Source organism: Zhengella sp. (assembly GCF_041397485.1).
In the GTDB taxonomy this organism is placed as follows: domain Bacteria; phylum Pseudomonadota; class Alphaproteobacteria; order Rhizobiales; family Rhizobiaceae; genus Zhengella.
Genome location: NZ_JAWKWO010000007.1, coordinates 1 through 56,582, shown reverse-complemented (window position 1 = coordinate 56,582; position 56,582 = coordinate 1). Strand labels below are relative to the sequence as shown.

Annotated in this window: 50 protein-coding genes, 3 tRNA genes and 4 pseudogenes (1 of these 57 running past the window's edge); 34 read left to right on the top strand and 23 right to left on the bottom strand. The window is 63.3% G+C overall.

From position 1 onward, the window contains the following. The 3 genes from R3D65_RS19040 to R3D65_RS19030 form a co-directional block, all read right to left on the bottom strand. On the bottom strand, positions 1-467 hold the 5' portion of the coding sequence (locus R3D65_RS19040) for an NmrA family transcriptional regulator (protein ID WP_371276919.1). 361 nt of this gene lie to the left of the window's left edge; only the first 467 of its 828 coding nucleotides appear in the window; it begins with the start codon at positions 465-467; its stop codon lies off the left edge, out of view. Positions 468-575: 108 nt separating this feature from the next. Next, positions 576-1,580 carry an AraC family transcriptional regulator gene (locus R3D65_RS19035; RefSeq protein ID WP_371276918.1) on the bottom strand — a complete coding sequence of 335 codons (1,005 nt, stop codon included), beginning with the start codon at positions 1,578-1,580 and terminating at the stop codon, positions 576-578. A 136-nt stretch (positions 1,581-1,716) separates the two neighbouring features. Beyond that, positions 1,717-1,792: transfer RNA gene (locus tag R3D65_RS19030), tRNA-Val, on the bottom strand. 208 nt (positions 1,793-2,000) lie between these two features. Here R3D65_RS19030 and R3D65_RS19025 point away from each other — a divergent pair. Continuing rightward, positions 2,001-2,077: transfer RNA gene (locus R3D65_RS19025), tRNA-Asp, on the top strand. A 108-nt stretch (positions 2,078-2,185) separates the two neighbouring features. On the opposite strand, the gene R3D65_RS19020 is transcribed toward R3D65_RS19025, so the two are convergent. The 8 genes from R3D65_RS19020 to R3D65_RS18985 are packed head-to-tail and all read right to left on the bottom strand — an operon-like array spanning position 2,186 to position 9,557. Continuing rightward, complete coding sequence (locus R3D65_RS19020) at positions 2,186-3,790, bottom strand: hypothetical protein (protein WP_371276917.1); 1,605 nt, start codon at positions 3,788-3,790, stop codon at positions 2,186-2,188. Then, complete coding sequence (locus R3D65_RS19015; protein WP_371276916.1) at positions 3,784-4,653, bottom strand: tetratricopeptide repeat protein; 870 nt, start codon at positions 4,651-4,653, stop codon at positions 3,784-3,786. The genes R3D65_RS19020 and R3D65_RS19015 overlap by 7 nt, the downstream gene beginning before the upstream one ends. Beyond that, positions 4,650-5,567, bottom strand: a complete 918-nt coding sequence (locus R3D65_RS19010; RefSeq protein WP_371276915.1) for a VWA domain-containing protein — start codon at positions 5,565-5,567, stop codon at positions 4,650-4,652. Before R3D65_RS19010 ends, R3D65_RS19015 begins: the two co-directional genes overlap by 4 nt. After that, positions 5,564-6,535, bottom strand: a complete 972-nt coding sequence (locus R3D65_RS19005; RefSeq protein ID WP_371276914.1) for a VWA domain-containing protein — start codon at positions 6,533-6,535, stop codon at positions 5,564-5,566. Before R3D65_RS19005 ends, R3D65_RS19010 begins: the two co-directional genes overlap by 4 nt. After that, positions 6,529-6,993 (bottom strand): DUF4381 domain-containing protein, encoded by a 465-nt coding sequence (locus R3D65_RS19000; protein ID WP_371276913.1) that lies wholly within the window; start codon positions 6,991-6,993, stop codon positions 6,529-6,531. Before R3D65_RS19000 ends, R3D65_RS19005 begins: the two co-directional genes overlap by 7 nt. 25 nt (positions 6,994-7,018) lie before the next feature. Next, complete coding sequence (locus tag R3D65_RS18995; RefSeq protein WP_371276912.1) at positions 7,019-7,936, bottom strand: DUF58 domain-containing protein; 918 nt, start codon at positions 7,934-7,936, stop codon at positions 7,019-7,021. Between the two features lies 1 nt (position 7,937). Then, complete coding sequence (locus R3D65_RS18990) at positions 7,938-8,924, bottom strand: AAA family ATPase (RefSeq protein ID WP_371276911.1); 987 nt, start codon at positions 8,922-8,924, stop codon at positions 7,938-7,940. Between the two features lie 42 nt (positions 8,925-8,966). Continuing rightward, positions 8,967-9,557: a rhodanese-like domain-containing protein gene (locus tag R3D65_RS18985; RefSeq protein ID WP_371276910.1), complete on the bottom strand. Its 591-nt coding sequence runs from the start codon at positions 9,555-9,557 to the stop codon at positions 8,967-8,969. A gap of 144 nt (positions 9,558-9,701) precedes the next feature. On the opposite strand from R3D65_RS18985, the gene R3D65_RS18980 reads away from it, so the two are divergent. Genes R3D65_RS18980 through R3D65_RS18970 form a run of 3 tightly spaced genes read left to right on the top strand, consistent with a single transcriptional unit; the run spans position 9,702 to position 12,183 of the window. Further along, positions 9,702-10,688, top strand: coding sequence for an ABC transporter substrate-binding protein (locus R3D65_RS18980; protein WP_371276909.1), 987 nt, complete (start codon positions 9,702-9,704; stop codon positions 10,686-10,688). Between the two features lie 45 nt (positions 10,689-10,733). Then, positions 10,734-11,471 (top strand): ABC transporter permease, encoded by a 738-nt coding sequence (locus R3D65_RS18975; RefSeq protein ID WP_371276933.1) that lies wholly within the window; start codon positions 10,734-10,736, stop codon positions 11,469-11,471. Further along, the gene (locus R3D65_RS18970; protein ID WP_371276908.1) at positions 11,461-12,183 is read left to right on the top strand and encodes an ABC transporter ATP-binding protein; all 723 of its coding nucleotides are present in this window, start codon (positions 11,461-11,463) and stop codon (positions 12,181-12,183) included. Before R3D65_RS18975 ends, R3D65_RS18970 begins: the two co-directional genes overlap by 11 nt. Positions 12,184-12,190: 7 nt before the next feature. On the opposite strand, the gene R3D65_RS18965 is transcribed toward R3D65_RS18970, so the two are convergent. From R3D65_RS18965 to R3D65_RS18945, 5 genes are read right to left on the bottom strand one after another with little or no spacing between them, the layout of a single operon-like run. After that, a complete protein-coding gene (locus R3D65_RS18965) occupies positions 12,191-12,991 on the bottom strand; it encodes an ABC transporter permease (protein ID WP_371276906.1) in 801 nt (266 codons plus the stop codon). Further along, a complete protein-coding gene (locus R3D65_RS18960; RefSeq protein WP_371276905.1) occupies positions 12,988-13,749 on the bottom strand; it encodes an ABC transporter ATP-binding protein in 762 nt (253 codons plus the stop codon). The genes R3D65_RS18965 and R3D65_RS18960 overlap by 4 nt, the downstream gene beginning before the upstream one ends. 40 nt (positions 13,750-13,789) lie before the next feature. Beyond that, on the bottom strand, positions 13,790-14,197 hold the full coding sequence (locus R3D65_RS18955) for a hypothetical protein (protein ID WP_371276904.1): 408 nt from the start codon (positions 14,195-14,197) through the stop codon (positions 13,790-13,792). Between the two features lie 33 nt (positions 14,198-14,230). Further along, positions 14,231-15,217: a YVTN family beta-propeller repeat protein gene (locus tag R3D65_RS18950; protein ID WP_371276903.1), complete on the bottom strand. Its 987-nt coding sequence runs from the start codon at positions 15,215-15,217 to the stop codon at positions 14,231-14,233. A gap of 5 nt (positions 15,218-15,222) precedes the next feature. Continuing rightward, positions 15,223-16,410, bottom strand: coding sequence for an ABC transporter substrate-binding protein (locus tag R3D65_RS18945; protein WP_371276902.1), 1,188 nt, complete (start codon positions 16,408-16,410; stop codon positions 15,223-15,225). A gap of 217 nt (positions 16,411-16,627) precedes the next feature. Between R3D65_RS18945 and pedF the strand changes: the two genes are divergently transcribed. The 5 genes from pedF to R3D65_RS18920 all read left to right on the top strand — a co-directional run bounded on the left by pedF (position 16,628) and on the right by R3D65_RS18920 (position 21,842). Beyond that, on the top strand, positions 16,628-17,071 hold the full coding sequence (gene pedF / locus R3D65_RS18940) for a cytochrome c-550 PedF (protein WP_371276901.1): 444 nt from the start codon (positions 16,628-16,630) through the stop codon (positions 17,069-17,071). Positions 17,072-17,111: 40 nt separating this feature from the next. Then, a complete protein-coding gene (locus tag R3D65_RS18935) occupies positions 17,112-17,981 on the top strand; it encodes a substrate-binding periplasmic protein (protein WP_371276900.1) in 870 nt (289 codons plus the stop codon). Positions 17,982-18,047: 66 nt separating this feature from the next. Then, positions 18,048-18,851, top strand: coding sequence for a quinoprotein dehydrogenase-associated SoxYZ-like carrier (locus R3D65_RS18930; RefSeq protein WP_371276899.1), 804 nt, complete (start codon positions 18,048-18,050; stop codon positions 18,849-18,851). Continuing rightward, complete coding sequence (locus R3D65_RS18925; RefSeq protein ID WP_371276898.1) at positions 18,848-19,840, top strand: quinoprotein relay system zinc metallohydrolase 1; 993 nt, start codon at positions 18,848-18,850, stop codon at positions 19,838-19,840. Before R3D65_RS18930 ends, R3D65_RS18925 begins: the two co-directional genes overlap by 4 nt. Before the next feature lie 220 nt (positions 19,841-20,060). After that, the gene (locus tag R3D65_RS18920) at positions 20,061-21,842 is read left to right on the top strand and encodes a PQQ-dependent methanol/ethanol family dehydrogenase (protein ID WP_371276897.1); all 1,782 of its coding nucleotides are present in this window, start codon (positions 20,061-20,063) and stop codon (positions 21,840-21,842) included. Between the two features lie 54 nt (positions 21,843-21,896). Here R3D65_RS18920 and R3D65_RS18915 read toward each other — a convergent pair whose 3' ends face one another. After that, positions 21,897-22,742 carry an alpha/beta fold hydrolase gene (locus R3D65_RS18915; protein ID WP_371276896.1) on the bottom strand — a complete coding sequence of 282 codons (846 nt, stop codon included), beginning with the start codon at positions 22,740-22,742 and terminating at the stop codon, positions 21,897-21,899. Between the two features lie 321 nt (positions 22,743-23,063). Here R3D65_RS18915 and R3D65_RS18910 point away from each other — a divergent pair, with 321 nt between their 5' ends. From R3D65_RS18910 to R3D65_RS18895, 4 genes are all read left to right on the top strand, one after another. Continuing rightward, positions 23,064-24,356: an AAA family ATPase gene (locus R3D65_RS18910; RefSeq protein ID WP_371276895.1), complete on the top strand. Its 1,293-nt coding sequence runs from the start codon at positions 23,064-23,066 to the stop codon at positions 24,354-24,356. Positions 24,357-24,450: 94 nt separating this feature from the next. After that, positions 24,451-25,680, top strand: coding sequence for an acyl-CoA dehydrogenase (locus R3D65_RS18905; RefSeq protein WP_371276932.1), 1,230 nt, complete (start codon positions 24,451-24,453; stop codon positions 25,678-25,680). 8 nt (positions 25,681-25,688) lie between these two features. Then, positions 25,689-26,225 carry a DUF2478 domain-containing protein gene (locus R3D65_RS18900; protein WP_371276894.1) on the top strand — a complete coding sequence of 179 codons (537 nt, stop codon included), beginning with the start codon at positions 25,689-25,691 and terminating at the stop codon, positions 26,223-26,225. 39 nt (positions 26,226-26,264) lie between these two features. Then, the gene (locus R3D65_RS18895; RefSeq protein WP_371276893.1) at positions 26,265-27,725 is read left to right on the top strand and encodes an MFS transporter; all 1,461 of its coding nucleotides are present in this window, start codon (positions 26,265-26,267) and stop codon (positions 27,723-27,725) included. Here the strand turns inward: R3D65_RS18895 and R3D65_RS18890 are convergent. Next, positions 27,650-28,387: an RlmE family RNA methyltransferase gene (locus R3D65_RS18890; protein ID WP_371276892.1), complete on the bottom strand. Its 738-nt coding sequence runs from the start codon at positions 28,385-28,387 to the stop codon at positions 27,650-27,652. The two genes, R3D65_RS18895 and R3D65_RS18890, sit on opposite strands and share 76 nt — an antisense overlap. A 4-nt stretch (positions 28,388-28,391) precedes the next feature. After that, a pseudogene (locus R3D65_RS18885) lies at positions 28,392-29,844 on the bottom strand (Ppx/GppA phosphatase family protein). A 253-nt stretch (positions 29,845-30,097) separates the two neighbouring features. Here R3D65_RS18885 and R3D65_RS18880 point away from each other — a divergent pair. Next, positions 30,098-30,171, top strand: a tRNA-Gln gene (locus R3D65_RS18880). A gap of 496 nt (positions 30,172-30,667) precedes the next feature. Here R3D65_RS18880 and R3D65_RS18875 read toward each other — a convergent pair. The 3 genes from R3D65_RS18875 to R3D65_RS18865 are packed head-to-tail and all read right to left on the bottom strand — an operon-like array spanning position 30,668 to position 33,167. Beyond that, complete coding sequence (locus R3D65_RS18875; protein ID WP_371276891.1) at positions 30,668-32,335, bottom strand: recombinase family protein; 1,668 nt, start codon at positions 32,333-32,335, stop codon at positions 30,668-30,670. Continuing rightward, positions 32,332-32,787 carry a DUF2924 domain-containing protein gene (locus tag R3D65_RS18870; protein ID WP_371276890.1) on the bottom strand — a complete coding sequence of 152 codons (456 nt, stop codon included), beginning with the start codon at positions 32,785-32,787 and terminating at the stop codon, positions 32,332-32,334. The genes R3D65_RS18875 and R3D65_RS18870 overlap by 4 nt, the downstream gene beginning before the upstream one ends. Beyond that, positions 32,784-33,167 (bottom strand): DUF3489 domain-containing protein, encoded by a 384-nt coding sequence (locus R3D65_RS18865; protein ID WP_371276889.1) that lies wholly within the window; start codon positions 33,165-33,167, stop codon positions 32,784-32,786. Before R3D65_RS18865 ends, R3D65_RS18870 begins: the two co-directional genes overlap by 4 nt. 298 nt (positions 33,168-33,465) lie before the next feature. Between R3D65_RS18865 and R3D65_RS18860 the strand changes: the two genes are divergently transcribed. The 15 genes and pseudogenes from R3D65_RS18860 to R3D65_RS18790 all read left to right on the top strand — a co-directional run bounded on the left by R3D65_RS18860 (position 33,466) and on the right by R3D65_RS18790 (position 51,192). After that, on the top strand, positions 33,466-33,669 hold the full coding sequence (locus tag R3D65_RS18860) for a DNA methyltransferase (RefSeq protein ID WP_371276888.1): 204 nt from the start codon (positions 33,466-33,468) through the stop codon (positions 33,667-33,669). 78 nt (positions 33,670-33,747) lie between these two features. Further along, positions 33,748-35,245, top strand: a pseudogene (istA, locus tag R3D65_RS18855) (IS21 family transposase). After that, a pseudogene (istB, locus tag R3D65_RS18850) lies at positions 35,242-36,019 on the top strand (IS21-like element helper ATPase IstB). The pseudogenes istA and istB overlap by 4 nt, the downstream one beginning before the upstream one ends. Positions 36,020-36,134: 115 nt before the next feature. Continuing rightward, positions 36,135-38,897: pseudogene (locus R3D65_RS18845) on the top strand (Tn3 family transposase); the annotation flags it as partial. 130 nt (positions 38,898-39,027) lie between these two features. Further along, the gene (locus R3D65_RS18840) at positions 39,028-39,894 is read left to right on the top strand and encodes an AraC family transcriptional regulator (protein ID WP_371276886.1); all 867 of its coding nucleotides are present in this window, start codon (positions 39,028-39,030) and stop codon (positions 39,892-39,894) included. A 99-nt stretch (positions 39,895-39,993) separates the two neighbouring features. Next, the gene (locus R3D65_RS18835) at positions 39,994-42,945 is read left to right on the top strand and encodes a molybdopterin cofactor-binding domain-containing protein (RefSeq protein ID WP_371276885.1); all 2,952 of its coding nucleotides are present in this window, start codon (positions 39,994-39,996) and stop codon (positions 42,943-42,945) included. Then, positions 42,942-43,769, top strand: a complete 828-nt coding sequence (locus R3D65_RS18830; protein ID WP_371276883.1) for a xanthine dehydrogenase family protein subunit M — start codon at positions 42,942-42,944, stop codon at positions 43,767-43,769. The genes R3D65_RS18835 and R3D65_RS18830 overlap by 4 nt, the downstream gene beginning before the upstream one ends. Then, a complete protein-coding gene (locus R3D65_RS18825; RefSeq protein ID WP_371276881.1) occupies positions 43,757-44,266 on the top strand; it encodes a (2Fe-2S)-binding protein in 510 nt (169 codons plus the stop codon). Before R3D65_RS18830 ends, R3D65_RS18825 begins: the two co-directional genes overlap by 13 nt. Beyond that, entirely contained in the window at positions 44,259-45,800 is a 1,542-nt protein-coding gene (locus tag R3D65_RS18820; RefSeq protein ID WP_371276880.1) for an AMP-binding protein, read from the top strand. Before R3D65_RS18825 ends, R3D65_RS18820 begins: the two co-directional genes overlap by 8 nt. Positions 45,801-45,824: 24 nt before the next feature. Further along, the gene (locus R3D65_RS18815; protein ID WP_371276879.1) at positions 45,825-46,628 is read left to right on the top strand and encodes an enoyl-CoA hydratase/isomerase family protein; all 804 of its coding nucleotides are present in this window, start codon (positions 45,825-45,827) and stop codon (positions 46,626-46,628) included. Between the two features lie 85 nt (positions 46,629-46,713). Further along, a complete protein-coding gene (locus tag R3D65_RS18810) occupies positions 46,714-47,826 on the top strand; it encodes an ABC transporter substrate-binding protein (protein WP_371276878.1) in 1,113 nt (370 codons plus the stop codon). Positions 47,827-47,846: 20 nt separating this feature from the next. Then, positions 47,847-48,731: a branched-chain amino acid ABC transporter permease gene (locus R3D65_RS18805; protein WP_371276877.1), complete on the top strand. Its 885-nt coding sequence runs from the start codon at positions 47,847-47,849 to the stop codon at positions 48,729-48,731. Further along, the gene (locus R3D65_RS18800; protein WP_371276876.1) at positions 48,724-49,749 is read left to right on the top strand and encodes a branched-chain amino acid ABC transporter permease; all 1,026 of its coding nucleotides are present in this window, start codon (positions 48,724-48,726) and stop codon (positions 49,747-49,749) included. Before R3D65_RS18805 ends, R3D65_RS18800 begins: the two co-directional genes overlap by 8 nt. Next, positions 49,746-50,489 carry an ABC transporter ATP-binding protein gene (locus R3D65_RS18795; RefSeq protein ID WP_371276874.1) on the top strand — a complete coding sequence of 248 codons (744 nt, stop codon included), beginning with the start codon at positions 49,746-49,748 and terminating at the stop codon, positions 50,487-50,489. The genes R3D65_RS18800 and R3D65_RS18795 overlap by 4 nt, the downstream gene beginning before the upstream one ends. A gap of 4 nt (positions 50,490-50,493) precedes the next feature. Further along, entirely contained in the window at positions 50,494-51,192 is a 699-nt protein-coding gene (locus R3D65_RS18790; protein WP_371276873.1) for an ABC transporter ATP-binding protein, read from the top strand. A 478-nt stretch (positions 51,193-51,670) separates the two neighbouring features. Here R3D65_RS18790 and R3D65_RS18785 read toward each other — a convergent pair whose 3' ends face one another. Then, the gene (locus R3D65_RS18785; RefSeq protein WP_371276872.1) at positions 51,671-52,468 is read right to left on the bottom strand and encodes a helix-turn-helix domain-containing protein; all 798 of its coding nucleotides are present in this window, start codon (positions 52,466-52,468) and stop codon (positions 51,671-51,673) included. Between the two features lie 102 nt (positions 52,469-52,570). Between R3D65_RS18785 and R3D65_RS18780 the strand changes: the two genes are divergently transcribed. The 5 genes from R3D65_RS18780 to R3D65_RS18760 form a co-directional block, all read left to right on the top strand. Next, positions 52,571-53,779, top strand: a complete 1,209-nt coding sequence (locus R3D65_RS18780) for a Tm-1-like ATP-binding domain-containing protein (RefSeq protein ID WP_371276870.1) — start codon at positions 52,571-52,573, stop codon at positions 53,777-53,779. Positions 53,780-53,783: 4 nt separating this feature from the next. Next, positions 53,784-54,614 (top strand): phosphoenolpyruvate hydrolase family protein, encoded by an 831-nt coding sequence (locus R3D65_RS18775; RefSeq protein WP_371276868.1) that lies wholly within the window; start codon positions 53,784-53,786, stop codon positions 54,612-54,614. A 31-nt stretch (positions 54,615-54,645) separates the two neighbouring features. Next, positions 54,646-55,599, top strand: a complete 954-nt coding sequence (locus R3D65_RS18770; protein WP_371276866.1) for a tripartite tricarboxylate transporter substrate binding protein — start codon at positions 54,646-54,648, stop codon at positions 55,597-55,599. A 22-nt stretch (positions 55,600-55,621) separates the two neighbouring features. Next, positions 55,622-56,101, top strand: coding sequence for a tripartite tricarboxylate transporter TctB family protein (locus R3D65_RS18765; protein ID WP_371276864.1), 480 nt, complete (start codon positions 55,622-55,624; stop codon positions 56,099-56,101). Continuing rightward, a partial coding sequence (locus R3D65_RS18760; RefSeq protein ID WP_371276862.1) for a tripartite tricarboxylate transporter permease occupies positions 56,098-56,582 on the top strand: 485 nt, incomplete at its 3' end. The genes R3D65_RS18765 and R3D65_RS18760, both read left to right, overlap by 4 nt.

Genomic DNA, 56,582 nt, shown 5'->3' with positions numbered 1-56,582 from the left:
ATGTCGATGATGGGCTCGGCGACATCGCCACCCGGCATCGGAAGGACGCCGGCCAGAACCGGATCGCGCAGGTAGCCTTCGGAGAAGTTCTGTGCGAACCAGGCAGCCCGGACGATGGTGAAACCGACCCCGGAATGGCGCACCACGTCTTCGCCCAGTTTCGCATGATGCTCGCCGCGGCCGGAGAGCAGCACGAGACGTTCGACGTCCACGTCGCGGGCCGTCTCGCAAAGAGATTCGAGTTTCTCCACGGCGCCGGGGAAGGCGAGGTCGGGGAAATAGGTGACATAGGCCGCTCGCGCCCCGCGCAGGGCCGGCCCCCAGGTCTCGGGCGCTTCCCAGTCGAAGGGGGTTGCGGAGCCGCGTGAGCCGTGGCGAACAGAAATGCCTCGTGCCTCAAGGCGGCCGGCGACGCGGCGGCCTGTCTTGCCGGTTGCACCGATGACGAGAATCGATGGGTCTTTCATGGATTGTCTCCCTGGCTTCGGTTTCGATACCCAGGGGATAGGCGTCATGATGGCGCGCGGTATTGACCGGCGATGCCAGCATTTTGACCGCCGCCGCCAATGTCCCCGTCAGCGCCGGAGCAGATCCTTGCGGTAGGTCGCGGGCGTCGTGCCGGCCCAGCGCTTGAACGCGCGGGTAAAGGCGCTCTGCTCGGAGAAGCCGGTGAGAAAGGCGATTTCGGCAAGCGAGTGGCGCTCGTCGCGCAAAAGCCCCTCGGCGAGGTCGCGGCGGGTTTCCTCGGTCAGCGCCTGAAAGCTTATCCCGTGTTCGGAGAGGCGCCTGTGGAAGGACCGCGCGCTGAGTCCGAGTCCACGGGCGATTCCGGCCATTTTCGGCGCCCCCTCGCTGAGGGCCTGGGCGATTGCGGCTTTCGCCTGGGTGACAAGCGCGGGCTCCTGGACGATCCGGGACAGTTCCGCATCGAGATGCGTGGTGAGATATTGCGAGATGCCCTCGTCCCCAAGGATGTTGGGCCGCGCCAGCATCGCGTCGGTATAGCGGATCGCGTCGAGTTCGGCGCCGAAGCGCACCGGGCAGCCGAACCAGTCCTCGTGCGCGGCTGTCGAGTGCGGGGCGGGATGCCGGACCAGCACTTCCACCGGCGCGAGCGGCACCGGGCTGACCTGCCTTGCGATTGACACGGCGCTGGCAAGGGTCGCCTCGTTCGACAGCCGCATCCCGAGGCGGCGTTCGCCCGCCCGATGCAGGATGAAGAGCGAACCGCCAGCGACCGGACGCAGCTCGTATTCGACGACGCTGGTCCACAGGCGCGCATAGCGCTCCACCCTTGCGTAGGAAGCCCCGAGCGTCGTCGCGGCCTTGAAGGCCAGTCCGAGCGCACCGTATTCGTCAAGCCGCATGGAGGCACCCGTGCGCAGCGGCAGGTCGGTGACATCGATCTGGTCGGCGATCCTTTCGAGCATGTCGTAATAGCGCGCGGCCGGAACCATGTGCCGCGCCTCCCAGGGGTCGCCGGGGGCAATTCCGACACTGGCCAGCATCGCCGCCGCATCGATCCCGTCGCCAGCAGCGGCGACCACCCTGCGCGCGAAGAGCGAGGTCACATATCCCATACCCTCCATCTTACGGTACGCGTGGCGGGCGGCCAAGCGCGCGGCGGGTCCGCACTGGGGCTGGCATCGGTTGATGCTGGCGAAGCGCGCCGCGCCTCTTGGCGCGATGTTTCAAGGGGAGGCTCAAAAGAGAACATGGTGGGCGGTGAGAGACTCGAACTCCCGACATCCTCGGTGTAAACGAGGCGCTCTACCAGCTGAGCTAACCGCCCCTTGATGCGCCGGCGGGCGCTTCGGGAACCGGCTGAACAGATAGGCGCTTCAAGCCCGCGAGGCAAGCCCAAAGCAGTGCCGCGCACCTCTTCCGCAAGGAAATGAAAAAAGTCGTCATTTCCACGTCATCATCCGCTTGACAGTCTCCCCGGTTCCGCTTAATTCACCCCCACGACGCCGCCGGAAACGGCAACCACGTCGAAAAGCGCGGGTGTAGCTCAGTCGGTTAGAGTGCCGGCCTGTCACGCCGGAGGTCGCGGGTTCGAGCCCCGTCACTCGCGCCATTTCTTCTCTTTTCATACAATTGAATTTGGCATTGAACCGATCGCCTCTTCGGTGCTTCCCGTCTGGCCTCTTGCCGGCCCGCGGCGCGGCCAGGGCGCGACAAGACCTCACAACGGGGGCAGGTGTGGCGCTGCTGTTGACGGCTGAGGAAAGCCTTTCCCCTCGGCGCTCCGGCTTGCCGCTTCCAGCGCGTCCAGCGCACGCATTCGCCAGCCTTCGCCCGCTTCGCCCGGCCCATAGGCTGCCGCGCCGGCTGCAACCAGCACCGGGCGCAGGGGTGTTCCGCCGGGCATTCTGCACAGGGCGTCCAGCCGGGCTGCCGCTTCGGGCGGACTGGCGGAGCGGATCACCTGCCGGGCCTCACGCACAAGCCTCCGCCATGAGCGCCGCACATGCCATCGCTGCCGGAGCATGCCGATGCGATTGCCAAGCCCCAGGCCGGCCGCCGCTAGCAGCAGGCCCAGAGCCGTGGCCGCCATCATGCCCGGCGCCGTGGTGACGCGCAGCCAGGCGGCCAGCCTCCCGATCATCGTCCGCTCCTCCACCGCCTGTAGTAGCAGGGCATCGCGGTCGGGAATGCCGACATTGATCCGCCGTGCCGGCAGGATCGATTCGCGCGCCACTCCGGCCTCGGTGTCGAACCATGGCAGCCGGATCGTGTCCGGAAACACCGGGATGGGGCTCAGCGCGCGCACACGAAACCGGAAAATGGCTTCCGCTTGCATGCCCTGCGGCGTGATGCGCTGCTTGCGTTCGCTGCCAAGCGGCGTGATGGCGAGCGCCCGGGCCGGCGGCATGGCGAGATCGGGAATCTGGACGGCCCGCACACCGGCCGCTCGCACGGTAATCGTCCGGACGATCTCGTCGCCGGCATTGAGGCCCTGCACCTCTTGCGACCATTCCTCGCTCAGCGTCAGCCCGCGGGCGGGCAGCCACCAGGCGCCCGAATCCACGGCCGCCGGCCGCACCGACAGGTGAAGCGGCGGCGTCGCCACGGAGAACGCCCCGCGCTCCAGCCGCGATTTCTGCATTTCGCCGCTGGCCGAGACACCGGGTATGACAAGCGCGCCGGAGCGGCGCGGCCATACCAGATAGCGCCAGGCGATACGGCGCAGGCCCGCCTTCTCATCCAGTGTGCGCCGCTCTTCATGGACCGGCACCGCGTCCAGACCGGACAGGTCGGGCACCGGCATTTCGTCGGCGACAAGGGGATGGCGGTGCGCAAGTTCGATGTCGAGGATCACCTCCTCCTGCACATGCGGGTCCGCTTTCGACACCCGCATGACAAGCTGAAGGTCGTCCGGCCCGGGCGACCAGTCCGGCGGAGGCTCCGCCAGAACGGTCACCGATTGCGAATTCGACGAGACGGCACCCGCGCTCAGCGGTCCGACGATCACAAGCCCGGTCTCCCTTGGCACGATCTCGATTCGCCGCAGCTTCACCTCCACCACCTTGCCCTCGATCACGGCAATGCGCGTGCCATAGGTTTCGCGCCCGATCGCGGCAATGTCGCGAAGGGGTCCGAGATCGATCGGCGCGTCGAGTCCCACCGATTCGATTTCCAGCACCACCGTGTCGCCGGAAACGATCCGGTCGGATTCCAGACGCAGCGATATGGACGGCGATGAAATCGTGGCCGCACGGGCCAGGCCCGGGCCCGCAAGCACGAGCAGGAACAGGCTGAGTGCAAGCAGGGCAGGGCGCATCACCATGGCGATTGCCCCTCGTCCGGTGCATTGCCGGCGGCTTTGCGGCGGCGCAGTTCCAGCGCGATGCGGGTGCGCAGGTAGCGCGCAGGATCGTCGGTGATGGCGTTCAGCCATTGCTCCGTCGCCTGGTTTTGCTCCAGTTGTGCGCGCGCGCCGGCAGCCTCGCTCATCGGGCTTTCCGCGGCGCTCTCGCTGCCTCCGGAAGGCCGCCCGGAGGGGTCCTCGTCACCGCGCGTTCCCTTCACCGTGCCGCCGCCTTCGCCTTCCTCTTCCGGTGGCCGCCGATTGTCCCCGGCCTCGCCGCTGTCGCCCTCGGCCACTGCCTCGGGTGCCGGCTGCCGGCTGTCGGTATTGCCCTGGCGGTCGCGCCCCTCCTGGCGTTCGCCTTTCTCGCCCTTTTCCGCGCCGGAAGCGGAGTCGCGGCCGTCCTCGTCCTGCTTCTCTTCCTCCACCCGGTCGATGGCCTTCTGGCGCGGCGTGAGCGCTGCCTGCCCCTTCTTGTCATCCTGCCGTTTCAGGATTTCGCGCATGATCGCGGCATTGTGCCGTGCATCGGCGAAATCCGGTTGCAGCGACAGCGCGGCCTGATAGCTTTCAAGCGCCAGCGCGAAATAGGACATGCGCACATAGGTATTGCCGAGATTGTAGAGCGATTGCGGATCGGAGGCGCGCACGAAAGCCTCCGCGGCCCGCCACCATTGCTCCGACCGGTAGAACGCCACGCCTTTCCAGGCCGGATCGGTGAAAATCTCGGCTGCTTCCGCATGGCGCCCTTCAGCGAAAAGCTGATGCGCGAGATAGTCGTCGGAGGCATGCGCGGGCACGCCGGCAGCGAGCAGAAACGCAAGGGTCAGACGCGATCTCATGGCCATGCCCTGCGCAGGGCCAGCAGGGCCAGCGGCAAGGCCGCCAGCAGCAGCCAGTGCGACAGCAGGGCGGTCCCGTCAGGCTGCAAGCCGGCCAGCGCCAGGCGCGCGCCATGCGTCCGGGTTGAGCCGGCCACGCCGGAGATGTCCACCTGCCCCAGCCTGTCGGAGCGGTACAATGTGCCGCCGCCCGCCCGGGCAAGCGCGGCCGCCGTTTCCATGTCCACCGGGACGGGCCCCCCGGCGGTTTCATCGGCAAAGGCCACGACATCGATGCGATGGCCGCGCGCGGCGAATTGCGCGGCCGTGGCCACGGCATTGGCGTTTGCGCCACCTGTGTCGGTCAGCAGGAACAGACGCACCCGGGCAAGGCCGGCATCGGACACGACGGAGGCGGCAAGGGAAAGCGCGCGGGCCAAGTCCGAGCCCTCGACCGGCACAAGTCCATGGTCGATCGACCGGGCAAGGGCCGCAAAGTGGCGCCGGTCGAAGGCGAAGGGCTCGGCGAGGAAGGCATCGCCTGCAAAAACGGCAAGGCCGGTGGCGCGGGCGCCGGCGGCCTGCGAAAGCGCGATGGCGCTTTCACGCGCGGCGGCGATCCGGCTCGGGCGGATGTCGTTGAGCGTCATCGACTTGGAGACATCGACCATGATCAGCCAGGCTTCGGCATGGCGGAATGCGCGAGCGTCGTTCGATGGCAATGCCGGCGCGGAAAGAGCGGCAAGGGCCAGCGCGATGGCACCCAATGCCGGGTTGAAGCGGCGGCTTCCGGATCGGCGCGGACGCAGCAACGCAAGCAGGGGCGCGGTGATCACCTTGTCCCAGTCATCGCGCGCTGAACGGCCCGGCCAAAGGAAGGCTGCCGCCAGGCACGCCGCCGCCGGGATCAGCCAGAGGGGCGCCAGCAGCGTCATGCCGAAAGCCTCCGGCCTAGAGGCGCCATGGCCAGCGCCATGAAGAGAATGAAGCCGATTGCCGCAAGCGCCGTGAGGTCGCGCTCAGGCACGAAGGGCGGTGCGGCGGCTTGCGCGGCTTCCATTCGGTCGATGGATTCGTAGGCCGCTGCCAATTCCTCCAGTGTCCGGGCGCGGAAGAATTGTCCGCCCGAGATGTCGGACACGGCCTTGAGCGTCGCCTCGTCCAGGTCGGCGGAGGGGTCCAGCGGGCTGCCGTCATCGGCCTGGCGGACGCTGCCAAGCCCGATGGCGTGAATGCGGATGCCGTTGTCGCGCGCCAGCCGTGCCGCGTCCTCGGGCTCCACCGATCCCGAATTGTTGGTGCCGTCCGACAGCAGCACCACGGCGCGCTGCGCTGCCGGGTCGTCGCGCAATTTCACGATGGCAAGGCCGAGTGCCTCGCCAATGGCAGTCGTTCGCCCTGCCATGCCGATGGCGCTTTCGTTGAGTGCGTGGATGACAGCCGAACGATCGAAGCTCACGGGACTGGCGGAAAACGCCTCGTCGCCGAACAGGACAAGGCCGATCCTGTCGCCCTGGCGTTTCTCGATGAAGGCGCTGGCCACGGCCTTGACGGCGCTCAGCCGGTCGCTGGCAGCCCCGTCGAGCACGAAATCCCGCCGCTCCATCGAACCCGACAGGTCGACCGCCAGTGCCAGCGCCCGTCCGCTTGCCGGGGTGACGGTCTCGCCCAGGGCCAGGCGGGGCTGGGCCGCGCCCGCCACAAGGCACAGCCATGCGAGGGCGAACAGCAGAAGCCGTGGTGAAACCCGCGTGCCCGCGCCCGTCGACGCCGCCGCCAGCGCCTCGGAAAGGGCCGGCGGCAGGGCAGGCGCTTCGGCGGCTTCCCGCCCGTGCCCCCAGAAGACCAGCATGACCGGCAGGGGCAGCGCCAGCAGGGCCAGCGGAAAACCGAAACTCACCATGGTTTCAGTCCCTGACGTTTCAGCAGGCGCGCCAGGTCGTGCTTGAGAAGGTCGGCATCCGGATAGGGCCCGCCGGCATAAAGCGCATGGCCGAAGACCCGCCCGTCGCCATGGGTAAAGAAGCGGCTTTGCGTCAGGTCGTCCAGCCGCTCCAGCCAGGCTTCCCCGGTCAACCGCGCGGCATCGCTGGCAGACGGACCCTTGAGCCGGGCCAGCGCATAGCGGCGCAACAGCATGGCCATGTGCGCGATGGCGCGTCCATCGTCGCCCGTGTCGACCTTGTCCAGTTGCGCCAGTGTGGCGCGGATGGCAGGCGATCCGCGGCTGAAGAGCGTGGTGATGAGCAGCACCGCGGCAGCCAGGGCGCTTGCGGCGATGAAGACGAGAAGCCAGTCCGGCAGGCCGGGCGGCGGGTCCGGCAGGTGAATGTCGCGAAGGTCGTCGAGTGGGTTTTGCATAGCCCGTCCGTTCAGCCTGACGCTGTCATAGCCAGCCGCGCAGTTCCAGTGCCCGGAGCGCTTCGGAAACCGGCTCTCCCGAAACATGCGTGAAGACCGGAACCCCCTGCGCCTCGATGTCGCCATGCAGCCGCGCGCGCTGCGCAGCCATGCGCCGGACGGCTTCCTGCGCCGCGCCGCGGTTCAGTTGCGCCAGCGCCGGCTTGCTGCCGGCATTGAAAGTGTAGCGTCCCGGCGGCAGGCTGTGCAATTCCATCGGATCGACAAGGTGAACGAGCCCCAGCCGGCGGCGGCTGGCGGCCTCTGCGATGGCGGCGGCGAAGCCGGGCCCGGGCCTGTCCATGCCGGTCACCAGAATGGCGGCGCCGGCTGCCCGTCCGGCGCCGTTCAGCCAGCCGATGAAATGGTCCAGGCTGCTGTCCCCGGCGCTGCGATCAGCCCTGCGTGCGCCGGCAAAACCCTCGGCAAACAGGCGTGCGGCACCGAGTGCCCCCCTGTCTCCGCTGGCCGGCCGGCTGGCCTCGACCGCATCGCCGGACCAGACAGCCGCGCCGGTGCGGTCGCCGTCACGTGCCGCCTGCCAGGCAATGGCGGCGGCCAGTTCGCCGGCGGCCACGGCGCGCAGCATGGCCGATCCGGTCATCATCGAAGGACGCAGGTCCAGCGCCACGGTAATGGCCCGTTCGCGCTCTTCGCGGTAGAGCCGCGTATGCGGCCGGCCGGTGCGCGCGGTCACGTTCCAGTCGATATGGCGCACGTCGTCGCCCGGCGCGTAAAGACGCAGGTCGTCGAAATCGAGGCCGTGGCCGCGTTTCGGGCCACGCACGAGGCCCGGAAAATGGGTCAGCCCGCGCAGGCTTGCGCCTCCGCCGGCCAGAACCTCCGCCTGCAGTCCGATCAGGCGGTCGAGCGTGAGAGCGGTACCGTCGCCTGGCGCCAGCATGTCAGGTCACCGGCACCATGTCCGCGATGGCGGCGATGACGGATTGCGCTGTCCGCCCTTCCGCCCGCGCGCGGTAGGTCAGCCCGATCCGCCCGGAGAGCACGTCCACCGCCAGGTCGCGCACATCGAGCGGCAGCACATGGTCGCGCCCGTCAAGCCAGGCGGCCGCTTGCGCGGCCTGTGCCAGGCCGATCGTGCCGCGCGGGCTGGCGGCATGCTCGATATCGGCTGCCGCCGCCGCGCCCGCACCCTCGCCGCGCGTTGCCGCGACAAGGCGCACGATATAGTCGCGCACCGCCGGTGCCACATGCACGGATGCCACCGCGCCCTGCGCCGCTGCCAGCGTATCGGCTGCGATGGCGGGCGCGCTGCCGCCGCCCGCGCCTGCCGCCTCGCCAAGGGCCAGGTCGAGGATGAAACGTTCCTCATCCGCGCCCGGCATGGGAATTTCGACGAAGAAGAGAAAGCGGTCGAGCTGCGCCTCGGGCAAGGGATAGGTACCCTCGTGCTCGATGGGATTTTGCGTCGCCGCCACGAGGAAGGGCAGGCCGAGGCGCCGCGTCACGCCGCCAGCCGTGATCTGGCCTTCGCCCATCGCCTCCAGCAGGGCCGATTGCACCTTGGGCGGCGCGCGGTTCACCTCGTCCACCAGAACCACGTTGGAGAAGAGCGGTCCCTCGACGAATTCGAACGTGCCTGTTTCCGGGCGGAACACCGTCGTGCCGGTCAGGTCCGCCGGCAGCAGGTCGGGCGTCGACTGGATGCGCACGAAATCGGCCGAGACGCATTGCGCGAAAAGGCGGATGGCGCGGGTCTTTGCCAGCCCCGGCGCGCCTTCGATCAGCACGTGGCCGCCGGTCAGGAGTGCGATCATCAGGCGGTCGATGAGCGCCGCGCGGCCGATCAGCCGCGTGCCGAGCCAGCCGCGGGCTGCCTCGAAGGCGGCCGCCGCGTCCATGCTTGCGGAGTTGGAATTGGCCTGGTCCATGGGTTCGTCAGCACTCCATGGCCGGAAAGGGGCTTCCGGCACTCATTTCGGTTCATTCAGGAAGTTGACCGGTTCCGCTGTGGTCACGGCACCGCCATCCAGCACCCATTGGTCGGTTCCACCGGGATACCAGCTCACCGCGCCATGGCCCCACAGGATCGCGCGGCGCGCCGCGTTCCACCCTTGCCAGCAATCCGCGGTGCAGAAGAAAAGAAGCGGGCGGTTCAGGTCGCCCCCGGTGAGGGCGGCGAGGTTCCGGCGGAAATAGGCCTCGTAGTCGTCTGCCAGGAATCCGCGTCCCACCTCCGGCAGCCAGACGGCACCCGGAATGGTTTGCCGCGTCTCGGAATTGCGCCACGTGCCGTCCAGCGGATCCGGGCCGGCACCCTTGGGCGGGTACACATCCACGAGCACGGTCCGGCCGTCGCTCATGGCGGCGCGCACGCCCGCGCTGTCCACCACCGCCCCGTCCGGCAGGAAATCCGGCGTGGGTGCGCGGTAGCGCTGCATGCGAAAGCCGGTCGCCGGATCGACCCCCGGCGGCAACGCTCCGCCCCCCGCCTCCGCGGACGATGGTGCGCCAGGGGCAAAAGCCAAGACGATGGCGTTCAGCAGCACGATCAAGCTGCGCATGCCTGTTTCCTCCCGTGGATGATTTTGCATGTCGCCCCTGCCGTCGGCATCTGTACCATAGTGCAATTCGCCGGCGCCTGCTCCGGCCCTAGGATGCTGGAGGAGGAGAACCGGCAGCGCTGCTGCCAGTCTGAGGAGGAAATCATGTTCAAGCGCGTCATGGGCGCTGCCGTCGCGGCCGCCATAGTACTCGCATTTGTCCCGGCTCAAGCCGCGGAGAGCGTGAAGGTCGGTGTGCTGAAATACGGCACCGTCAACTGGGAACTCAAGGCGATGAAGGCAAACGGCCTTGATGCCCGTCATGGTATCGACGTGGAGATCGTCGGTTTCGCCGGCGAGGATGCGACTGCGGTCGCCCTGCGCGCCGGCGCGGTCGATGTCATCGTGTCGGACTGGCTGGAGGTCTCGCGGGATCGTGCCAGCGGCGGCGATCTGACCATGGTGCCCTATTCGTCGTCGGTCGGCATGATCATGGTTGCCGCCGATTCCCCGCTGCAATCGCTGGCCGACCTCAAGGGCAAGACGCTGGGTGTCGCGGGCGGCCCGCTCGACAAGAGCTGGCTGCTCATTCAGGCCATGGCAAGACAGGAATACGGCCTGGACCTGGCAGCCGAAAACGAGATCGCCTATGGCGCACCGCCCCTGCTGGCGGAAAAGGCGAAGATGGGCGAACTCGATGCCGTGCTGAACTTCTGGCATTGGAGCGCGCGCCTGGAGGCCGAAGGGTTCCGCAAGCTGGTCTCGGCGGAAGATGCCGCCAATGCGCTGGGCGCATCCGGTCCGGTTTCGGCCCTGGGCTACATCTTCCATGAAGGCTGGGCGAAGGAAAACCCGCAACTGGCCATGGGTTTCGTCAAGGCCTCGCGTGAGACCAAGGAACTGCTCAAGGCTTCCGATGCCGAATGGGACCGGTTGCATGAGAGCGGCGCCATCAAGGACGAGGGCAAGGCATTGACCACGCTGCGCGACCGCTACCGCGACGGCATACCGGCACGTCCCGCCGCCGACGAGGAGGAAGACGCGGCGCGCCTGTTCGAGGTGCTGGCCCGTGTCGGTGGCGAGAAGCTGACGGGCGGCGAGACGAAGATGCAGCCCGGCACCTACTGGAGCGAATTGAAGAGCAATTTCTGATCGGGGTAACCTCCCTTGGCTGGCAAGCCCAACTCACGGCCGGCCGTGACACTGCTGGTGTCGCTGGCCGGTCTCTTTGTGGTCTGGTTCGTCGCCGCGCACCTGATCGGCTCGCGCATCTTTCCGCCGCCCGGACAGGTTTTCGCCTTCGTCGCGAAAGAGACCGTGAGCGGCGAATTGCCCTTTCACCTGTCCATGACGCTGATGCGCGTGGTAGGCGCCTTCGCGGTCGCCATGGCCATCGGCTCGGCCATAGGCATCGCGCTTGGCCAGTCGGCGCGCCTCGACCGCTTCTTCGACCCCTGGGTGATCCTCTTCATCAACATCCCCGCCCTCGTGACTATCGTGCTGGCCTATATCTGGTTCGGGCTGTCGGAAGCTGCGGCCATCGGGGCCGTCGCGGTCAACAAGATTCCCAACGTGATCGTCACCATGCGCGAGGGCGCGCGCTCCATGGACCCGCACTATTCGGAGATGGCGAAGGTCTTCCGCTTCTCCCGCCTCACCACGCTGCGTGAGGTGGTCCTGCCGCAGCTCCAGCCCTATTTCGCTGCCTCGGCGCGCTCGGGCATCGCGTTGATCTGGAAGATCGTCCTCGTCGTCGAACTGCTGGGCAGGCCAAACGGCGTCGGCTTCCAGATCCATCTCTATTTCCAGTTCTTCGATGTTGCCGCGATCCTCGGCTACACGCTGGCCTTCGTTGCGGTGATGATTGCCGTGGAACTCCTCCTGATCCAGCCATACGAGCGCCATGCGCGCCGCTGGAGGCCCCGTGCCGCTTGAGGTCGACATTCGTGAAAAGGCATTTCCGACGGAAGGCGGCGGCCGGCTCGTCACCCTTCGCGACCTGTCGTTCTCGGTGGGCGAGGGGCGCTTTGCCTGCCTTGTCGGCCCGTCGGGTTGCGGCAAGACCACCACCCTGCGCCTCATTCTCGGCCTCGACGAAGCCTTCGAAGGCACAATTGCAAAGCCGGACCAGGGGCGCACCGGCGTCGTCTTCCAGGAACCGCGCCTGCTGCCCTGGCGCTCGGTCGACCGCAATGTCCGCCTGCCGCTGTCAGGCGCGCGCGCGGACGCCGATCTCACCGGCCTTTATGCCACGCTCGGGCTGACCGGCATGGAGGACTTCTTTCCAGGCCAATTGTCGCTTGGTCTTGCGCGCCGTGTCGCGCTGGCCCGCGCCTTCGCGCTGGAGCCGTCTCTTCTTCTGCTCGATGAGCCCTTCGTCTCGCTGGATGAACCGACGGCCGAACGCCTGCGCCGCCTGCTCATGGACGTCTGGTCGGCCCGCCCGACGACGGCGCTTATGGTCACGCACAACCTGCGTGAAGCGCTGGAGCTGGCCGACGAGATCGTCATGTTGTCTGGCCGGCCGGCCACCGTGCGCGGCGTCTACCGGGTCGGTGTCCCGCGCGAGGAGCGCACGCCGCAGGCCGTGGCGGACATGCTCTCGGAAATCCTGGCGCTTTTTCCGCCAGAGCAACACGAAGGTTGATGACGGTTCAGGCCGTGCGTCCGGCCCGGAACCGGCGCGCCGGATCGAAGGCCCAGCTCGCCGCCAGGAAGAAGACCAGCCCGCTGCCCGCCGTCACCGCCAGCGCCAGCCAGTTCATCTCGCCATAAAGCGCGAACCGGATCAGCTCGATACCATGGGAAAACGGGTTCCACTGGCAGATTTCCGCCAGGATGGCGCTGGCCTCGCGCATCTTCCAGACGGGATAGAGCGCGGTGGACAGGAAGAACATCGGGAAGATCACGAAATTCATCACACCGGCGAAGTTCTCAAGCTGCTTGATGACGGATGCCAGCAGCAGCCCGAGCGCGCCGACCATCAGGCCGGTAAGCACTAGCGCCGGCAGGACCGGAAGCAGGCCGGAAGGCGGGATGTCGATCCCGAACAGCATCGCGATGACGAGAAAGGCATAGGCCTGCACGATGGAAACGGTCACGCCCGCCATCAGCTTGGCCAGCAGCAGGAACCAGCGGGGCAAGGGCGTGGTCAGCAGCACGCGCATGGAGCCCATTTCCTGATCGTAGACCATGGAGAGCGATGACTGCATCCCGTTGAAAAGCTGGATCATGCCGATCAGCCCCGGAACGATGTAGACCTCGTAGGTGATGTAGGTCTGGTAGGGCGGGATGATGGACAGCCCGAGGGCGGCCCGGAAGCCGGCCGCGAAGACGATCAGCCAGACCAGCGGGCGCACCAGCGCGGCGAAGAAGCGTTCGCGCTGGTTCAGGAACCGCAGCAATTCGCGCCGGGCGATGCCGCCAAAGGCGCGCAAGGGGGAGGGGGCGGTCATGCGGCGCGCGCCTCCGGCGTCAAGGCGGCAAAGGCCGCGCCGAGATCCGGTGTGCCGGTTTGTGCCCTCAGCACCGCCGGCAGGCCCTGCGCCACGATGGCCCCGCGATGCATGACGATGACGTAGTCGTCCTCCGCGACCTCGTCGATCAGGTGCGTGGCCCAGAGCAAGGCGACATTGTCGTGGCTCGCCCGTTCATGCAGCCGCGCGATCAGGTCGCGCCGGGTCGGAATGTCCAGCCCCACGGTCGGCTCGTCCAGCAGCAGGATGGCAGGCTTGTGCAGGAGCGCGCGGGCGATCTCGACGCGCCGCCGGTGACCGCCATTGAGCGAACGCACCTTTTCGCCAAGCCGGTCGGCCATGGCAAAACGGTCGAGTTCCTCGCGGATGCGCACGCCGGCCTCGCGCCCGCCCATGCCGCGCAGCGCGCAGAAATAGCGGAGATTCTGCTCCACCGTCAGGTCGAGATCGAGCGTCTGCGCCTGGAACACGATGCCGAGCGGCGCCAGCGCCGCCGCGCCGCTGCGTTGAAGGTCGCGACCGGCGATGGCGATGCGCCCGGCTTGCGGCGCGAACAACCCGCTGATGAGGGAAAAGAGTGTGGATTTGCCCGCCCCGTTCGGCCCAAGAAGGATGGTGGTGCGCCCGGCGTCGATGCCGAAGGAGACATTGTCCAGGGCCTTGCGCGGGCCGTAGTGAAAGGTCAGTCCCTCCACGGCCAGCGCTGCCTTGTCCTGATGCGGGGTATCCTTGCTCATGCTCCGACCATGCGGCCGCCAGGATGCCTTGGCAAGGGCCTCATCCCTTCACGGTGATCGCCAGCGGTTCCGCGCCAGGCGCACGCAGCTCGAACTGGCCCGGCTTGATGCAGATGAAGCTGATTTCGGCTTCGCCCTCGTCGTCGAACTCGATGGAGTCTATGCCGCCCATCGGCCGCACCTCGATATCGTTGATGACGATCTCGTCGATCCAGCAATTGCGGAAGAAGGCGGGACCGCTGATGGCCATTTCGGCCGAACCGTCGGACGTGATGACAATTTCGTAGTATTTGCCGGCCTCGATCTCCAGCGGCTTTTCCGCCAGCGGCATGCCCGAGGACAGCGTGATGCCGGGCAGTTCCTCCGCCTTGCCGACAAGGCCGGACTGGGCAAGTGCCGGGCCGGCGAGAAATGCGGCCGCACAGGCCAGAATGATGGTGCGTTTCATGGTTTCCCCTCCCGGGTTTCGATGGACAGGCGGTTACTGCGGTATCTTGTCCTTCGGCAGGACGGCCGCGCCCCACGGGAAGCGCCCGACCTTGATCGTCTTTTCAGCCTTGAGGCTGGCGACATCGATGACGGTCACGTCGCCCGAGACGCCGTTGGTCGTGTAGAGCTTGTCTTCCTCCGGCGTCAGCGCCGTGTGCCAGACGCGCCGGCCGACGAGGATATAGTCGATCACCTCGTAGTTCTTCGTTCGGTCCACCACGGCGATATGGTTGGCCGGTCCGAGCGCGATGAAGGCATATTTGCCATCCTCGGTCAGTTCCATGCCCACCGGCTGGATGCGGTCCTTGGAAATGCCGGGAATGGCAAACGAGATCGTGTGCTTGATCTGCTTGCTTTCCGTGTCGATCACGGCCACCGTGCCGCCGATCTCCGAGGACACCCACAATTCGCTGTCGTCGATCGAGAATTCCGCGTCGCGCGGGCGCTGGTCGACCAGCGTGTTCTCCACCAGTTGCTGCGTTTCGGTGTCGATCCAGTGCGCCATGTTGGTGGTCTCGGACGTCACGATGGCCCACTTGCCGTTGTGGCTGACAGCCATGCCCTCCGGCTCCACGCCCACGTCGATCTGCGCCACCACGGTGCGGCTTTCCACGTCCACCACAGTCGCAATCGCATCGTCCTCGTTGGCGATATAGAGATGCTTGTTGTCCGGATGCAGGGCGAACTGTTCCGGGTCCGCGCCGGACGGCAGGTTGTGCAGGAGTGCACCGGTCGCCACGTCCCACACCTGCACCGCGTCATCGTCCGACGCGCAGACGAACAGCTTCGTGAAATCGCGCGAAAGGGTGATGCCGCGCGGCCGCTGGCCGACCTGGAATGTCTTGATGACCTCGTTGGTCTCCGTGTCGATCACCGACACCGTGTCGTCCTTTTCATTGCTGACATAGACCCAGTGAGCCAGCGCCGTGCTGGAGGTCAGGCAAAGAAGGGCCGCGGCCCCGGCAAGCGTGCGAAACATGGAACCTACTCCGTGAAGGCGTTGCATTGGCTCTCGGGCTGGTCGAGGCCGAGCGTGTCGAGTTCGGTACGCTGGTGCAGGAAACCCTCGATCGGCGCCAGCGCGACGACAGCCTGCGGGTGGACGAGCGGAATGGGCTGGCGCAACTGGCCGTTCCAGCCGCGATAGGTCATCTTGGCGCCCTTGAAGGCGCCCAGCGAGAAGTCCGCCGACAGCACATAGTCGCGGATCGTCTCAGCATCGGCCGATTTCGTGCGCGTCACGGCTTCGCCGATGGAGCGTACGCCGGCCCAGGCGGCATAGTCGACGCTCATCATGCCGCGCCCCGCCTGGTCCTCGAAGCGCGACTGAAGCTGCGCCGCGCCCCATTGCTCGACCACCCGGTCCCAGGCCACGGGCTGCATACCCGAAGAACCGGCCACCGGCCGCGGCAGCCATGTGTTGTACATGACATATTGCCCGAAATCGTGGTCCTCGTCGGCCACGACGACCGCATCATAGGAGCGGGCCTGGGTGAAGACCGGCACTTCCTGGGCGGCGTTGCGGCGCATGTCGGCATCGTCCAGCCAGGCCTTCTCGTGGTCGATGGACAGGCCGAACTTCTTCGCCGAGCGGCGCAGCGCCTCCGCGAAGGCCTTGTCGCCCGGCCGGTTGCCCTCGATCAGGAACAGCGAGCGCCATTGCCGCTTGGCCAGAAACTGCATCAGCGCGTCGGCCAGCATGGCGCGCGAGGGAAGGGTGTGCAGCATGTTGGCGGCGCAGGCACCTGACCGCAGGTCGTCATCCGGGCTGCCGGCATTGAAGATCAGGTCGTCGGCGGCCTCCGGCAGGGCGGCGATGGCCTGCAACGCGGCGCCAGGCACGTTGAGAACGGCCAGTTTCGCCCCGCCGGCAAGCGCGTCGCGCGCGGCGGCGACCGTGTCGCCGCCCGGCTCCACGATCACCTCGGTCAGCGTGAAGTCCTGCTTGAGGAACCTGCCGGTCGTGTTGTTGTCGGCAATGCCCAGCCGCGCGCCCTGAAGCCCTTCGTCTTCAGGCCACTTGACCAGGTTGGAGAGAACGGGCGCGCGCTCTGGCTGCTGCTGGACATAGACGATGTCGACGGCAAGCCGGTCCTGCTGGGAAAGGGCGGCGGCCGACGATGCAAGAAATCCTGCCGCGCCAAGCGCGAGCGCGGCGCATGTTCTGGCCATGTGTCTCCTCCCGGCCTGCCTGACGGTTCATTCTTGTGCATTGCAATCAGGTTTGGAAAGACTACCGGAGCCGTGTGCACGACCAATTGCCAAAAAGTACAAACCGCCCATGCCCGTTTCTGCACCAAAGGACAATGTTGGGCCGCAATGGCGGTTGATACATCTTGCCCGACACGGACAGGCCGTCCGCGAGGAGGTTCGGCCGGGAGGAGACGACATGAAGACCCAAACCATCATCCGCTGCGCACTCGCCGCGCTGCTGGCTTCCATTCCCGTCGGTGTGGTCTATGGCCATGGCGATGTGCAACCGCAGGCCGTCGACACGACCGGGCTGGACCCGGTGGGTGAGGAATGGCTGGAGGAAAACCCCTATCGCGAAAAGGGTGGCGAACAGTATGAGCGCGCCATCGAGATCGGCGCCTCGGGTTATAACCAGAACTGCGCCCGCTGCCACGGGCTGGAAGCCATTTCCGGCGGCATTGCCCCAGATATCCGTTTTCTTGATGAAGGCGCATTCGGCGACGAGTGGTTCATGGAGCGCATTCGCAAGGGCTACAGCCAGAACGGCGCCTACAAGATGCCGCCCTTTCAGGAGGTCCTGAGCCAGGAGGCGATGTGGGCCATACGCTCATACATCGAGACGCGGCCGCAGGACGACTGATCATGCAAACCCGCCCGCATGCGACGCGTGAGGCGGCGTCATGATCCGGATGAACCGCCGCTCCGTCCTTCTTTCCTCGCTGGGCGCCATGCTTGCCATGGCCCCGGCGCACCGCGTTCTGGCCCGGCCCTATGACGACGTTCTCAAGGCAGGGCGCATTGTCATCTTCGTCTATGCCGACAATCCGCCCTGGTCCTTCCGGAAGGATGGGAACATGGTTGGAATCGACGTCGATATCGCCCGTGAGATCGCCGAAGGGCTGGGCGTTGATCTGGAATTGCTGGTGCGCCAGGCCGACGAGAATGTGGATGATGACCTGCGCGTCAATGTCTGGAAAGGCGACATCGTCGGCCGCAAGGCCGCCGACATCATGCTGCACGTGCCCTATGACCGCGCACTGGAAATCCGGTCGGAATCGCTGGCCATCCTCTTCAACCCCTATTTCGGCGAGGAACATGCCGTGGTGTTCGACACCGCGCGCATTCCCGAGGTCACGACATTCGGCCGCTTCGTCACGAACCCGATCGGCGCGGAACTCGATTCCGCTTCCGACTTCTTCCTCTCCAATGCCTTTCGCGGCCAGTTGCAGGAATCGATTCGCCGGGGCCGCACGCTGGATGACGCCTTTGTGACTTTTCTGTCAGGCGAAGTACCGGCCTATATGGGGTCGCTGGCGCAGTGCGAATATCTGGCGCATCTGGCGGCCGGCAAGATCGCCACGGCCATCGCGCAGCCGCCCATGCCGGGCATCGTCCGCTCGAAATGGCCGGTTGGCATGGCCGTCAAGCAGGACAGCCGCGATCTGGGCTATGCGGTGGGTGACATCATCATGGCGCTCCAGCAGAATAGACGTCTGGAGGAAATCAGCCGCCGATACGGCGTGACCTACAAGCCGCCGGAACTGGAATAGGATCAGCAGGGCCGAAAACGCGCGGGGGATGCGGGGCAGGCAAGGATATCAAGCGGAGGAGCAGACATGGGCAATGTGCGGAAAACCATGCGGGCCCTGGCGGTCATGGCGATGCTGGCCGCGCCGGGCATGGCCGCGGCGCGCGATCTGCCACCCGACCCGCTCGGATCGGTGATGTGGGAAGACATGGCCGAACGCTTCCTGCCCGGTGGCGATATCGTCTTCGACCAGCGCGTGCGCGTCATGGTTCCTGCCTCGGCGGAAGACCAGTTTTTCGTCCCCGTCACCGTGGATGCCTCCGCGCTGCCCGGCGTGGCGGAAATCATCATCCTCGCCGACCTGAATCCCATTCCGCAGGTTCTGACCTATCGCCCGGCCGATGCCGAAGCGTTCATCGCCTTCCGCCTGAAGGTTGAGCAGGCCACCGCCATCCGCGCGGCCGCGCGCACCGCCGATGGCGTCTGGCATGTCGGCGGCGCCACGATCGATGCGGCCGGCGGCGGCTGCAGCGCCCCCGCCATGGCCCATGGCCAGCCCAACTGGATGGCAACGCTTGGCGAGACCCGCGCGAGGGTCTGGCGCGAAGCGCCGGGCGTGGCGCGCATGACGGTGCGCATGCGCCATCCCATGGATACGGGCCTTGCCGACGGCATCCCGGCCTTCTTCCTGTCCGGGCTTGACGTCAACGGCGCTGATGGGCGGACCCTTGCCGCCATCGAGATTCACGAACCGGTTTCGGAAAACCCGACCTTCACGCTCAAGCCGCGTGTCGATCCCTCCACCCGGCAACTTGATATTCGCGCCCGTGACAGCGAGGCCAACAATTTCGCCTATTCGCTGCCGGTTCCTCCGGCGGAGGTGGCCAATTGACCCCAGTTTCGTCCCGTCCCCGGCTCAACTACAACCGCCGCCAGGCCCTTGGCCTCGGCCTTGCCGGCTGCGCCTGCCTGGTCTGTGGCGGGGCCAGCGCCGCGACCCTCGACTACGGCCTGAAGGCCGAGGAGATCGCGCCCGGAACGTTCGGTGTGTTTGGCGAGCGGGAGCATTTCACGTTTGCCAATGGCGGCAACATCGTCAACACGGCCTTCATCGCCGTGCCGGATGGAGTGGTCGTGATCGATACCGGCCCCTCGAAACGCTATGGCGAACAGTTGAAAGGCCTGATCGAACACACGCTGCCCGGCAAGCCCGTCCTGCGCGTCTACAACACGCATCACCACCCTGACCATTTTCTCGGCAATCAGGCCTTCGAACGCACCACCATCGCGGCGCCGCAAAAGGTCATCGACAATATCGAGGCTGAAGGCGCCGGCTTTGCCGACAACATGTACCGCCTTGTCGGGGACTGGATGCGCGGCACGGCGCCGGTCTCTCCGGGCCTTGCCCTTGACACGGAGGGCGAGGATGTCGGCGGCCGCCATTTCAGCTTCTTCCGTCTGTCCGGTCACACCAGCGCCGATTTCGCCCTGCGCGACGACGAGACCGGCCTTCTCTTCTCCGGCGATCTGGCATTTCTCGATCGCGCCCCCACCACGCCGCATGCCGATCTGGCGCAATGGCGCGACGCCCTCAACACCCTGCAGGCCGCCGACATCGACACCGTCGTACCCGGCCACGGGCCGGCCGATCCGGCGGGGCGGTCCTTCATCCAGACGCGCGACTGGCTGGACTGGCTGGACGGCACGTTGCGCGAGGCGATGGCGCGTGGCCTGACGCAGAACGAGGCCATGATCCTGCCTCTGCCGGCCCGATTTGCTGCGCTTGGCGTTGCCCGCGGGGAATACCAGCGCTCCGTCATCCATCTCTGGCAGCGTCTGGAAGAGGAATTGCTGCCGGCAATAGCGGTTGACCGAAAGTAGGAAGTGAACCCGGCAAGTCGATCAGCGCAAGCTTCAAGATATTGAAAAGTAAGAAGGAAAAATATCCCGGCCTTGGCGGAAAGCATCGTTTGCAGGTCGGTGTGTACTTTTTGGCAATAAGCAGCCGGAGCGTGCCTCGATTATCCTTCATGGGCCTTCCAAGGGAGCGGAGGGCATCAGGTTCCTGCCTTGGTTCGGCCAGGCAAACGGGAGGTTACAGATGAAACTCAGATCCATGCTGCTCGCGACCGCGAGTGCCGCCCTGCTTTCAGCCACCGCGCTCACCGGCGCACAGGCGGAAGGCGTGACCATTGACGATATCGTGAAGGACCAGTCCACGGCAGCCGATGTCGTATCCTATGGCCTCGGGCCGCGCGGCCAGCGCTTCAGTCCGCTCGAAACCCTGAACAAGGACAACGTGAAGAACCTGACGCCCGCCTGGGCCTTCTCCTTCGGCGGGGAAAAGCAGCGCGGTCAGGAAAGTCAGCCGCTCATCAAGGACGGCATCATGTATGTCACCGGCTCCTACAGCCGGATCTGGGCGGTCGATACCAAGACCGGCGAGGAAATCTGGCAGTATGATGCACGCCTGCCCGAAGGCATCCTGCCCTGCTGCGACGTGATCAACCGCGGTGCCGCCATCCTCGGCGACAAGGTCTATTTCGTCACGCTGGACGCCAAGATCGTCGCCCTCGATGCCAAGACCGGCAAGCCGCTCTGGCGCAAGGAAATCGGCGATTACGAGGCCGGCTATTCCGCCACCGCCGCGCCGCTGATCGTCCCCTCCGAAGCCCATGGTCCGCTGATCGTGACCGGCAATTCGGGTGGCGAGTTCGGCATCGTCGGCGAGGTCCAGGCGCGCAACCCGGAAACCGGGGAACTGGTCTGGTCCCGCCCTGTGATCGAAGGTCACATGGGCACGTTGAACGGTCAGGAATCCACCATGACCGGCACGAAGAACGAATCCTGGCCGGGCGACATGTGGAAAAACGGTGGCGGCGCCACCTGGCTCGGCGGCACCTATGACCCGGATACCAAGCTGATCTTTTTCGGCACCGGCAACCCGGCGCCGTGGAACTCGCACCTGCGTCCCGGCGACAACAAGTGGACCTCGTCGCGCATCGCGCTCGACCCGGAAACCGGCGAGATCAAGTGGGGCTTCCAGACCACTCCGCATGACGGCTGGGACTTTGACGGCGTCAACGAGTTCGTCTCCTTCGACATGGAGAAGGATGGCCAGACCGTGAAAGCCGGCGCCACGGCTGACCGCAACGGCTTCTTCTACGTGCTGGATCGCACCAACGGCAAGTTTATCTCCGCCGTGCCCTTCGTGAAGAACATCACCTGGGCCAAGGGCATCGACGAGAACGGCCGGCCGATCTACGATCCGGAGAACCGTCCGGGCAATCCGGCCGAAGCGGCCGACGGCAAGAAGGGCAAGTCGATCTTCGCCGTACCGTCCTTCCTGGGCGGAAAGAACTGGATGCCGATCGCCTTCTCGCAGAAGACCTCGATGTTCTACATCCCGTCCAACGAGTGGGGCATGGATATCTGGAACGAGCCGGTCACCTACAAGAAGGGCGCGGCCTATCTGGGCGCCGGCTTCACCATCAAGCCGATCTTCGATGACCATATCGGTTCGCTCAAGGCGGTCGATCCGGCCACCGGCGAGATCAAGTGGGAATACAAGAACAAGGCACCGCTCTGGGGTGGCGTGCTGACCACCGCCGGCGGCCTCGTCTTCACCGGCACGCCGGAAGGCTATCTGATGGCCTTTGACGATGAGACCGGCGAAGTGCTGTGGAAGTTCAACACGGGCACCGGCATTGTCGGCTCTCCGGTCACCTGGGAGCAGGATGGCGAGCAGTGGGTCGCGATTGTCGCCGGCTGGGGTGGCGCTGTTCCGCTCTGGGGCGGTGAAGTGGCGAAGGTCGTCAGCCACCTCAATCAGGGTGGCACTGTCTGGGCGTTCAAGCTTCCCAAGCAAATGGCCGCGAACTGATCGCGCCTGACCGCTGATTGAAGGAACCCGCCGGAAGCGATTCCGGCGGGTTTCTCATGTGCCGCGAAGCGATGACGACAGGACCTGGAAGGTCGACGGCTCGCGCTCGAGCCGTTCCAGCCTTTGCAGGAAGCCGGTGATGGCGGGTAGCACCACGTCCGGTTTTTCCGCATGGGGCGCATGGCCGCAATCCGGCACCGCAAGGATTTCGCAAGGGCTGTAGCTGCGCTCCTCCAGCGCCTCCATGTGCGCCATGGTGCCATAGCGGTCGTCGCGTCCCTGGATGCCCAGCACCGGCACACGCACTTCGTCGATGGCGTATTCGATGTTCCATTCGCGGAATTCCGGCGTCAGCCAGCCGCTGTTCCAGCCGTTGAAGGCGTCGTCGACATGATCGTGATAGCGGGCCAGCTTCTCGCGAAGGCCGCCCGCGTCATAGGCTGCGCGCGCCTCCTGGATGGCCGCCAGGCCGAAATCCTCTGTGAAGAAATGCGGTGCGATGAGAACCAGTCCCCGCACCCGGTGGTCCTGCACATTGCCCAGATAGAGGGCGGCAATGGAGCCACCATCCGAATGTCCCAGAAGGATGCCGCGCCGGAACCCGATGGCGTCCAGCACATGCGGCAGCACATCCACCGCCTCGTCGCGCATGTAGTCGACGCTCCAGGGCGCGGGATAGGAGGATGACCGGCCATAGCCGCGCCGGTCATAGGCAAAGACGCCGAAACCGGTGGCCGCCTGGAGCTTCTCCGGAAAATCGCGCCACAGGTCCACCGAGCCCAGCCCCTCATGCAGAAGAACGATGGTCGGCGCTTCATCCGGCGGCGGTCCCCAGCAGCGCCCGTTCAAGCGCGCGCCCGCGACATTCAGTGTCACTGTCTCGCCCGGTTGCCATTCCATGCCAGTCTCCCTCCTGTGATTTCATGCAAGATAGTACAATGATCTTCCTCGATCCATGCTGAACGGGCAAGCCTGATCCGTGAAGTCGACAGAAAACATCAGGAACAGACCTGTATCCATGCGAAATATTGCAGCACCTGCGATACGCAAGCCAGCCGCAGTCTCCGCAGCGGCTCGCCGCATCATGCCCGCCCGGCCTGGCGGAACCCGGACCCGCCAGTGGGCAGGACAGGGCATGTCATGGGAATCGGATCGACATGGGCCGTTTACCCGAAAAGCATCACGCACTAATTAAGGGTGTTCAGGGGGGATCGCGTTCTTATGACAGATGACGATGCAATCGTGCCGGGCGGACTGGGGCAGGCGCAGGAAACGATGGTCGCCGCGCGCTTCGATGGCGCGGCCATGCTCACCGGCCCGTCCGGGTCCGGCAAATCGGTGGCGTTGCTGCGCCGTGCGGTTCGCCTGCTGGACGAGGACCCGTCGGCGCGGGTTGCCCTCGCCACGATGACAGGGCGCCATGCGCGCAGACTCGAAGGCGCATTTGCGCAACTCGCCGCCGGCCGGCCTGGCTTTGCCTCGCGCATGACCATCGGGTCCTGGCAGGAACTGGCCGAGGAACTGCACGGCTATGTTGGCGGCCGTGTGCCGGTCATGGCGCCACCGGATCTGATACGCGACCAGGCGGCTTCGGCTCTGCTGGATGGCGGCCATGCCTTTGAGCTGGACCGTATGATGGCGGAATGGGACCAGGTGGTGGATGCCTGGATGATCACCGCTGAAGGCGGCTATCTTTCCGCGCCGAACCCCGATGGCATGCCGCCGCTGTCCGTATCCGAACGCATCGCGCTCTGGCCCTATATCCGGCGGGTGCGCCATGTTCTGGATGCCCGCATGCAGATGTCGCCCGGCGAACTCTTCTCCCGCATGGCCGATTACTATCGCGACAAGGCCGACAAGCCCTTCGATCATGTGCTTGTGGACGAGGCGCAGGATCTTTCTTTCATCGAAGCCTGTTTTTTCGCCGCCCTGGCGCCGGACAGGCCGGACGGTCTGCTGCTCGCCGCGGAAGAAAGCATGCGAACGGTCCGGCCCTGGATCGGCTGGGAGGAAGCCGGGATCGACCTCGGCGGCCGGCTGGAGCGGCTGGAGGACGCCAGCCGCATGCCCGAAACCGTTCGCGCCTTCTGTGGCGCGCTGCTGGCCGGGCGTGCGTCGCGCCAATGGCAGGGCCGCGACGGGCCGCTGGCATTTGCCGCCGGTGAAGCCATTCCCGGCAGCCTTGTTTCCTTTGCCGCCGCCCGCGACGGGCTGGAAGGGCGCACCTCGGCCATCGTCTGGCTCACCCCCGAGGGCCGCACCTGTGCCCATGAGGCCGTTACATTGGCGGGCATCGACGTGGTCGGCGAACCCGCCAAGGGCCGTGTCGCCGTGCTGGGCGTCAATGATGCCAAGGGGCTTGGCTTCGACGCGGTGGCCGTGACCGGTTTTCACCGGAGCCTTCTGGACAGCGAGGAGGGGCCGGCGGATGCCCGGGCCGCATTGGCCCGCCGGCGGGCCCATCTTGCCTGCTCGCGAACAAGGGATACATTGCTCGTATGCCTTCAGGGCTGAGCAGCATGGCTTGCGCTTTTTGGCCCGCCATGGTCCTTACTGCCCTCGAAAAGAAGAACAGACTGAAACGGAAGCGCCAATGACCGACGCCGTGATGACAACCGCCACCGAAAAGCCCGCCCTCAAGCCGAAGGACAAGCCCGATCTCGGCGCTTTCGCGTGGGAAGACCCCTTCCTGCTCGATGGTCAGCTCGACGAGGACGAGCGGATGATCCGCCAGTCGGCCTTTGATTTCGCCCAGGACCGGCTGGCCAGCCGCGTGGAGGATTTCTACCTCAATGAAAAGGCCGACCCAGCCATTTTCGCCGAGATGGGCGAAGCCGGCCTGCTGGGTGTCACGGTGCCGGAAGCCTATGGCGGCCTTGGTGCGGGCTACGTCACCTATGGCCTCGTCGCCCGCGAAGTCGAGCGTGTTGATTCCGGCTTTCGCTCGATGATGAGCGTTCAGTCGTCACTCGTCATGTATCCGATCCATGCCTATGGCTCGGAGGAGCAGCGCCGGAAATACCTGCCGAAACTGGCCAGCGGTGAATGGGTCGGATGCTTCGGCCTGACAGAGCCGGACGCCGGCTCCGATCCTGGCGGCATGAAGACCCGTGCGGTCAGGACCGACGGCGGCTATGTGCTCAACGGGTCCAAGATGTGGATCTCCAACAGCCCGATCGCCGATGTCTTCGTCGTCTGGGCCAAATCCGAGGCCCACGGTGGCAAGATCCGCGGCTTCGTGCTGGAAAAGGGCATGAAAGGCCTGTCGGCGCCCAAGATCGGGGGCAAGCTGTCCTTGCGCGCGTCCGTCACCGGCGAGATCGTGCTCGATAATGTGGAAGTCGGCGAGGAAGCCTTGCTGCCCCATGTCGAGGGCCTGAAGGGGCCCTTCGGCTGCCTGAATCGCGCCCGCTACGGCATTGCCTGGGGCGTGATGGGCGCGGCGGAGGACTGCTGGCTTCAGGCCCGTCAATACGGCCTCGACCGCAAGCAGTTCGGCAAGCCGCTGGCCGGAACGCAGCTTTTCCAGAAGAAGCTCGCCGACATGCAGACGGAAATCGCGCTCGGCCTGCAGGCCGCCCTGCGGGTGGGACGGCTGATGGACGAGGCGGCTGCCGCGCCCGAGATGATTTCCATCATCAAGCGCAACAATTGCGGCAAGGCGCTGGATATCGCGCGCCTGGCGCGTGACATGCATGGCGGCAACGGCATCCAGGTCGGCTACAAGGTCATGCGCCATGCAGCCAATCTCGAAACGGTCAACACCTACGAGGGGACGCATGATGTTCACGCGCTCATCCTCGGGCGTGCGCAGACCGGCATTCAGGCCTTCTTCTGAGGCACGCCATGCAGGAGGCGGTGGACACGATGGACGAGACAGGCTTTCCCGTTGCGGCCATCGTGGCGCCCAGGGGCGTGGACCCTGACACGCTCCTGACCGGCCTGGCCGCGCAATTGGCTGGCCGCGGCCTTGCCGTCATCGGCCACGTGCAGGCCGCGGACCAAGGCGATGCGATGGTTCTGGTCGATGTCGCATGCGGCGCCGCCACCGGCATTTCGCAGGATCTCGGGACTGCCGCCAGGGGCTGCCGGCTTGATTCCGCCGCGCTGGCCGGCGCTGTCGGCCCGCTTCTGGTGGCGATGGAAGCCCGCCCCGATCTCGTCATCGTCAACCGCTTCGGCAAGGACGAAGCGGAAGGGCGCGGCTTCCGCGCCGTCTTCGAAAAGGCCTGCGAACTGGACATCCCGGTCCTGACCGTCGTGCGCGAGGCCTATCTGCCCGACTGGCGGGCCATGACCGGCTCGGCGCGAAACGAACTGCCGGCCGAGGCCGCGCAGCTTGAAAACTGGCTCGCTGCCCGCCTGTCGCGTCCGGCAGCCTGACCGCCGCCTGCCGGCGGTTTCTGAAAGGAAAACAGTTCCGTGAACCGAATGCTGCCCATGATCCTGGCGGTCGCGCTGTTCATGGAGAACATGGATTCCACCGTCATCGCCACCGCCTTGCCGGTGATCGCCGCCGATCTGGGCACCAGTCCGGTAGCCCTGAAACTGGCGCTGACGGCCTATCTGGTCTCGCTGGCCATCTTCATTCCGGTCAGTGCCTTCATGGCAGACCGCTTCGGCGCGCGCCGCGTCTTCCGCATGGCCATCGCTGTCTTCATGCTGGGGTCGCTGGCCTGCGCCATTGCCGGGTCGCTGGGCGCCTTCGTGGCTGCCCGTTTCCTGCAGGGCATGGGCGGGGCGATGATGACGCCGATTGCCCGCCTGATCCTCGTACGCGCGACACGCAAGGAGGATCTCGTCAATGCCATGGCCTGGCTGACGATTCCCGCCCTGTTCGGTCCCTTTGCCGGTCCGCCGCTTGGCGGTTTCATCACCACCTGGTTTTCCTGGCACTGGATCTTTCTCATCAACATCCCGATCGGCCTTGCCGGAATTGTGCTGGCCGGCCGATACCTGCCGGAAACCGACAGGCACGACGCCGGCCGGATTGACTGGAAGGGTTTCCTTCTGGCCGGCGTGGCCGCCTCCGGTGTCGTCTTCGGCCTGTCTGTCATTTCACTGCCGGCCCTGCCCCCCGTGGTCGGGATGGCAGCGCTTGCCGCGGGCATCCTCTCCGGTGTGCTCTATGTGCGCCACGCCCGGCGCAGCCCGGCGCCGCTGCTTGACCTGACCCTGTTTCGCGAACCGGCCTTCCGCGCCACGATCACCGGCCTTCTGCTGTTTCGCATCGGGTCGGGCGCAACGCCCTTCCTGCTGCCGCTGCTGTTCCAGTTGTCCTTCGGCATGAGCGCCTTCCAGTCCGGCATGGTCACCTTTGCAGGCGCGGGCGGCGCACTGGTCATGAAATTCGCCGCCGCGCCCATCCTGCGCGCGCTCGGCTTCCGCACGACCATTGTCCTCGCCATCCTGGCTTCGGCCGCCATCATTGCCGCCAGCGCGCTCTTCACGCAGGGCACGCCGTGGCTTGTCCTTGTCAGTGTCCTGCTTGCCGGCGGCCTGGCGCGGTCGCTCTTCTTCACCTCCGCCTCGGCGCTCACCTTTTCCGGCCTCAAACCGGAACAGGCCGCCCAGGCCACCGCCATGTCCTCGGTCAATCAGCAGGTCGCCATTGCGCTCGGTGTGGCGCTGGCCGGCCTGGTCCTCGAAGCAACCGGCTCGATCACCGGCAACGGTTTCGATTCGACCGCCTTTGCCGCGGCATTCATCCTTGTCGGACTGGTGGCGGCCAGCGCCGTACTGCCTTTCCTGCGACTGCCCGGCGAAACCGGCGCGGACATGAGCGGCCACCGCCGCCACACCGCGATTCAGGCCGCGTCCGTGCCGTCCGCCTCGTCGCCATCCCCGATGACCCGGCCCTTGAAATCGCGCGCCAGCAGGTAGAGTTCCACGCTTTCGGCACGGCTGGCCGCCGGCTTGACGTGGTGGACGGAACGGAAATTCCTTTTCAGCATGTCGAGAAGCTGGTTTTCGGTTCCGCCCTGGAAGGTCTTGGCCAGGAAGTGCCCGCCCGGCCGCAGCACCCGGATGGCGAAATCAGCGGCCACCTCGCACAGGTGCTGGGTGCGGATGTGGTCTGTCTTGCGGTGGCCGGTGGTGGGCGCGGCCATGTCCGAAATCACCAGATCGGGCGCGCCGCCCAGCGTCTCCATCAGCAGGGCAGGGGCGTCGTCGTCCAGGAAGTCCTTTTGCAGGATGATCGCGCCCGGCACCGGGTCCATTTCCAGATAGTCGATACCCACGACGCTGGGCTGCGCCTCGTCCGAGCCGACGATCTTGCCCGCCACCTGGCACCAGCCGCCCGGCGCCGCGCCGAGATCGATCACCTTCTGCCCCGGCTTGAGCAGGTGATAGCGTTCGTCGATCTCCAGCAGCTTGAAGGCGGCGCGCGAACGGTACCCCTCCTGCCGTGCCTTGTGCACGTAGGGGTCGTTGAGCTGGCGCTCGATCCAGCGCCGCGACGAGTTTTTCAGGCCGCGCTTCTTCTTCACCCGTGTCTTGAGCATGCGCGGCTGGTTGCCGCTGCCCTTTGTTGTTTTCGCCATCGTGTCAGGTGCCTCCAGGGCGGGGGCGGTTGCGCCGCCGCCAGACGCCGTCGCGCGCCATCAGTTCGGTCAGTATGCCTTCGCGCAGGCCCCGGTCCGCCACCCGCAGGCGCTCCGACGGCCATGCCCGGCGAATCGCTTCCAGGATCGCGCAGCCGGCCAGCACAAGGTCGGCGCGGTCGGCGCCGATGCACGGATTTGCCATGCGGGTGGCGAAATCCCAGCCGAGCAGGCGCTCTGTCATCGCGCTGACATCGCCCGAATTGAGCCAGATGCCGTCGATCCGCCGCCGGTCATAGCGCTCTAGTTCCAGGAACACGCCGGCCAGCGTCGTCACCGTGCCCGAAGTGCCGAGCAGGTGGAAGCGCGTATCGCCCGACAGATGCGCCAGCCGGTCGCGCCCGTCGAACGATGCGATCATGGCCGACACGTCGCTGACCATGGCTTCGAAAATGTCGCGCGTCACATCCTTCCCGCCAAAGCGTTCTGCAAGCGAGACCACCCCGACGGGCAGCGAGGTCCAGGACACGATATGATGGGCCAGGTGCGGCGAACGCCGGCCGGGAATGTCGATCAGCGCGATTTCGGACGAGCCGCCGCCGATGTCGAAAAGCACGGCGCCCGGCGTGTTGCGCTCCACCAGCGTCCCGCAGCCGGAAACGGCCAGCCGCGCCTCCGTCTCGCGATTGACGATTTCGAGCTTCAGCCCGGTTTCCCGGCGCACCCGCTCGATGAATTCAGCCCCGTTCGCGGCCGCGCGGCACGCCTCCGTGGCGATCAGCCTGGCCCTCCTGACCCGGCGCGCCTTGAGCTTTGCCGCACAGACCTGCAAGGCCTCCACGGCCCGGTCCATGGCGGCCTCGGACAGGCGGCCCGACGCCGACAGGCCTTCGCCAAGGCGGACGATGCGCGAGAAGGCGTCCACGACGCGGAACTGGCCGGGCCGGGTGGGCGATGCGCATCAGCAGACGGCAATTGTTGGTGCCCAGATCGAGCGCTGCATGGGCGGGTGAGTCGCCGGGATTGCCGCGCAGCGTTGCCGGCATGTCATGCGCATGGCGCTGTCCGTTGGCAGTGCGCGCGGCCGTATGCGCCTGATGATGGGCTTCCGCCCGGCGCGGCCGTAATGGCGGCTCGCTTGGCTCCGGGGGCTGCGTGTTGCTTTCGGAGGGGCCTGCGGCCTTTTCGCTGACGGCGCCAGCGCGGGATTCGCTGCCCCGCACGAAAGGCTTGCGCCGGCCACGGCGGCGCTTGCGCTTGCGTTTGGGCATGTCTCCGTCTGCCGCCGCAGTGGCGGGATTCCGGGCGTCGGGTTGTTGCGCAGCGGCCTTTCGCTTGCGCGGCCTGCGGCGGCGTTTCTTGCCGTCGCACGGGGAATCCGGGCGGTGCTTCTGGCCGCCATTCTCCCCGGACGCCCCATTGCTGGCCGGATTCCGGCCGTCTTCGGGGTCTTTCACGGGTCTTGTCCTTGTCGCGCCGCGCGATACAGCCCCTGGATCGGGCGTCGCAGCAGACGCTTTTCGTTACATGTTGGAAACACGTTACCAGCCCTTCGCCGGTTCACAAAGGAAATTCCTTCGCCGGGCTGCGAAAGCGCCGGCACAAATTGACGGACTTGTTTGCCGGGGGAGGGTTGACTATTTGTCAGCCATGGGTAAAACGACGCCCATCCGGATCGCAGTCACCGCCTGCGGCATGCCGGAACGGCTTTGGGGAATAGGTTAACGGTAGACCCGCGGACTCTGACTCCGTTAGTCCTGGTTCGAATCCAGGTTCCCCAGCCACCAAGTCTAAGCTATTGATATTGCTCTTCTTTCTCATGAAATAGCGGCGAGAAATCAAAGGCATGTGGCCTTCTTGAACAAACAGAGACTGTGTTTTGGCCCGGAAACGGGGCCAGAATCGCCGAAAGTCTCTGTCGGGCATTTCGGGGCTGACAGTTTGCAGAAAGCGCATCGCGGGTGCATCGGCGATTGTTCGTATGTTGGTGTCAAATTTGGTCTGCAGAGACTGGTTCGCGATGGTAAGTCGAAGTTTGTTTCCAGAATGCTCAGCCAACCACCCTCTGCAAAACGGCGTTTCCGGTTTTTACGCAAGATAGCTGTGTTGTTTCAGCGGGTTAGTCCTAGCGTCTGGAAACAGAGACTGCATTTCGATCCGCAAATCGCCGCTGAATCGGCAGAAGTCTCTGTCGGCGATTTCGGGACTGACAGTTTGCCAAACCTGCATCGGCGAACCATCGAGTGCCGATGCGGTCGTCAAATAGGATTGTCTGAGAATTTAGAGCGTGGCGACGATGCGGCGCTGCGCCTGCCAATCCGACGGCAGCGGATTCTGGCCGAGCCACTTGGCGGTCAGGCCGATCGGCTGATCACCCTGCATGATTGACCTGACGATGTCGGGCGCAAGGAAGGCGAGGTCGATCACCTGGAGGATGCGGCGCTTCGAGAGGTTCTCCGATGTTGCGATTTCCTCGAAGGTCTGACCCTGCTTGATGGCATCGTAATATTGATGCGCCATGGCGATGCTGCGGATCAGCGTGCTGTCGACGGCTCGACTCTGGCCGCTTCCGATGATCAGTTTGGTTTCGACACCGCGCTTGCGAAACTGGAACGGGATGGAGAAGGACAGCGCATCGGAATTGATCGATGCGGGTCCGATGGCGAGACAGTCTGCGACGGCTTCGTGGTTGAGGACGAGTTCGATGCTGCCCGGAGCAATCGTTACTCGTGCAATGCAGGGCAGGGCAGCTTCCGGGGGGCGTTTCGATTTGTCTGGCGCGGCATCGTCGAGCAGATTGCGAATGCGCCCGATGTCATCAGGGGAGGCGTCGATCAGGAGATCGACCGGCAGGCGATTGCGCAGATGGGTTTGGATGGCGGAAGCCAGATGCTCTTCCAGCTGTTTTGCCGGCAATCGCCATCCGCTTGCCGCTGTCGATATGTCCGTGTTGCCTTGGCCGACAACCATGCGGTTCGAGACATAGTAGCGATACCGCCTGCCTTTCTTGTTGGCGTGGGTCGCTGTCAGACGATCTCCGGTCTCATCGAACAGCTTGCCGGCAAGCGGCGATGGTATCGATCCCGATGCTGATCGCCCTCTTTCCCGCCCCGCAGTTTCCTTCAGGCGCTGCTGCACATCGTCGAAGACGGCGGGGTCGATGATCGCGGGTTGCTGGCCATCGTGGACCTGATCGCGATGGCGGATGCGTCCCGCATAGATCGGATTGGCCAGGATGTAATAGATATGGCCTCGCCCGAAGGGCACCTCGCCGGCGGCCTGGCCTCCCGATCCCACTCCGGTCCTTGCCTTTGTTCGCAGCCCCATTCGGTCGGCCTGTTGTTTGACCGCCTTGATCGAACCCTTTTCGAGATAGAGGTCGAACAGGGTTCGAACCGTCCTGGCTTCCTCATCGACCATCTTCAGCGTCCGACCATCCGGCTCATAGCCAAGCGGAACATTGCCACCCATCCAGAGCCCCTTCTTCTTCGAGGCGGCAATCTTGTCGCGGATGCGCTCGGCCGTGACCTCACGCTCGAACTGGGCGAAGGACCGAAGGACATTCAGTGTCAGCCGGCCCATGCTGGTTGCGGTGTTGAACGACTGTGTCACCGAGACGAAGGATGCGTCTGCTGCATCCAGCCGCTCTACGAGCTTGGCGAAGTCGGCCAGCGATCGCGTCAACCGGTCAATCTTGTAGACGACGATCTGGTCGACCAGTCCTTCATCGACATCGCGCAGCAGTCGCTGCAGTCCGGCCCGTTCGAGCGTGCCGCCGGATATGCCGCCATCGTCATAGTGATCCGGCAACAGCACCCAGCCTTCATGTTTCTGACTGGCGATGTAGGACACACAGGCTTCACGCTGGGCATGGAGCGAGTTGAACTCCTGCTCAAGACCCTCTTCGGACGACTTCCGCGTGTAGATTGCGCAGCGGATCTTCTTCATGACGTTTTCAATCCGAAGAAACGCGGTCCCGACCAGTGGGCGCCGGTGATCTTGCGGGCGATCTCAGTCAGTGATCGGTACCGCTTTCCGTCCATCCGGAAGCCATCGTTCAGCACTTCCACCTGATAGGACCTACCATTCCATTCGCGGAAAAGTTGAGTGCCTGGTCGCAGCAATTGGGACGGGACGGGCGGTCCCGACCCCGCCTTTCCATTCGATTTTCGAACATCGTTCATGGACCGCTCGAGCGCTGTTCGAACCGCAGGCGAAAGCCCGCCCTGGGCCTTCACCTGAGCCTCATAGACCAGTGCCCGGCGCATGAACTGTACCGAGACATATTTTGGAGGCTCCCGACCGAACCGCTTTCGCCAGGTTTCGATGCATTTGTCGCGATCCATGGTATCGAAGGCGGCAAAGTCGCCTTCGACCCAGGATGACAGAACTGTCCTCATGACACGGCCCTGTCGTCGGCGTCCGCGTCCTCCACCTTCGCTGATGCAACGATCGCGTAGACTGTTTCGCCGGTCTTCGGCGACTTTGATGCCGCCACTTCAATGCCCTGCTTGCGCAGGCCCGACAGTGCCGCCCGTACCGTGTGCGCCTGCCAGCCCAGGCGCTCCACAATCATTGAGATGCGCGCGCCGTTCGGTTTCGATAGCAGAGCGACGAGTTGGTCTTTCTTGCTCTTTGCAGCCCGCTTGCGGCGAACAATTGAGGCCGACTTGGACGCTCTACTTGGCTTACGTTCGCAGGATGGCTCGTCGGCTGCATGAGAAGCAACGGCGGCAGATGCGCCGCCCTCGGTATTACTCTCTGTGACATGGGTGTTCATTCTGTTCTCCACTCAGTTTGAGAAACCGGATTAACCGGTTTTGCACTGAGTGAAGCCCGCGGTGCGGGCACAGTCAGCCGCCATGTGCGGTTTGACGTGTTAATACTACCGCTTCCTTTGCACGAGAAGTCCAGTCGAAGAATCGACAATCAGTTGATGGAAACAGGCAAACGGCAACCGGATTTGAACCGGCAGTCAACGGCAGTTTTGCGCCGCCATTTCGGTCATTCACGTCGGCAACGCTCAACGTCTGCAACTGGGGTGGGAAGCGGACATTGGCGACCCGCTAAGTAACACCATGGTCGCATATGCGATCTGCGACGTCACAAAGCAAGGCGAACTGGTGCTCGATATCTTCCTCGGTTCGGGCACCAGCCTGATCGCGGCGGAACGCGTGGGCAGGGTCTTCCGCGGGCTCGATATCGATCCGGCCTATGTCGATCTTGCCATGACCCGCTGGAGCGAGTTAAGTGAGAACGCCGGTGTAAAAATCCACCACTGAAGCGGCCGGATGATCCGGCTGTTGGCCGGAGCAAAACTCCGCCAGTGGTAGCCTTCTCGACTTTGGCAGAGGGCGGGGATGAAGGGCGTGGAACTTTATGGACGTGTCAGGCGGGCGGTTTTCGTCGAGAGCATGAGCCGGCGCGAGGCTGCCCGTGTTTTCGGGATCGATCGCCGGACGGTGGAGAAGATGCTGCGGTTCTCGGTTCCGCCGGGGTATCGGCGCATGAAGCCGGTTCGCCGTCCGAAGCTCGACCCGTTCGTCGAGATTATCGACCAGATCCTGGCGGAAGACAGCGACCGGCCGAAGAAGCAGCGCCACACCTCGAAGCGGATCTTCGAGCGTCTGCGTGACGAGCGCGGCTATGTTGGCGGCATCACGATCGTGAAGGACTATGTCCATGCCGCCCGACAGCGCCAGCGCGAGATGTTCGTGCCGCTGGCCCATCCGCCGGGCCACGCCCAGGTCGATTTCGGCGAAGCGCTCGGCGTGATCGGCGGCGCCGAGCGCAAGATCCATTTCCTGGCGATGGACCTGCCGCATTCCGACGGCTGTTTCGTGAAGGCCTACCCGGCAGAGACCAGCGAGGCCTTCTGCGACGGTCACGTCTCGGCCTTTGCATTCTTCGGCGGGGTGCCTGTTTCGATCCTTTATGACAACACCAGGATCGCGGTCGCCCGCATTCTTGGAGACGGCACCCGCAAGCGGACACGCATCTTCTCGGAACTGATCTCCCACTATCTGTTCGAGGATCGCTTCGGACGTCCTGGCAAGGGCAACGACAAAGGCAAGGTTGAGGGGCTGGTCGGCTATTGCCGTCGCAACTTCATGGTGCCGCTGCCGCGGTTCGCCAGCTTCGACGATCTCAATGCCTGGCTGGAAGCCCGGTGCCGCCGGCGCATGAGCGACAGGCTGCGCGGTCATGGCGAGACGATCGGGGAACGCCTCGAACGCGACCGCGCCCACTTCCAGCCTCTTCCGGCCGTGGCCTACGACGCCTGCGACAAGCGCACCGCCCGGGTCAGTTCGCTGTCGCTGGTTCGCTATCGCGGCAACGACTATTCCGTCCCGACCACCTACGGCCATCGCGAGGTTCTCGTGCGCGGCTACGTCCACGAGGTGGTGATTGCCTGCGGCGCCGAGATCATCGCCCGCCATCGCCGTTCCTGGGAGACGGAGGACTTCATCTTCGACCCGCTACACTACCTGGCGCTGATCGAGCAGAAGACCAATGCCCTCGACCAGGCGGCTCCGCTGGCCGGTTGGGACCTGCCGGAAGCCTTCACCACGCTGCGCCGGCTTCTGGAAGCGCGCTTGGGAAAAAGAAGGCGCGGAGTTCGTCCAGGTGCTGCGCCTGATGGAGACATTCTCCGTCGACGATGTCCATGCCGGGATCCGCAGTGCGCTGGAACGCGGCACGATCGGGTTCGACGCGGTCAAGCATCTCGTCCTGTGCCGGATCGAACGCCGGCCACCACGCCTCGACATGACGGTCTATCCCTATTTGCCGAAAGCCCGCGTCGAGGTGACGTCGGTGCGCAGCTACATGAGCCTTCTGGCCGGAGCCGGGTCATGAACGATACGCCGCAACTGCTGCTGTCCCATCACCTGAAGGCGCTGAAGCTGCCGACCTTCCTGCGCGAATACGACAAGCTCGCCCGGCAGTGCGCCGCCGAAGGCGTCGATCATTCGCGTTATCTCCTGCCGGCTTGCCGAACTCGAGCTGATCGATCGCGAACGGCGCATGGTGGAGCGGCGGATCAAGGCGGCCCGCTTCCCCGCCGTCAAGAGCATCGACAGCTTCGACTTCAATGCCATCGCATCGCTGAACAAGATGCTGGTGATGGAACTGGCGCGCTGCGACTACGTCAGCCGCAACGAGAATGTCATCGCCGTCGGCAACAGCGGCACCGGCAAGACCCACATCGCTCTCGCCCTCGGTCTGGCCGCCTGCCAGAAGGGGCTGCCTGTCGGCTTCATCACCGCATCGGCGCTGGTGCACGAACTGCTCGAGGCGCGTGACGACAAGCGACTGCTGCGGCTGCAGAAGCAACTGACCAAGGTTCGACTGCTGATCATCGACGAACTCGGCTACGTGCCGCTGTCGCCGACCGGAGCCGAACTGCTGTTCGAGGTCTTCTCACAGCGCTACGAGCGCGGTTCGACCATCGTCACGTCGAACCTGCCCTTCGATGAATGGACCAGCGTCTTCGGCTCCGAGCGACTGACCGGCGCGCTCCTCGATCGGCTCACCCACCATGTCCATATCCTGGAAATGAACGGCGAAAGCTATCGCCTCGCACAATCCCGCAAGGCTGCCGAGCCAAACCGCGATTCCGCAACGGACTGATCCCGACGAAACGGCGCGCCTTCATGCGAAGGGGCCCGATCGGGCCCCTTCGCATGACGTCATCTGGCGCATTTTTACTTCGGCCAACTGGCGCATTTTTGCTCCGGCGTTGACACGGCGGCAGTCGCACAATCGCTTGGGCTTTGCCCTGCAGCTTTGCGCCTTTCGGCATCCAGGACGGCTGCTATCGCCGGCCGAGGTGATCCCGATCGAAGTCGCCAGGTTCATCGCTGCACAACTTGGCGAGAGGGCCGACGACCTATGTTGCTATGCGGAGACAGACGTCACGCGCCGAAGGCACCTTGTCGAATTGCGCGAGATCTATGGCTACAAGATGTTCACCGGGCGGGGCGCTCGGGACCTGAAAGCCTGGCTTGAGAAGGCCGCCGAAACCGCCCGGTCGAACGAGGGTCTGGCACGGCACCTCGTCGAGCAATGCCGGGCGGCCCAGACCATCCTGCCGGGGATCACGGTCATCGAGCGGCTTTGCGCGGATGCGCTGGTGGCGGCGGAACGCCGGGTCGAGGCCCGGATCGCCGGTCGACTGGACGATTACATGCGAACCCGGCTCGACGCCTTGCTGACCGAAGATGCGGGCGGCGCGGTCACGCGCTTCGTCTGGCTGCGTCAGTTCGAGATCGGGCGGAACTCGGCGGACATGAACCGCCTGCTGGAGCGCCTGGAATACTTGCAAGCTTTGAAACTGGACCGGGGAGTTCTTGCCGATGTGCCACCGCATCGCGTTGCCCGCCTGCGTCGGCAGGGCGAGCGATACTTCGCGGGTGATCTGAGGGATATCTCGGGTGACCGCCGCCTCGCCATTCTTGCAGTCTGCGCGCTGGAATGGCGTAGCGCCATTGCCGACGCCGTGGTCGAGACCCATGACCGGATCGTCGGCAAGACGTGGCGCGAGGCGAAATCGCGATGTGACGCCCGGATGAACGACGCCAAATCGGTGCTGAAGGACACCCTGCAATCCTTCAGGACATTGGGCGCGGCGCTTCTGGAAGCGCATGAGGACCAGGCCTCCCTTGAAGAGGCCGTCGGCAATGCTGGCGGCTGGTCATCCCTCAAGGGGCTTGTCGCCACGGCTGCACAACTGACCGATACATTCGCCGCCGATCCGCTGGCGCATGTCGGTCACGGATATCATCGCTTCCGGCGTTATGCGCCTCGCATGCTGCGGGCGCTGGAGATTTGCGCCACGCCCGTGGCGGAACCGCTGCTGACGGCGAGCGTGATCATCGCGGGCACGGAGACGACTGACGGCCGACCGCTGACCCCCCTGCGCCGCACTTCAAAGTGGCATCGCCACCTGGATGGCGACGATGAGCACCGAGTATGGGAGGTCGCGGTCCTGTTCCATCTACGCGATGCCTTCCGTTCAGGTGATATCTGGCTGGCGCATTCGCGAAGGTATGGCGACCTGAAGGACGCGCTGGTCCCGGTCGAGGCCGCCCGCGGCACGCCGAGGCTGGCCATGCCGTTCGAGCCCGAAACCTGGTTGGCCGACCGCACGGCGCGTCTGTCCGATGCTGTATGCCGACTGGCCCGCGCTGCAAAGGCCGGGACCATACCGGGAGGTTCCATAGAGGATGGCACCTTGAAAATCGACCGATTGACCGCAGCAGTTCCCGAGGAAGCCGACGCCCTGGTGCTCGATCTCTATAGACGTCTACCGGAAGTCAGGATCACGGACCTCCTGCTCGAGGTGGACGATGAAATCGGATTTACCGAGGCCTTTACGCACTTGCGTACCGGAGTGCCTTGCAAGGACCGGATCGGCCTGCTGAATGTGTTGCTCGCCGAAGGGCTGAATCTCGGGCTCAGCAAAATGGCCGGAGCCACGAACACGCACGACTTCTTCCAGCTCTCACGCCTGTCGCGGTGGCATGTCGAAGGGGAGGCGATGGCGCGCGCCCTGGCCATGGTGATTGAAGGGCAGTCCAACTTGCCGATGGCGCGGTTCTGGGGTGGCGGACAAACCGCATCGAGCGACGGGCAGTTCTTCCCGACGACACGTCAGGGCGAGGCGATGAACCTGATCAACGCCAAGTACGGGCATGAGCCAGGACTGAAGGCCTACACTCATGTCTCCGACCAGTTCGGCCCCTTCGCCACACAGACCATTCCGGCCACAGTGAACGAAGCGCCCTATATCCTGGACGGCCTGCTGATGACCGACGCCGGGCGGAAGATCACAGAGCAGTATGCCGACACCGGCGGCTTCACCGATCACGTCTTTGCCGTGACCTCGCTGCTCGGGTTCCAGTTCATCCCGCGTATCCGCGACCTGCCATCAAAGCGTCTCTACCTCTTCGATCCGGCCACCTGCCCGAAAGAGCTGAAGGGCTTGATTGGCGGTAAGATCAAGGAACGCCTCATCACGGCAAACTGGCCCGACATCCTGCGCAGCGCAGCAACCATGGTGGCGGGGGCCATGCCCCCAAGCCAATTGTTGCGGAAGTTCGCATCCTATCCCCGTCAGCATGAGCTGGCTGTGGCACTGCGGGAAATCGGACGGATCGAGCGGACGCTCTTCATAATCGACTGGCTGCTCGACGCTGACATGCAGCGCCGTGCCCAGATCGGTCTGAACAAGGGCGAAGCCCACCATGCCCTGAAGAACGCCCTCCGGATCGGCCGCCAGGGCGAAATCCGCGACCGAACCAGCGAGGGGCAGCACTTCCGCATGGCCGGGCTGAACCTGTTGGCCGCGATTGTCATCTATTGGAACACCAAGCATCTCGGCCAGGCCGTCGCCAATCGCCGCCGCGAAGGCTTGGACTGCGCACCCCACCTCATGGCACATACCTCACCCCTCGGATGGGCACATATCCTGCTCACCGGCGAGTACAGATGGCCGAAACAGCGTTGATGCCCTTATGATACGATCCTGCCCCCTCCGGCATCAGACCCCGGACAGGCTTTGTATTGTTGGCAAATTGCGCTATATTCGTGCAACTTGGCGCAGGTGTCCTGCAGCGAAGGGAGATCGGAGGAGGGCTATGTCCGACGCGTTGCGGATCAGAACAGGCGAATTCGGCCGTGTTGCCCTGCTCGACATGGATCGCTCGCTGGTGCGCCATGCCCATCCGCATTGTCATGTGCTGCTGAAGGTCGATGGCGCGGACACGTCCTTTCTGGTCGGTGACGAGGTCGCCCCCCTGACCGACGACAGCGCGGTCCTGATCAACGCCTGGACGCCGCATGCCTATGTTCATCGGCAGAATGCGCCCCGGACGATCATTCTTGCCTTGTATATCGAGCCCTCGTGGCTGGCGGGGTTCCGCCCCAACTGGGCCGCGAGCGCAGGTGCGGGGTTCTTCGAGAAGACGGTCGATGCGATCACACCGGCTATCCGCAAGCAAACCATGGATCTCGCGGCGAGCATGGTACATACGCCAACCGCGATAGCAGAGCATGAAAGCCAGCTTGGCGAGCTCATGATCGCAGTCATCGAACGGTTCACCGAATGGCGCTCGGTCGGCGACAGCCTGCGCGATGCCGCGCGCAACCACAACATAGACTGGCGCGTTGCCAAGGCCGTCAGCGAATTGCGCCGCAACCCCGGTGGTGTGACGAATATCTATAGCCTTGCGGACACCGCGGGCATGAGCCGGGCGAATTTCTTTCGCGTCTTTGAAAGTTCGACAGGTGTTACCCCCCGCGTCTTTCTGAACATGATCAGAATCGAGCGCGCGGTGAGCGCGGCGGTGACCAGCGATATCAGTTTCGGTGCGCTGTCGGATACGCTCGGGTTCACCACCCAGGCGCATTTCACGCGGTTTTTCCGCGATCATTCCGGTGTCACGCCTTCGAGCTTTCGCTCGATTTCCCGGCTTGGGAATGTGTCGGGTTTCTTACGTATTTGAGACTTCTCGGTAAATTCTGCGCTCCCTGACAATCGGTTTCCGCCCTCTCACTGCTTAACCTCTCTTCCAATGACATGACGGTCTTGGAGGAGGGCCTCGATGGCGAAGGATGTGCCGCATCAACCGATGTCGCGGCTGGAAGACGCACCCCTTTTGACGGGGCGCGGTCAGTTCTTTGACGATCTGCCGGTGCCGCATGGCACGCTTTATGCCGCCATTCTGCGCAGCCCGCATGCCCATGCGCGTTTGCGCGCGATCCATGTGGATGCGGCGCGCGGCCTTGCCGGTGTGCATTCGGTTCTGACCGGGGAGGATTATGCAGGGGTCGCGGCCCCGCTCATGGTTGGGGTCAGGCTTCCGATCGAATGCTGGCCGATTGCGCGGCACAAGGTTCGCTATGCTGGCGAACCCGTCGCCGTCGTTCTCGCCGGAGACCGCTATACGGCCGAGGATGCGCTCGATCTGATCGAGGTAGATTACGATCCTCTTGCGCCGGTGCTCGACCAGGTCGAGGCGCTCGGCGCGGATGCGCCGGTTCTGCATGACGAGATGGGTGGCAATCTTGGATCGGACCGGCAGTTCACCTATGGCGATCCGGGCGCGGCCTTTGACGGTGCAGAGCATGTGGTGGATATCTCGGTGCGGTATCCGCGCAATTCCTGCACCCCCATCGAAACCTATGGCGTTCTTGCCCAATGGGAGCCACATGGCCAATCCTTTGACATCACGGCAAATTTCCAAGGGCCTTTCTCGATCCATCCGGTGATCGCAAGGGCCTTGCAAGTGCCGGGCAATTGCCTGCGCCTGCGGACGCCCGAGGATTCGGGCGGCAGCTTTGGGGTCAAACAGGGCGTGTTTCCTTACATTGCGCTGCTGGCTGCATGTGCGCGGCTTGCGGACCGGCCCGTGAAATGGGTTGAGGATCGGCTGGAACACCTCACAGCGTCTGTCTCATCGACCAATCGCGCCATCACACTGCGGGCGGCGGTTCGGGGCGATGGCCGGATCACCGCGCTCGATTACGATCAGGTCGAGGATGTGGGTGCCTATCTGCGCGCGCCGGAACCGGCGACGCTGTACCGGATGCATGGCAATCTGTGCGGCGCCTATGACATCGCGAACCTGTCGGTGCGCAACAGGATCGTAATGACCAACAAAACGCCGACGGGGTTGAACCGCGGCTTTGGCGGGCCGCAGATATACTTCGTGCTCGAACGGCTGATGCAGCGTATCGCGGTGAAACTGGACCTCGATCCGATCGATGTGATCCGGACGAACCTGATCTCGACGGGTGCATTCCCCTACAAGACCGCCAGCGGAGCGACCTATGATTCCGGTGATTACGTCAAGGCCTTTGAGCAGGCGTTGAGAGACGGGAGGTACGATGCGCTTGTGGCTCGTCGGAACGAGATGCGCGCCGAAGGCCGGATGTACGGTATCGGTTTGTCGGTCGTGGTCGAACCCTCGGTGTCCAACATGGGGTATTTGTCGACTGTGCTGACGCCCGAAGAGCGCGCCAGATCGGGCCCCAAAAACGGCGCGCAGTCGAGCGCCACGGTCCATATTGACCCGGTGGGCACGATTACCGTGCAACTTGATTCCGTACCGCAGGGCCAGGGGCACAAGACCGTTGCCGCAGGGATCGTTGCCGAGTGTTTCGGGCTGTCGCCGGGCAATATCAAGGTTGTCGCGGCGCTCGATACCACGAAAGATGCTTGGTCCATCGCCGCAGGCAATTACGCCAGCAGGTTCGCGGCGGCTTCGGCCGGGGCCGTGCGCATCGCGGCGGATCGCTTGCGTGACCGGCTCGCGCGGATCGCGGCGGCGCAACTGAACGTGGTGGCGGACGATCTGCGGTTCGAGGGGGGCAGGATATTTGCGGCCGGCAATCCCGATGCGGCGCTTCCTTTCGCGCGTGTGGCCTCGGCGGCCCATTGGGCTCCGGCGACCCTGCCGGAACTCGATGGTTCGCCGATCCGGGAAACAGCCATATGGACAGCCCCCGAACTGAGCGCGCCAAACGAAGCGGACGAGATCAACTCGTCGCTGTGCCATGGATTCATTTTCGATTTTTGCGGAGTCGAGATCGACCCGATCACCCACGAGGCGCATATCGACCGCTACGTGAGCATGCATGACTGCGGCACGATCCTGCACGAAGGCATGGTGGAGGGCCAGATTCGCGGTGCCTTTGCCCATGCAATCGGCGCATCGCTTTATGAAGAATACGCTTATGATGAGGACGGGGCGTTTCTAGCGGGCACTTTCGCAGATTATCCCGTTCCGACGGTTCACGAGATCCCGGATCTGGAAATTTACCATATCTGCACCCCCTCTCCGGTCACACCTCTCGGGGCGAAAGGCGTGGGCGAAGGCAATTGCATGTCGACACCGGTTTGTGTGGCGAACGCGGTTGCAGATGCGTTGCGTCCCGGTTGCGGAGAGGTCGATCTGGTGCTGCCGCTGATCCCCGCACGGATCGCAGGGTTTCTGCAAGACGAGCCCAAGGCGCCCGAGGGTCAGGAAAAGCGCCGGGAGACTGGCGGCAAGGGGCTGTCCGGGACGGGGGAGGCGCGCGTCGATGCGGCACCGCAAGACATCTGGGATTTGTTGATGGATGCCGACCAGCTTGCCGCGATCATTCCCGGCGCGCATGGGGTCAAGCGCCTGTCGCCAACGCGGTTTTTGGCGGATGTCACGCTTGGCGTCGGCCCGGTGAAGGGGCGTTATCGCGTGGATGTGGCGCTGTCGGATCTGGATGAGCCGCGTTCGGCGGTTCTGACCGGCAAGGCCAGCGGCGCGCTGGGTACGGGCATGGGGGAGGGCAAGGTAACTCTTGCGCCGGACGGCGCGGGCGGCACCATCATCGGCTATACCTACGAGGCTTCGGTCGGCGGCAAGGTCGCGTCCGTGGGCGGGCGCTTGCTCGACGGGGCGGCAAAGATCGTCATTGGCCAGTTCTTTTCGGCGCTGGGCCGCAGGGCGGGCGCCCCTACACACCGTCAGGGAATCTTCGCGCGGCTGCGCGCGCGGCTGGGAGGTGCATCGTGAAGCCGGCACCGTTTGACTATATCCGCTGCGACAGTCTGGACGAGGCCGCCGGCCTGATCTTCGAGACAGGTGACGAGGCCCGTGTGATCGCCGGCGGCCAGTCTCTGATGGCGATGCTCAACATGCGTCTTGCGCGGCCTTCCGTGTTGATCGACTTCATGAATGCCGAAGAAACACGCAGGGTCGAGACCGGCGAGAACATGTTGCGGATCGGTGCCGGGGTGCGTCAAGCAGAGTTGCTGGCGCGCGAGGATCTGGAGGCGCTCAATCCGCTTCTTGCGAAGCTGCTGCCTTGGGTCGGGCATCCGCAGACACGCGCCCGCGGAACGATCTGCGGTTCTATCGCCCATGCAGACCCGTCGGCTGAAATCCCGCTCGCTCTGTGTGCGCTCGACGGCAAGGTGGTTCTGCGCAAGGGGCGAAAGCTGCGCCGTGTCAGCGGTGCGGAGTTTTTTCTGGGGATGATGCTCACCGACAAGGCCGAGGACGAATTGATCGTGGCGGTCGAATTCCCCGATCTGCCTACCGGAAGCGGCACGGGGTTCGGCGAGGTCGGTCGCCGCAAGGGCGATTTCGCCATCGTTGCCTGCGCCGCTGTCGTCACGAAATCCCGTGTCCGCCTGGCCGTTGGTGGGGTCAACGACACACCTGTGGTCAAGGATTGGGATGCGCTTGCCCCCGAGGACGAGGCGGACGCGCTCAATGCGCTTGCCTGGTCGCTCGACGCGCGCGGCGATCTGCATGCAACGGCCCGGTATCGTCGCGACCTGGTGCGTGGCCTTGGCGCCCAAGTGTTGAAGGAGGCCCGCGCATGCGCCGGTTAGATGCCACGCAATCCCATGTGATACGGTTTACGCTGAACGGGCGTGCCGTCGAAACGCATTCCTCTCCGCGCATGCTGCTCAGCGATGTGCTGCGCGGTGAATTGGGCGCAACCGGAACGCATGTCGGCTGTGAACACGGTGTTTGCGGCGCGTGCACCGTGCGGATCGACGGAATGCTGGCGCGTAGCTGCCTGACGCTTGCCGTTCAGGTCGAGGGCGCAACCGTCGACACGGTCGAAGGCGTTGCCCCGGCGCCGGGTCGTCTCTCGGTGCTGCAAGACGCATTCCGAAAACATCACGCCCTGCAATGCGGGTTCTGCACAGCGGGGATCGTGATGTCGCTCGACACGTTGCTGCGCGACGCCCCCGACGCCGATGAGGCGCGCATCCGCGATGTGCTTTCGGGGCATCTATGCCGCTGCACTGGCTATCACGCCATCGTTCAGGCCGCTCTAGAGGCGGCTGAAACTTTACGGAAGGAAACCGATCATGCTTGATCTCGGACGCTCTCTTGTCGCGAGCGTGTCCCGCGCGCCCGATGCGCTCGCCTTGGTCGATGGCGAGATCCGCCTGACCTATGGTGAATGGTACGGTCAGATTTCGGCCCTGACGCAAGGGCTTGCGGATTTGGGCCTGAAACAGGGCGACCGTATCGTAACGGCGCTTCAGAACAACCGTGCCGCGGCCTCGGTTCACTGGGCTTGTCAACTCGCGGGGGTTGCAATCGTGCCGGTCAACTGGCGCGCTACACCTGATGAACTCGGCTTTTTCGTCGCCAACAGCGATGCGCGATCGATCATATTCGACGCTTCCAGCGAAAAATCGGTTCGGGAGGCGGAGGGCGTCACGGGCCTGCCGAAGATCGCCTATGGTATCGCGGTCGAGGGTGCTGCGTCTTTTGACGATATCGTCACGCAATCCGCACCCGATGCGACACCGCAAGCCAGCACCGAGGATTGCTCGGTCATGCTATACACGAGCGGGACGACGGCCAGACCCAAGGGCGTGCCGCGCCGCCATCGCGCGGAACGTGCAGGCGCTGTGGCGCATGTCGCGCAGAACATGATGCCGATGGGCGATACGACCCTCGGGGTCATGCCGCTCTATCACACGATGGGCGTACGGTCGCTTCTTGCGATGACATTGCTGAACGGGACTTTCGTTTGTCTGCCGCGGTTCAACTGCGCCGATGCCCTGAACCTGATCGCGCAGGAACGGATCGGCAGCCTCTACCTTGTCCCGACGCTCTATCATGACCTGATAGATCATCCCGATTTTGAACGGACCGACCTGTCGTCGGTGAAGCGTCTCGGTTTTGCGGGGGCGTCGATGACCGAGGGCCTGCTCAAGCGCATCAATGCTGCGTTCAGGCCCGATCTGTTCGTGAACCATTACGGCTCATCGGAGGTTTATACCTTTTCGATCGAACAGGACGCGGTCGCAAAGCCCGGCTCCGCCGGCAAAGCCGGGCTCAATCAGCACTTGCGCGTGGTTGAAATGGGGGCGGGCGATCCCGATGCCATCCTGCCCCAGGGCGAAGAAGGCGAGATTATCGCGACACTCAGCGGCGACGAGGCCTTTGAAGGCTACTGGAAACGCCCCGAAGCCAACGAGAAATCGCTGTGCAGGGGATGGTTCTTTACCGGCGATTGCGGCCATTTCGATGCCGACGGCGATTTGTTCGTTACCGGACGGGTGGATGACATGATCATCACCGGCGGCGAGAATGTCTCGCCGGTCGAGGTCGAAAGCTGTCTTTCCATGCATCCCGGTGTGGCGGAGTGCGCCGTGGTTGGTCTGCCCGACGAACGCTGGGGCAAGATCGTGACCGCGTTCATCAAGCGGCGGGGCGATGTGACCGCTGAAGAGCTCGACCTTCACTGTCGTAGTTCGGCCCTCGCCAATTTCAAGCGCCCGCGCCGTATCGTTTTCGTTTCCGAACTTCCGAAATCACCGGTGGGCAAGTTGCTGCGTCGCGAACTGGTTGCGGGAAACTTCACCCCTGAACACAAACAAGCCACAGCGAAATAAGCTGTTCAAAAGGAGACTACATTCATGACCAACCCCTATTCAGATCTGCCACTGCTGGCCGAACCCGATGGGTTTCGCATCGAAGTCGATGCCGATAGCGAGCGTGGCGACATCGTTCTTGAGCGCCCGCCAATGAACGTGATCTCCATGGGCCAGCGCGATCAGTTGCGCGCCGCCTTCGAAGCGCTCGATGCAGACGATCGCGTGCGCGTGATCGTGTTGCGTGCCGAGGGCGAGCATTTCTCGTCGGGCGGTTACATTCATGGATTTCTAGACGCGTCCCCTGAGCATGTAAGCCATCTGGCCGACAACGTCGCCGCGCCGTGGCGCTGCGCCAAGCCGGTGATCGCGGCGAACAAGGGGTACACCTTTGGCGTTGGTTTCGAGATTTCGCTTGCTTGCGATTTCCGGATCGCGGCCAAATCCACGCGCTACGCCTTGCCCGAGCAGAAACTCGGCCAGATTCCTGGCTCGGGCGGTTCGGCACGCCTGCAGGCCATTATCGGGCTGGCGCGCACCAAGGATGTCGTGATGCGTTCGCGCCGGATCACCGGCCAGCAAGCGCATGACTGGGGCATTGCCGTCGAACTGGTGGAGGATAACGCGCTCGAACAGGCCACCGCCGATCTGGTCAACGAACTCCGCAGTTTTTCGCCCATGGCACAACGCACGGCGAAGAAACTGCTCAACGACAGCGAAAACGCGACGGTCGCCATTGGCATCGAACTCGAGGGCCATTGCTACAGCCGCCTGCGTCAATCCGAGGATTTCGCGGAGGGCGTCAAGGCTTTCCACGAAAAGCGGAAACCGACTTTCGTCGGCCGCTAATCAAAGTTCACAGGGAGGAACTACAATGACTATCAAAGGACTGATGACAACTGCAGCCTTGACTGCGCTTTTCTCGGGCTCGGCCATGGCCCAGGACGAGCCGATCCGTATCGGTGTCGTCACCCCGATTTCCGGCACCTATGCCGGCATCGGCCAGCAGGTGACCTGGGGGCTCGACATGGCCACCGAGGAGATCAACGAAGCGGGTGGCATCATGGGCCGTCAGGTTGAACTGATCTACGAGGACAGCGAGGCCAACCCTTCGGTCGCCGTGCAGAAGGCCGAGAAACTCATGACCGCCGAGAACGTCGATTTTCTCACCGGGACGGTGAATTCTGGCGCGACCTTGGCTGTCGGTCAGGTCGCCGAGCGGGCGGGCAAGCTTCTGGCCACGACCGTATCCTTCTCGGACGCGATTACCGGCGACAAGTGTTCGCCCAACGTGTTCCGGGTGAATGCGCGTGCGGGTCAGCAATCGGCCGCGCTTGCCGCTTGGATTCAAAAGGAAAAGCCCGAAGCCAAGGTGTTCTATCTCGGGCCGGACTATGAAATGGGCCGGTCCACCGTGGCCGCATTCAAAAGCAACGCCGAGAAGGTGGGCGCCAAATCCACAGGGGAGGTATTTGCCCCGCTCGACGCCAAGGATTACAGCCAGTATTTCGGGCATATCCGCGCGGCTCAGCCCGAGGTGCTTTACACGTCGGTGGCCGGCAACGACACCGTGCGCCTCTTTACCCAGATGAAGGATTTTGGTGTGCGTGATGGCCTGACCATTCTTGGCGCATCGGGTACGGTAACCAGCCAGAATATCGGTGCCATTGGCGATGCGGCTGAAGGCTTCATCACCGGTGTGGGCTATTCCACGTTGATCGACACGCCCGAGAATGCGGAATTCGTCAAGGCGTTCAATGCCCGCAACGGCGCCGATCCGGATCTTTACGGTGCGGACAGTTATGGCTTGCTCTTTGCCTACAAGAAGGCGGTAGAGGCGGCTGGCGGCACAGGAACCGATGAGGTTCGCGCGGCCCTCGAAGGGCTCGAATGGCAGACGCCGCAGGGCGTGAAATCCATCCGTGCGGGGGATCATCAGGCGGTGCAGCCGATGTACGCCGTGCAGGTCAAAGACGGAGCTTTCACCATCGTCGATACGATCGACGGCGAAGCGGCGATCGGTCCCGACACATGTGAACGTTTCTGAGCGGGGCGCGGAGAGAACGCATGGCGGATTATCTGCATTTCGTTCTGGCGCCGCAGATGCTCAATGGCCTGGCGCTGGGGATCTCCGTGATCCTCGTGGCGCTGGGCCTCACGATCATCTTCGGTTTGCTGGATGTCATCAATATGAGCCATGGCGAGTTTTACGCCGTGGGCGCCTATGGCGCGCTGGCGCTGAGCCTTACGGGGCTCAACTATTGGGTTCTCATCGCGCTGGTCCCGATCCTGATGCTGCCGTTGGGCGTCATCACGGAGCGCTATCTGATCCGTCGGGTCTATGATGGGGCAGACCGGCATGTCTCGACGTTGCTTTTGACCTTCGGGCTGGGGCTGATTGCCGAGGATGTGCTGAAAATCCTCTTCGGGCCGAACACGTACCGGCCCGAAAACCCGCTTCCGGGCGCGACCGATCTGCTCGGAGTGTATATTCCGACCTATCGGCTCTTCTTGATCGGTATCGGTGCGGCGGTGATCCTTGCGGTCGCTTTCGTCACCTATCGCACGCGGCTCGGCGCGATCGTTCGCGCCGCCGCGTTCGACCGCAACATGGCGGCGAGTCTCGGTGTCCGCGTGGGCTGGGTCTACTCCGGGGCCTTCGCCTTCGGCGTGGCTCTGGCAGGGCTTGCGGGGGTTTTGCTTGCGCCTGTTTACTCGGTCTTTCCCACGATGGGGCGCGACTTCATCCTGATGGCCTTCACGGTGGTGATCGTCGGCGGCATGGGATCGATCTGGGGCGCAGTCATTGCGGGAATTCTGCTCACACAGGTTCAGGCGATCTCAAGCCTCGTCATCTCGCCTGTCTGGTCCGATCCGATCGTCTTTGGCGTGATGGTCGCTGTGCTCATGTTCCGCCCTCAAGGACTGTTCGGGAGGATCGGCCATGCATGATCGCCTAGACATCTCCATGCGGGCCAACCATGTGTTCTTTGCGCTGTTGCTGGTCGTAGCGGTGATCGGCATGGTCCTCGCCGCAGTGACCAACGACGTGTTCTATCTGAGACTCGCGACCGAAGCCCTTATCCTTGGCGGTCTCGCTCTTTCGGTCGATATCCTGCTTGGCTTCGGCGGGTTGTTGAGCCTCGGACAGGCGCTCTATTTCGGGGTGGGGGCCTATGTTTCCGCTCTGGTTTTGCGCGAAGTGCCGTCCTTCTGGCTTGCGATGGGCGCGGCCATCACGGCGTCGCTTTTGGCAGGGATCATTGGCGGGTTGATCGCCAACCGGGTTCGCGGCGTGTATTTTGCGCTCATCACCTTCGGTATGGCGCAGGTCGTTGCCAAGGTGGTCTACAACACGCGTGAACTCGGCGCGTCTGACGGGCTGATCGGTGTGCCGGTGCTCGACATTCCGCTCGGGTTCGTCACGATTTCGGCGGGTAGTCCGCTGGCGTTTTTCCTTCTGACCTTGGTGATCATCACGCTCCTTTATGCGGCAGTGGCGTATCTGCTCACCACTCCGTTCGGCAGGCTGGTCATCGCCCTCAAGGCCAACGAGAACCGTATCCCGTTTCTGGGCTATTCCACATGGGGACCGAGAATGGTGTCCTATGTGGTCGCTGCGCTCGTCGCGGGGATCACCGGTGCGCTTTACCCGATGCTGCGCGGTTTCGTGTCGCCGGAGCTGATGTACTTTGCCGCGTCGGGCAATGCCGTCATCATGGTCATTCTCGGCGGTGCCGGGACACTGGTCGGCGCGCTCTATGGCGCGGTCATTCTGACCTTTCTTAAATCGGTCGTGGGCAGCTTTACCGAACACCACCTCATCGTGATCGGCCTGATCTTTATCTGTGCAATTCTCTTCATGCCGAAAGGACTTGTGGGGCTTGTGAAGCCCAGAGTCGAAACCCGTATGCGCAATTCGGAGCGGCGCCATGCCGCTGCACAAGCCAAGACGAAAAGAGCGACATGATGAAACCGATCCTGAACACAGATGCGCTCAGCATCGCATTCGGTGGGCTGAAAGCGGTCGATGCGGTTACCATTGCCGCGATGCCCAACGAGATTACAACGGTGATCGGGCCGAACGGCGCGGGCAAAACGACGCTGTTCAATCTGATCTCCGGTGCGCTCAGCCCCAGCGGCGGTGTGGTGTATCTCGATGGCAAGGACGTTACCCGCGACGGGCCTGCGGCGCTTCAAAGGAACGGGCTGGCGCGGTCGTTCCAGATCACCAACCTGTTCTTTGAAATGACCGTGCGCGAGAATCTGAGATTGGCGGCCCAGGTGCTGGAACCTGTTTCGCATGCCTTGCGCCCGCTCCGGCGCACCGGGCGCGCGGCGCAGAAGGTCGACGAGTTGATAGATCGCTTCGAGTTGCACGCGAAGACCCATGAGCAGGTTGGCTATCTGAGCCATGGCGAGCAACGCCGCCTTGAGATCGCTATGTGTCTGGCTTGTGAACCCAAGGTTCTCATGCTCGACGAGCCGACCCAGGGGATGAGCCACGCCGATACCGAAGAGACGGAAGAGATGATCCGCAGCCTTACGGACAGCGTTTCGATTCTGTTGATCGAACACGATATCGGCATCGTGATGGCAGTCTCGGACCATGTCGTGGTCATGCATCAGGGCCAGAAAATCGCGGATGGTAAACCCGACGAAGTGCGCGCCAACCCAGCTGTCCAGGCGGCATATTTCGGAAATGGATGAGACAATGCTGCATATCAGAGATCTTAACAGCCATTATGGCCTGAGCCATGTGATTCAGGGCATTTCTCTTGACGTTCAGAAAGGCGAAATCCTGGGTGTTTTCGGGCGCAACGGGGTTGGGAAGACCACCCTTCTGAAGAACATCGCGGGCTGGGTGAAGCCAAGCTCGGGTTCGATTCAGCTTGACGGGAAAGAGATCGGTGGGAGCGAGCCGTACGCGATCAATCGTGAAGGGCTTGCAATCGTGCCGGAAGATCGACGGATCTTTCCGGGGCTGACGGTTCAGGAAAACCTCGAACTCGGCCTGCTCGGTCTCAAGGGGCCGAAGCCCGCGTCGAAACTCGATCCGGTGCTCGAACGGTTTCCGCGGCTGGCCGAACGCGTCAGGCAACCGGCCACGACCCTGTCGGGCGGCGAGCAGCAGATGCTTGCCATGGCCCGCATCATGGTTGCCGATCCCAGGGTGATCCTGATTGATGAACCCTCCGAAGGGCTTGCCCCGATGATCGTCGCCGAGATTTTCGCGATCGTACGCGAAATGCGGGATGCGGGCTGTGCCATCGTCCTTGTCGAGCAAAATATTCACGAGGCGCTTGCCGTCTGCGACCGTTTCGTTCTCATCGAACGTGGGACGGTCGTGTTCGAGGGCGATGCGGAGGACGAGCCGACCCGAGAAAAACTGCTTCAAAAGCTTGCAGTATGAAGACCTTGCGCCATACGTCTGTGGGGCCGCTCGAAGTCGTTCGACGGGCGGTGTCAGACAAATTCGAACTCGTCTCAGCTAGGGCAGGGTAGTTGTCCCTTATGCCATGCAAAGGCCGCGCCACTCGGGGAGGGCGGCGGCGCGGTTCAGACTACCATGCGTTGGAGCATATCGGAATCCCGCCTAACATGTGGCTAGTCGGGATGGCGTGAACGCACAACCAGTAAGCGGAGCGGCAACTATTTAAGGGGAAGTTGGCCAGCGTTTAGAGTCTACATCCGCGATACCCAGCAACCAGCAGCGTCTGCGTATCGGGTCGTATGCAGAACGTCCGCTTTCTCAGTAGCTCGGCAAGGACCAGACCGTCAGCAAGCGGCCCCATTTCGGTCGAACGAGAGCGCACCCTCATTGCGACTGTTCGCGGTCGGAACTTGAGCGTCCGAAAACTGCTGTCGCTTAGTGACTGCTCACTCGGCAACTAGGTTGTAATTGCCGAAGCAATTGCATTCGCAGTGGAACGGAGGTCTCCCAAGTATCGGTTTATTGCGTCCTTCCGGCTAAGAATCGACCGGATCCAGATGATATTGACACACCCAAGTAATTTGTTGCGGCCGGAAATGGGTACAGCAATGGCATCCAGCCCATCATCGTGTGTGTGCCTCAGTTCGGATGCGCGACCTCCCCAACGCATGTCGCGGTGCCCAAACCCTTGCATACGAACTTGTTCCAGTGTGTCCGCGAGCTCGTTGCCCGCGAAAAGAAATCCGTATTCCGGACGTGTCTTGAGACCTGCGAGAATCTGATCGCGTTCACGCTCGGGGCAGAATGCGAGATAGGCACGTCCAGGCGCGGAAAGCAGGAAATCGATCTCAAATCCAATCGAGAGCTTGTTGAAAAGTAGGGTCGTATGCGGGCGGCTGGTCTCCACAAGCACCATTCTCAAGCCGGATCGAACCGAAAGGTCCGAAGGCCAAATCACTTTTTCGCATAGTTTCGCAAGGTGGGGTGTTGCGGCCTGTACCAGAAGGTTGTGCTTCGCGTTGACTTGGCTGGCTGGCCCAATTCCAGGTCCTGCGACCCATTTGCGATCGGCAATGCGTTGGGATGCCAGACGCTCTGATTGCAAGGTGACCAGAATACGGCTTAGAGCCGTTTTGGAAATCCCAAGCTGCTTGTTCAAGTCATTGAGCGATTTGGCGCCCTCATCCTCCAGCAGGCGCAACACCGAAAGGCCCCGCTTCAAAGATTTGATTTCATTTACAGAATTTATCGACATGCGAAAGGAGAGCATTTCTCATAGCGAAATTCAAGACGTTTTGCCATTTCACCGTTTGCCTCTGATGGTACCGTTTCGCCAGATCGTTTCTGGGAGGAGAACATGTCCAAAAACCGTTTCGTTGCGGTGATAGGCACTTGTGATACTAAGTGGGATGAACTTGCATATGTTCGCGATCACATCCGCAAATCGGGTGTCGATGCGCGCTTAGTGGATGTCTCTCCGCGCGGTTCGCAGCATGGTGACATTTCCGCTGATGACGTGAAGGCGGCACTCGAAGGTGCCGTCCAGCGCATCTCAGGGGCAGCAACCCGTGGCGATGCAGTCTCCGCCATGTCAGAGGCACTGGTTGCCTGGACCTGCAAAAATTCAGGCAATATTTCCGGTATGATTGGTCTGGGCGGTTCGGGCAACACTGCCTTGATCACACCGGCTATGCGGGCGTTGCCGATTGGCGTGCCGAAAGTCATGGTTTCGACCGTCGCTTCGGGCAATGTGGCGCCTTATGTCGGACCGAATGACATCGCCATGATGTATTCGGTAGTCGATATCGCGGGATTGAACTCGATTTCGCGGCGGGTTCTCGCGAATGCGGCAGGCATGATCGCCGGTGCAGTTAAAGCGGAAATCGAAACGGCTTCATCCGACAAGCCCGCCGTCGGCCTGACCATGTTCGGCGTTACTACGCCCTGTGTCGAACGGGTCGTCAAGCAACTCGAAGACACGTATGAGTGCTTTGTTTTCCATGCAACCGGCACCGGTGGCCAGACCATGGAAAAGCTGGCTGACAGCCGCTCGCTCGCCGGCATCCTGGACATTACAACAACGGAAGTTGCCGACCTTCTAATGGGCGGCGTGATGAGCGCCGGAGAAGACAGAATGGGCGCGGCAATCCGTTCCCGCATTCCCTATGTCGGCTCCTGCGGTGCACTCGACATGGTGAACTTTGGCGGAAAAGCCACCGTTCCAGACAAATACAAGGACCGTCAGCTGTTCGTCCACAATGAGCAGGTGACTTTGATGCGCACAACGCCAGAAGAAAATGCCCGCATGGGCGAATGGATTGCGGGCAAACTCAATCGAATGGAAGGTCCGGTCCGGTTTCTAATCCCGGAAAAGGGTGTCTCCATCATCGATGTGGAAGGCGCGCCCTTCTTCGATAGTGAGGCAGATAAGGCCCTGTTCGAAGCATTGGAGAAGAACGTCAAACAGACAGCCAAACGCAGGCTGATCCGTATTCCCCATGCCATCAACGATCCTGAGTTTTCCGATGCCGTGGTGGCCAATTTCATGGAAATCGCGGAGGCCTGAGACAATGAAGAAATTCACCCGAACTGAACTACTGACGAAATTCCGCAAGATGGTCGATGAAAGGCAACCGATCATCGGCGGCGGAGCAGGGACGGGACTCTCGGCAAAATGCGAGGAAAAAGGCGGTATTGACCTTATTGTTATCTACAATTCCGGCCGCTACCGGATGGCAGGTCGCGGTTCGCTATCGGGACTGCTCGCATACGGCAATGCAAACGACATCGTCGTCGAAATGGCCCGAGAAGTCTTGCCGGTAGTAGAGAAGACGCCGGTATTGGCCGGAGTGAACGGCACGGACCCGTTCTGCATTTTCGATCATTATCTCGATGAACTGAAAGAGCTCGGCTTCGCTGGAATCCAGAATTTTCCAACGGTCGGCCTGATCGACGGTGTGTTCCGCCAGAATCTTGAAGAGACCGGTATGTCCTACAGTCAGGAAATCGATCTCATCCGCCTTGCGCATGAAAAGGACATGCTCACGACACCTTACATTTTCTCGACCCAAGACGCCATCGGCATGACAGAAGCAGGTGCGGATATTGTCGTCGTGCATCTCGGGCTGACAACGGGAGGATCGATCGGCGCCGATACGGCACTAAAGCTGAAGGATTGCCCGGCAATCGTCGATGAATTGGGGGCCGCGGCAAAGTCAGTACGTGAAGACGTGATCGTTCTCGTTCACGGCGGACCTGTATCGATGCCCGCTGATGCAGACTTCATCTTGCAGAACACAAAGCATTGCCACGGTTTCTACGGAGCAAGCTCGATGGAGCGTTTGCCAACTGAAATTGCGCTGACTGAACAGACCCGGAAATTCAAGAAAATTACCTGGTAATCGCAAATTCTAATCCACAAGGGAGGAAACGATGAAGCTCAAGACTCTGATTGCAGGTGTTGCACTTGCGGCGTCTTTGATGACGCAGGCGAAGGCCGAGTATCCTGAAAAGCCGATTGAAATGATTCTGCCCTGGCCTGCGCTTGCGACCAGTACGGACATCATCGCCCGCAAGGTCGCCGAGCAAATGGATCCAATCCTCGGTCAGACAATCAAGGTCGTCAACAAACCAGGCGGGGCTGCCGTGGTTGGAACTGCGGAAATGGCGAATGCGCGCCCCGATGGCTACACCATCGGTGGCCTCACGATTGGCCCAGCCGTCAGTCAGGTTGCCGCAGGAACAACGCCATACTCCATAGGTGACCTGGAACCGATCGGCATGTTCGCAACGCTGCCTTTCTTGATCGCTGCACGAGGTGATGCACCATTCAACGACATCAAGTCGCTGGCAGAATGGTCCAAATCCACAGGTAAGCAGCCCATTCTTGCACATTGGGGCAAGGCGACGGTACCAACATTGTCGACCTACCGAATTGCGGAAAAGGCCGGTTTCACCTTTAACGAAGTGTCCTACACGAAAGTTGACGCCAGCCAGCTTCTCAATGGTGAAGCAGATCTAGCAATTGTGCCAGTAACGTCGGTGATTGGCGGCATCAAGGACGGATCGCTCAAAGGCATCGTTGCATTGACTTCCGGAAGGATGTCAGCATTACCGGACCTGCAGACTGTCCGAGAGCAGGGCATGGATTTCGACGTTGCAATCTGGACCGGCCTGTTCGCTCCGAAAGGCACGCCAAAAGAGATCGTCGATAAGCTCTATTCAGCCATGTCCAAGGCTGTCGAGTCGAAAGAAGTACAGGAATTCTCGGCAGAGTCAGGCATCCTTGTCTATTCTCTCGGCCCGGATGAAACCAAGGCGCAGATGACTTCCGAATATGAAGCATTCCGCGCAGTCATGGGCCCACTTGGTCTCATCAAGCAATAGCTTCAAAAGCGAGGAAGGCGTCATGCGCATTCTGTCCGCGGTGTTCAGTAATACAATAGCGCTAGCAGCTGCCGCCTTCCTCTTTTACATTCATGCCCTTATTCCATACTCGGGCGATGATGCTTATTTCCGTCAGCCCAACTTTTTCCCGATCTTGACGCTTGTTGTTGTTCTGGTTCTGGGAATTGCGCTCACACTGAAATATGTTTCGGGAGGCCGGTTACCTTTGGACGAGGAGTTGAGCGGATCCAAACCGCACTTCAATATCCTGGCACCGCTTTCTGCAACCTTCATCGGCTACATCCTTCTTGTGCCATGGACTGGCTATCTCCTGACAACGCTTTTGTTTGGCTGCGTCGCATTGCTGGCGGGCCGCCACCTCAACATGCGCTCGGCTATTTCGATGTTGCTGCTAGGTCTGACGCTTTACCTGGTTTTCGTGGCCTACCTCGATGTCTGGTTCCCGGAAGCTCCGTTCGCTCTGGAAGGGTTGGTCAAATGAGTGTCCTAGAAAGCATCGCAATAGGCTTTCAGCAGATCGGCGATCCGTATGTGCTGCTTGTACTCGCACTTGGATCGTTGGCTGGGATTATCGTTGGTGCCTTGCCTGGCGTGGGTCCTGCGGTTGCAATATCCGTCGTTCTGCCAGTCACTTTCTCCCTCTCACCACTAGCCGGTCTGTCGCTGCTGCTGGGCATATATTGCGGCTCCTGGTACGGCGGCGCCATTCCCGCCATTCTGATCAACACTCCGGGCACGCCATCGGCCGCGATCACGACGTTCGATGGCGCCCCAATGGCACGAAAAGGCCAAGCACAACGCGCGCTGGCAATCGCATTCACTTCGTCCTTCGTCGGGGGAATGATCAGTGCGGTCGTACTGGTTTTCATGGCTCCCTTGTTGGCAAAACTCGCGACGAATTTCGGCGCTCCTGAGTTCCTTATGGCACTGATGCTTTCGCTTGTTCTCGTCTGCCTGGCTCT

Coding starts and splice junctions, on each gene's coding strand:
- R3D65_RS18955 (WP_371276904.1), bottom strand. CDS start 14,197: ATGAAACGCACCATCATTCTGGCCTGTGCGGCCGCATTTCTCGCCGGC.
- R3D65_RS18810 (WP_371276878.1), top strand. CDS start 46,714: ATGGCCCAGGACGAGCCGATCCGTATCGGTGTCGTCACCCCGATTTCC.
- R3D65_RS18985 (WP_371276910.1), bottom strand. CDS start 9,557: ATGCGCAGCTTGATCGTGCTGCTGAACGCCATCGTCTTGGCTTTTGCC.
- R3D65_RS18935 (WP_371276900.1), top strand. CDS start 17,112: ATGATCCGGATGAACCGCCGCTCCGTCCTTCTTTCCTCGCTGGGCGCC.
- R3D65_RS18865 (WP_371276889.1), bottom strand. CDS start 33,167: ATGAACACCCATGTCACAGAGAGTAATACCGAGGGCGGCGCATCTGCC.
- R3D65_RS18920 (WP_371276897.1), top strand. CDS start 20,061: ATGAAACTCAGATCCATGCTGCTCGCGACCGCGAGTGCCGCCCTGCTT.
- R3D65_RS18860 (WP_371276888.1), top strand. CDS start 33,466: ATGGTCGCATATGCGATCTGCGACGTCACAAAGCAAGGCGAACTGGTG.
- R3D65_RS18835 (WP_371276885.1), top strand. CDS start 39,994: ATGGCGAAGGATGTGCCGCATCAACCGATGTCGCGGCTGGAAGACGCA.
- R3D65_RS18950 (WP_371276903.1), bottom strand. CDS start 15,217: ATGTTTCGCACGCTTGCCGGGGCCGCGGCCCTTCTTTGCCTGACCTCC.
- R3D65_RS18775 (WP_371276868.1), top strand. CDS start 53,784: ATGAAGAAATTCACCCGAACTGAACTACTGACGAAATTCCGCAAGATG.
- R3D65_RS18910 (WP_371276895.1), top strand. CDS start 23,064: ATGACAGATGACGATGCAATCGTGCCGGGCGGACTGGGGCAGGCGCAG.
- R3D65_RS19005 (WP_371276914.1), bottom strand. CDS start 6,535: ATGGTGAGTTTCGGTTTTCCGCTGGCCCTGCTGGCGCTGCCCCTGCCG.
- R3D65_RS18800 (WP_371276876.1), top strand. CDS start 48,724: ATGCATGATCGCCTAGACATCTCCATGCGGGCCAACCATGTGTTCTTT.
- R3D65_RS18905 (WP_371276932.1), top strand. CDS start 24,451: ATGACAACCGCCACCGAAAAGCCCGCCCTCAAGCCGAAGGACAAGCCC.
- R3D65_RS18765 (WP_371276864.1), top strand. CDS start 55,622: ATGCGCATTCTGTCCGCGGTGTTCAGTAATACAATAGCGCTAGCAGCT.
- R3D65_RS18915 (WP_371276896.1), bottom strand. CDS start 22,742: ATGGAATGGCAACCGGGCGAGACAGTGACACTGAATGTCGCGGGCGCG.
- R3D65_RS19010 (WP_371276915.1), bottom strand. CDS start 5,567: ATGACGCTGCTGGCGCCCCTCTGGCTGATCCCGGCGGCGGCGTGCCTG.
- R3D65_RS18870 (WP_371276890.1), bottom strand. CDS start 32,787: ATGAGGACAGTTCTGTCATCCTGGGTCGAAGGCGACTTTGCCGCCTTC.
- R3D65_RS18890 (WP_371276892.1), bottom strand. CDS start 28,387: ATGGCGAAAACAACAAAGGGCAGCGGCAACCAGCCGCGCATGCTCAAG.
- R3D65_RS19020 (WP_371276917.1), bottom strand. CDS start 3,790: ATGGTGATGCGCCCTGCCCTGCTTGCACTCAGCCTGTTCCTGCTCGTG.
- R3D65_RS19035 (WP_371276918.1), bottom strand. CDS start 1,580: ATGGGATATGTGACCTCGCTCTTCGCGCGCAGGGTGGTCGCCGCTGCT.
- R3D65_RS18780 (WP_371276870.1), top strand. CDS start 52,571: ATGTCCAAAAACCGTTTCGTTGCGGTGATAGGCACTTGTGATACTAAG.
- R3D65_RS18795 (WP_371276874.1), top strand. CDS start 49,746: ATGATGAAACCGATCCTGAACACAGATGCGCTCAGCATCGCATTCGGT.
- R3D65_RS18980 (WP_371276909.1), top strand. CDS start 9,702: ATGTTCAAGCGCGTCATGGGCGCTGCCGTCGCGGCCGCCATAGTACTC.
- pedF (WP_371276901.1), top strand. CDS start 16,628: ATGAAGACCCAAACCATCATCCGCTGCGCACTCGCCGCGCTGCTGGCT.
- R3D65_RS18840 (WP_371276886.1), top strand. CDS start 39,028: ATGTCCGACGCGTTGCGGATCAGAACAGGCGAATTCGGCCGTGTTGCC.
- R3D65_RS18960 (WP_371276905.1), bottom strand. CDS start 13,749: ATGAGCAAGGATACCCCGCATCAGGACAAGGCAGCGCTGGCCGTGGAG.
- R3D65_RS18930 (WP_371276899.1), top strand. CDS start 18,048: ATGGGCAATGTGCGGAAAACCATGCGGGCCCTGGCGGTCATGGCGATG.
- R3D65_RS18815 (WP_371276879.1), top strand. CDS start 45,825: ATGACCAACCCCTATTCAGATCTGCCACTGCTGGCCGAACCCGATGGG.
- R3D65_RS18875 (WP_371276891.1), bottom strand. CDS start 32,335: ATGAAGAAGATCCGCTGCGCAATCTACACGCGGAAGTCGTCCGAAGAG.
- R3D65_RS19000 (WP_371276913.1), bottom strand. CDS start 6,993: ATGCAAAACCCACTCGACGACCTTCGCGACATTCACCTGCCGGACCCG.
- R3D65_RS18770 (WP_371276866.1), top strand. CDS start 54,646: ATGAAGCTCAAGACTCTGATTGCAGGTGTTGCACTTGCGGCGTCTTTG.
- R3D65_RS18900 (WP_371276894.1), top strand. CDS start 25,689: ATGCAGGAGGCGGTGGACACGATGGACGAGACAGGCTTTCCCGTTGCG.
- R3D65_RS19015 (WP_371276916.1), bottom strand. CDS start 4,653: ATGAGATCGCGTCTGACCCTTGCGTTTCTGCTCGCTGCCGGCGTGCCC.
- R3D65_RS18805 (WP_371276877.1), top strand. CDS start 47,847: ATGGCGGATTATCTGCATTTCGTTCTGGCGCCGCAGATGCTCAATGGC.
- R3D65_RS18785 (WP_371276872.1), bottom strand. CDS start 52,468: ATGTCGATAAATTCTGTAAATGAAATCAAATCTTTGAAGCGGGGCCTT.
- R3D65_RS18965 (WP_371276906.1), bottom strand. CDS start 12,991: ATGACCGCCCCCTCCCCCTTGCGCGCCTTTGGCGGCATCGCCCGGCGC.
- R3D65_RS18790 (WP_371276873.1), top strand. CDS start 50,494: ATGCTGCATATCAGAGATCTTAACAGCCATTATGGCCTGAGCCATGTG.
- R3D65_RS18820 (WP_371276880.1), top strand. CDS start 44,259: ATGCTTGATCTCGGACGCTCTCTTGTCGCGAGCGTGTCCCGCGCGCCC.
- R3D65_RS18990 (WP_371276911.1), bottom strand. CDS start 8,924: ATGGACCAGGCCAATTCCAACTCCGCAAGCATGGACGCGGCGGCCGCC.
- R3D65_RS18945 (WP_371276902.1), bottom strand. CDS start 16,410: ATGGCCAGAACATGCGCCGCGCTCGCGCTTGGCGCGGCAGGATTTCTT.
- R3D65_RS18825 (WP_371276881.1), top strand. CDS start 43,757: ATGCGCCGGTTAGATGCCACGCAATCCCATGTGATACGGTTTACGCTG.
- R3D65_RS18995 (WP_371276912.1), bottom strand. CDS start 7,936: ATGCTGGCGCCAGGCGACGGTACCGCTCTCACGCTCGACCGCCTGATC.